We start from the raw sequence: 57,671 nt of genomic DNA, 5'->3' as shown, positions 1-57,671 counted from the left end.
CTCCGTGGCCCGCAAGCTGGGGCTCGATATTGGAGCCCTGGCACCCAGCGACCGGCATGTGGACGGCGTGGTGGACGTGGTGCTGGACGCCACCCGCAACTTTGACCAACCCCTGACCCCCGAGCGCCTGTTTGGCTGGCACGCGGCGCTGTTCCCCACCGGCTACAGCGGGCGCACACGCATCACCGTGGCCGCATGGCGTACCGATGCCAGCGGCCCCATGCAGGTCGTGTCTGGCCCTGTGGGACGGGAGAAAGTGCACTTTGAAGCCCCACCCGCCGCCACCCTGCCCGCGCAAACCCAGGCCTTTTTTGACTGGTTCGAAGCCGCCCCGGAGGGCGACGCCCTCATCAAAGCCGGGCTGGCCCACCTGTGGCTGGTCACCTTGCACCCGTTTGACGACGGCAACGGCCGGCTGAGCCGCGCCGTGGGCGACATGGCTCTGGCCCGGGCAGAAGGAACGCATCAACGCTTTTACAGCTTCAGCGCCCAAATTCAGCGCGAGCGCAAAGACTATTACGACCAGCTAGAGGCCACCCAAAAAGGCCCGCTGGACGTGACCCCGTGGCTGCACTGGTTTCTGGGCTGCCTGCTGCGCGCCGTGCAAGGCACAGACGTCACACTGGCGGGCGTGCTGGACAAAGCCCAGTTCTGGCAGCGATGGGCGGGCACGCTCATGAATGCCCGCCAAACGCTGGTGCTGAACCGCGTGCTGGATGGCATGGAGGGCAAACTGACCAACGCCAAGTGGGCAGCAATGGCCAAATGCTCACCCGATACAGCGCTGCGCGACATCAACGACCTGTTGGCCCTGGGCGTGCTGGCGCGGCTGGAAGGTGGTGGGCGGAATACCGCCTACATCTTGGTCAAATAGGCTGCTAGCGGCTTATCAATAAGCGCCAGCAGCTATCAAATCAGAAGCAATTCACGGCCTAGCGACGCCACCAATCCCCACCGCCCTACCCCTGCGCATACCGCGCCAGCCGCTGCGCCAGCGTGCCGGTGTGCAGCTCAAACAGGTGGTTGTCAAAATCGTAAAAGTACAGCGACTGCCCCTCGCCTTCCACCCGTGGGCGGGGCGGCTTCACCTCTGCCCCCAACGCCAGTAGGCGCGCCTCGCAGGCGGGCAAATCCTCGTCAGCCACAGCAAAGGCAACATGGCGATAGGTGCGTTCAGACGGTGGCTCGCCCTCCATGAACGCCAGCCACAGCCCACCCAACAGCACAAACTTTTCGCGCGAGAGGGAAAAGTTGCGGCCCTGGCTGTCGTACACCTCTTGCGCGCGCAGGCCTTCGCAGAACAGGCGGGTGGTGCGGTCTACGTCGCGCACGATGAAGGTGAGGTGGCTGAGGCCGAGGATGGGGGAGGTTGCCGACATTAATTCATATCCGGGATTCCAAAACCAGCAAAACCAGAATAATCAGGATATATTGTTGAATGATTATATCCAAAAATATTCTCCAACTTTCTCCTTATCTCCAGCTTTAACGTTGATTTAATTCGAAATGTATAAACCGGATTAACTGGAGGCGCTCCAACATTTGGATCAAACTTGTGAGGCCTCAAGGCTAATGATGAGAATTTACGCAACTCATCAATCTTCCAGTGGCCATCCTTACTTAAATTAGTGCCTTTAGGGACCTGAAAACTATTATTACCAATTTTCTTCGTTGCAGGAACTCCTCCCATTAAAAACCCACCATTCTGTGCAAAAATTCTTTGATCTACGCTTGACGGCTTCCATGCAAAATAAGAAGTTTCCCACAGGTGAAGTTGCTTCGCCTCTATTTTAGGATTATTAATTTTCCAAGGCCTATGCAAATCATCTTCCCACTCACGCAGTAAGTTATCCTCATTAATTAACTTATCTGTAATATCAACGAGAAAAATCCGTCCATCGGCGTTAGAAAATTGCTCAACCCCATTATAAATCATTTTCTCCACAGCAAAAAATACGCCGACCCATGCATTGAAAGATATATCAACCAACCTAGTTGGTGCACCATAATGCTGCAACATAGCCAGCTGATTCAAAATAGAGAGCCGACCTCTGCCCATAGGAGAGTGCAATCCCCAACGATGCAAGTTGGCTAGTATTTCACCCTCCTTCCTCTGCATTTCCATTTCATCGGGAGCCTTGGATTTACCTGCCAAGAATTTTCTATAAAGTGAACTGTGCAATGGCCAATCTGCATTTACCTGGCCTCGCCAAGCAAATCGTCTCCCCTTTTTTTCTGAAGTGATTGCCACTTTGTTAATTAATTCGACGAGCTCATCAAACCCATCAATTGAATGTTCAAAAGGCTCCCAAAATTTCTGTGCACTCATTAAACGTTCTCCCAATAAAACTATTTAAACGCCCAACACCAACCTCTGCGTAGCCCTGGTCGCCGCCACATACAACACCCGGGCCGCCTCCCTGCGCGCCAGCACCTCGGCCTCTGACAGCGCCAGCGCACCCTCTCCCGGCTCGGTGACCTCTGCTCCCATTCGCTCCAGCCGCTCCACCCCCGGTATCGCCACCACCGGGAATTCCAGGCCCTTGCTCACCTTCATGGTCATGACCTTCACGCTGTTGGCCAGCGGGTCGTAGTCGCCCGGCCCCAAGCGGTTTTGCACGGGCACGCCGCGTTTCGCGAGTGTGCTGGCGCACAGGTCGCGCGCTTTGGCGTCGCGGCACAGAACGGCCATGTCGCCCCAGGCAAAACCGTCGGCATGCGCACCTTGCAGCAGCTCTGCGATCTTGGCGGCCTGTTCGGGCAGGGTGGGCAGGTTGATGACGATGGGCTCGGGGCCGTCGCGGCCGCAGCTCACGGGTTTGACGAGGGGGATGCCGTCGTCGTCGCGGTCTTCGGCGGTGAGCAGGTCGCCCGCGATGGCGTTGGCGGTTTGCAGGATTTGCCGCGTGTTGCGGTAGTTGATCTTGAGGATGGTGGTGCGGCCCTGGGCCTGGATGCCCACGCTTTTGAAGCTGAAGTTCTTTTTGCGGCCCCGCTCGTAGATGCTTTGCGCGTCGTCGTACAGCACCAGCAGGCTGTTGGTGGTGGGGTCCACCATTTGGGTGACGAGCTTGAGCCATTCGGGCGCAAAGTCGTGGCCTTCGTCGATGAGCACGGCCAGGTATTGGCCGGTGGGGATGTGGCCCCGGTCCACGCCGGTGATGACGCGCTGGACCATGTCGGCAAAAAAGGCGTCTTGCGACAGGTTGTTGGCGGGCAAGGCTTGCCCATAGGCCACCAGTTGGGCGCGGGCCCATTTGTGGAAGTGGACGCAGTGCACGCGCTCGCTCAGGCCCTTGGCGGCCATGGTGGCGGCGAGCTTGACGGCCAGCGGCTCGTTGTAGCAAAGCACCAGCACGGGCTTGCCTGCGGCGTGGGCGCGGGCCAGGTATTCGGCGCGGTAGCCCAGCACCATGGTTTTGCCCGAGCCCGCCACGCCGTGGATGACGCGGTGGCCGTCGCCCAGGCTGCGGGCCAGTTGCTCTTGCTGCAGGTCCATCACGCGCAGCATGTCGGGCACTTCGGCCTGCATGGCGGCTTCGTCGAACAGGCTGGCTTGTTCGGGGATGCGCACCTGCGGAAAGAGAATCCAGCGCACGCGGTCGATCTGCGGCAGGGTGAGCGTGTGGTAGCGCTCGTAGGGGAACATCTCCCACAGGCGGCTCTGAAAAGCCTCGGGCTCCACGCTGTCGGTCATCTCGTCGCTGCAGATGACACGGTGGGCTGCGATGGCCTGGCCCAGCTGCGCTTCGGTGAACTGCTTGCGGGTGATGTTGGGCAGCACCACGCCGTAGCTCCACGCAAACACCACTTCGCCCTGGCGGCGGCCATCGGGGTGCACCAGGCGCTTGTCGGCGCGCAGGGCATCGAGCACGGTATGGGCGTAGTTGCGAGCCTGGGCGAAGGGGGGGACTGGATGGTTTTGGGCTCGCTGCTGACGGCATCCAGAATCGTCCAGTCTTCCTTGTCTGCCTGCACGATGGTGCTCAGGCGGAAGTCTTTCACTTCCAGAATCAGCAGCCCCCGGCTGGGGTGCAGGACGATGAAGTCGGGGTGCAGTTGCTGCGGGCCGACGGGTACGTCGTACCAAAGCAGGTAGTCGTCGTCGAGCTTGTCTTCCAGCCTCTCGGCCAAGCGCTTTTCTCCAGGTGTCATGCGCCGCAAGCACGCACCCAGTGCCGGTATCAATGTCGCCATGCTGCTGGCGCCTCCCCTGAACTTGTGTGTAATTGTTAACACACTGTAGTTGCAGAGGGCGAAACGCGCAACCTGAAAAGCGCAAGCAGGCCGCACAGAGCGTGGCGGCGCCGAGGGCAACTTTTTATGAGCCGAATTGGCCTCCAGCGCTTATTCATAAAGCGCAAGCAGCTACCAAAAACATAGCAGTCAATGTAAACCGGCGCGCTTGCAAATGTCACACGCGGCGCAGCGGCTGCGCCACGGTGGGGCGGTGAAACCGGTCAGCCTTTGACCAGCCCGCAGTCCACGATGAGGTTTTGCCCCGTCACCGCCCGCGCCCAGGGGGAGAGGAAGAACAGCACAGCGTCGGCAAACTCTTGCGGGGTGGTGACGCGGCGCAGGGGGGTCATGCTGGCGATGAGGTCGAACACGGCTTCGGGGGTGGCGCTGCTGGCGTCGGTGGTGCGCAGCAGGCCGCCAGACACCATGTTCACCGTGATGCCGTGCTGGCCCAGGTCGTTGGCCGCGGTGCGGGTGAACGAGAGCAGCGCGGCCTTGGCGGCGGTGTAGTCGTGGTAAGGCACCACGGGGTTCTGGAACAGGTTGGTGCCCACGTTGACGATGCGGCCAAAGCCTTGTTCGCGCATGGCGGGCAGGGCGGCCTGGGTGGTGTTGAGCGCGCCTTTGACGGCGCCTTCGAGCTGCTGGGCAAAGCGCTGCCAGGTGATGTCGCCAATCTGCGGGCGGGCGTCGCCATCAAAGCGGAACTGGGCCAGGGCGTTGTTGACCACGGCGCTGATGGGCTGGCCGGTGCGTTCGCGCGCCTGGGCAAACAGGCGTTGCACGGCGGCGGCGTCGGTCACGTCGGCCTGCAGGGCCAGGGCGCGGGGGCCCAGTTCTTCGGCCAGGGCCTGGGCAGCAGCGTCGCTGTGCAAGTAGTTGATGACGACCCCAGCGCCTTCGCGCGCCAGCGCGCGGGTGATGGACTGGCCCAGCCCCCGGGCGCCGCCGGTGACCAGAACCCATTGTTCAGACAGTTGCATGGTGATCCTTGGGGAAGGTGGTGTGCGAATGTGGCAAAGCTGCGGACGGGCGCCACTGTGCCATCAGGCCGGAGCCTTGGCGGCCTGTGTGGATTCTGCATAGCCCAGTTGCGCCACAAACGCGCTGGGCCGCTGGCGGTGGGCCAGCAGGGTGAGCTGCTGGCGGGCGCGGGTCATGCCCACATACAAGGTGTTCTTCTCTTGCGCAAAGGGCGCCTGCGGGTCGGGGAAGGCGCCTTGCTCCAGGTAGGGGATGAGCACATGCTCAAACTCCAGCCCCTTCACATGGCCGATGTGGGCCAGCACCAGGCTGGCGGTGCTGCGCAGTTCGCGCTGGCGCTGCTCGGCGGCGTTGAGGTGCAGGAAGTAGTCGCGCGCGCTGCCAAAGGCCTGGGCGGCGTGGCTCAGGCCCGCCAGGTTGGCCAGGGCGTCGGCCCGGCGCTGGCGCGACACAAACACTTCGCGCACCACGGTTTCGATCTGCAGGGCTTCGAGCAGGCGGGCCAGGGTGCCCTGGCCGTGGGCTTCTTTGGCCACCTTCAGGGCGCGCTGCAAGCGCCGCTGCATGGCGGGCTCGACGTTGGGCACGATCTGGTTGGTGAAGAAGCTCTCTAAAAACAGCGGGTTGTCGGTGACGCTGCGGATGGCGTCGGCCAGCAGCTCGTGCTGCGACTCGTGCTCGCGCCCCTTCACCACGATGCGCGCGCCGCAGAAGAAGACCAGGGCGCGCATGAGCTTTTCTCGGGTGCGCGGCTCGGTGACGCTATCGAAGTTGTCGGTGGCCACGGCCAGCAGGCCGCGCACCAGCAGCACCTCGGGGCGCAGCAGGTAGCTTTCAAAACCGCTCACGGTGTAGGGCACGCCATCGGCCAGCAGGCGGTTTTCGATAGCGATGGACTGACCGGGGTGGCGCAGCAGCACGGCAAGGCCTGCCATCTTGCCGCGCGTGGCGGTGCGCCAGTGCTGCACCTGGTGGGCGATCAGGTCCACGCATTCGGCCTCGTCGTCGTAGCCCAGCAGTTGCACGGCGGTGTCGTGCGCGGCCAGCGAGCCATAGGGCTTGTCGGCAAGCCGCCCGGCCTTGGTGGCCAGCTTGCGGCCAAAACGGTGACTGGGCGTGAGGGGCAGGCGCGCCACCGGGCGGCCCGTGTGCACGGTGATGGCGTCGCCCATGAACACCGCATCGGCCCCGTGCGCGCCGTAGATGACCTGGTCGCGGTCGCCCACGCCGCAGAACTGGCACTGGGTCGAATCGAGCAGCTCACGCAGCACGCGGAACGATGCTGCGTTCATGTCGTGCATCTCGTCCACCAGCAGCATCTGCAGGTTGCGCGGCCAGGGGCGCAGGCTGGCGGCGGTGTCGCCCTCCAGCAGGCGGCGGGCCAGGTCGTAAGTGGCGTCGTAGGGGCCGCGAAACAGCGGCTCGTCGGCCAGCTCGCGGCGGCGAATGCGTTCGTACGCACGGAACACCTTGAGCTGGGTGTAGCCAATGCCCAGGTCGCCCGCATAGTCCGGCGTGGCCGGGCCGTCGTCGCGCTCCAGGTCGTCTTTCAACGTGCCTTTGAGCCACAGGGCCATGGCCAAAAAGTCTTCGATAAAGCCCGCATCGCCCGCGCTGGGCAGTTGCAGTTCTTCAGGCCAGCGCTCGGATTCGTTGGCCTCGATGCGCTGCACGGCCTCCCACACATAGGGGCGCAGGGCTTCCTGGGTGTCGATCTGCTCTACCGGCGGCCCATAGGGCTCTTGCAGCATGGCGGCGCAGAAGGCGTCAAAGCTGGCGATGCGAAAGCGCGCCACCACGGGCGCGGGCACGCCAATTTTGCGCAGCGCGGCCTGCAGGGCCTGGCAGGCGGTGTCGGTGTAGGTGAGGGCCAGGCAGCGCTCGGGCGGCATGCCGGTGGTCCACGCCTGGGCCATGCGCAGCGCCAGCGTGGTGGTTTTGGCGGCGCCCGCGTTGGCCTCGATGATGAGGGTGCGCTCGGCCGACATCTGCACGGCGACTTGCTCGTCGGTGGGGGTGATGTGCTTGGGTTGGTACGGGTGAACAGTCGCCAACGGGAATCCTCAGGAGTGCAGGGGCTGGAAAGCGCTGCGGGGTGCGGCGCTGGGGCCGCAGGGCCCGAGCCAGGTTGCGCGGGCTTAGAGCGGCTAACAAAACTCAGCGAAGCGGTTCTGGCTAGGCACTGTGTCGTAGGCAGTACGAGCAGTACGACAAGACACAGCAACGACGCCAGAAGAGTTTTGTTAGCCGCTCTTAGCGCCGCCGACCCACGCCCAGGTCAATCTCGCCGTAGACGGTGACACCGCTGCTGCCACCGCCCACGTCCGTCACAGCGTTGCCTTGGGGGCCACTGTTGCCGCTGCTGCCGCTACTGCGCTTGTACAGGGGGCCAGAGGCATCGCCTCCAGCCGAGGGCGTGCCCGCGCAGCCTGCGAGCAAGGCCAGCGCTGCGCACAGCGCCCAGGCCCGTGCGCAGGCCAGCGGCGTCATGCGTCGCCGCCCAGGTGGTTGCCCAGAATGCCCGCCAGCTCGAACATGCCCGCGCTGTCTTTGCCAAACACGGCGCGCAGCTTGTCGTCGGCCACGATGGTGCGCTTGTCCTTGGGGTCTTGCAGGTTGTTTGCCTTGATGTATTCCCACATCTTCTTCACGGCCTCGGGGCGGGCCACCGGCTCGTTGCCAATCACGGCGGCCAGGGCGGCGCTGGGTGCCTTGCCTGCGGCGGCCTTGCGCGGCGCTTTGGCAGCGGTGGTTTTGGCGGCAGCCTTCTTTGCAGGGGCTTTTTTGGCTGCAGCGCTTGCCCTGCCTGCGGTAGCAGCTCCTGCTTTTGTAGCAGCACCGGCGGCAGGTTTACGGGGTGGGAACTTGCTGGGCGCAAATTCAAAGTTGACCTTGCCCGCCTCCTTGTCCCACGCCAGGTGGGCCTTGAAGTTGCGGCGCGTGCGCATGCTCACAAACTTGTCGAGCAGGTCGGTCTTGCCGGTGTCGAGCAGCTTGGTCATCTGCTCGCGCTCCACGGGCTGCTGCAGGATGACCTTGCCGCTCTTGAAGGTGCAGCTCGGCGTGGGCTGTGCGGCCGTGGGCACGGCCTTGCTGCACACGTAGTTGCTGCCGTGCTCGTGCACTTCCGATCCGCAGATGGGGCAGGCACCCAGCGATGCGTCTTCAAACTCCACCAGCTCGCCCGATTCCTCGGCGTTCTTGTCGTCGCCAAAGTCGAATTCGAGCTTGTAGTTGTGCGCTTCGTCGTCGTACTTGATGACGATCTCAGAGGTGAACGGCCACCCCGCCTTGGAGCGGAAGCCCTCCAGTGGGCCGATCTTTTTGTCGCGCAGCAGCTGCTCGGCCTCGGCCGTTTCAAACGTGCGGCCGGCGGGCGACTTGCCAAAGCTGAAGCCGCAGCCCTCGGCGCCTGCCTTGCCCACGCAGGCATAGCGGCGGTAGTTTTCCTTCACCACGCCACCGCAGTTGGGGCAAGGGGATTCGAGCGTGGCGTAGTCGCCGGGGATGGTGTCGCGGTCGTACTCCTTGGCCTTCTTCACCATGCGCTCGGTCATGGCGGCAATCTCTTGCATGAAGGCTTCGCGGCTGAGCTGGCCCTTTTCCATCTGCGAGAGCTTGTATTCCCACTCGCCCGTGAGTTCGGCGCGGCATAGTTCTTCCACCTCCAGCCCGCGCAGCAGCGTCATGAGCTGGAAGGCCTTGGCCGTGGGGATGATCTCGCGGCCTTCGCGCAGCATGTACTTTTCAGTCAGCAGCCCTTCGATGATTGCCGCACGCGTGGCAGGCGTGCCCAGGCCTTTTTCCTGCATGGCTTCGCGCAACTCGTCGTCGTCGATCTGCTTGCCCGCGCTTTCCATGGCGCCCAGCAGCGTGGCTTCCGAATACCGGGCGGGGGGCTTGGTCTTGAGGCCCTTGGGGTCGACCTGCAGGGTGTTGACCATTTCGCCGGGTTTGACCGGCACCAGGTTCTGGCCCTTGTCGCCGTCCTTGCCGCCTTCGACTTCTTCAGCCGCTTCCTTGCCGTAGATGGCCAGCCAGCCCGGCTTGACCAGCACCTTGCCTTCGGTCTTGAAGCTGTGGGGCGCTACCGTCGAAATGCGGGTTGTCACCGTGTATTCAGCGCTCGGGAAGAACACCGCCATGAAGCGGCGCACGACCAGGTCGTACAGCTTTTGCTCGGCCTCGCTCAGGCCCGAGGGCGCTTGCGTGGTGGGGATGATCGCAAAGTGGTCACTCACCTTGCTGTTGTCAAAAATGCGCTTGGACGGGCGGATGTAGTTGTTGTTCAGCGCGGTGAGCGCGTGGGGCGCCAGGTGGCGCATGCCGCTGTCGGCCAGCATTTCAAATGTCTGCTTGGCCACCGGCAAATAGTCTTCGGGCAGCGCGCGCGAGTCGGTACGGGGGTAGGTCAGGGCCTTGTGGCGCTCGTACAGGCTTTGCGCCAGGGCCAGCGTGGTCTTGGCGCTGAAGCCGAACTTGCCGTTGGCCTCGCGCTGCAGGCTGGTCAGGTCGAACAGCAAAGGCGATGCCTGGGTGGTGGGCTTACTCTCTTCGGTGACCGTGGCCTGCTTGCCGCGCACGGCGTTGGCAATGGCTTGCGCTTCGGCGGCGGACCATACGCGGTCGGCCTTGGCCTCCGCGTCCTCGCCCTTCTTCCACTTAGGGTCGAACCACTTGGCGGGGTACTCGCCCGCTTCGGCGCCAAAGGTGGCGTGGATTTCCCAGTAGTCGCGGCTCACGAACTTGCGGATCTTTTCTTCGCGCTCCACCACCAGCGACAGCGTGGGCGTCTGCACCCGGCCCACGGTGGTCAGGAAGAAGCCACCATCGCGCGAGTTGAAAGCCGTCATGGCGCGCGTGCCGTTGATGCCGACCAGCCAGTCGGCCTCAGACCGGCTGCGCGCGGCGCTGGCCAGGCCCGCCATCTGCTGCTCGGAGCGCAGTGCGTTGAAGCCATCGCGAATGGCCTGTGGCGTCATGGACTGCAGCCACAGGCGCTTGACGGGTTTGCCCAGCGGCTTACCGCCCCCGGCGTACTGCTCGATCAGGCGGAAGATCAGTTCCCCCTCGCGGCCCGCGTCACAGGCGTTGATGAGTTCGGTCACGTCTTTGCGCTTGGCCAGCTTGACCACCGCGTTCAGGCGGCTCTTGGTCTTGTCCACGGGCTTGAGGTCAAAGTACGGCGGGATCACGGGCAGGTGGGCAAAGCTCCATTTGCCGCGCTTCACGTCAAACTGCTCGGGGGCCTGGATCTCCACCAGGTGGCCTACGGCGCTGGTGACCACATAGCGGTCGTTCTCGAAGTGGTCTTCGTGCTTTTCAAACTTGCCCGCCACGGGCGTCAGCGCGCGCACGATGTCCTGCGCCACTGAGGGTTTTTCTGCAATTACCAGGGTCTTGGTCATTTTCGGTTTCTCGCCAGTCGTTCTGGTTGCCCGCACTGCGGGCGCTTCTACAATTCGGTTCTCGCGCGCATGCACACGCACACACGCGCACGCACACACATGTGTGCACCATCAAGTTAACAGAGTTTTAGCCATGGCCCGCAATGCAACGCCTGCCGACCCCAACGCCCACACCGGCCGCCGCATCCAGACCCGGCGCTCGGGCGTGCACGGCAGGGGAGTTTTTGCCCTGCAGGACATCGCCGCTGGCGAAGTGCTGGTGGAATACACCGGCGAAATCATCACCTGGCAGGAAGCGCAAGACCGCCACCCCCATGACCCCAGCCAGCCCAACCACACGTTCTACTTCCATGTGGATGAAGACCGGGTGATCGACGCCAACTATGGCGGCAACTCGGCCCGCTGGATCAACCACAGCTGCGACCCCAATTGCTTCGCCGATGAGCGGGACGGCCGCATTTTCATCACCGCGCTGCGCAATATCAAGGCGGGCGAAGAGCTGAACTACGACTACGGCCTGATCATTGAAGAGCGCTACACCCCCAAGCTGAAGGCCGAATACCCCTGCTGGTGCGGCGCCGCCACCTGCCGCGGCACGCTGCTGGCCCCCAAGCGCGGCTGGCGCCCGCCTATGCCCGACCTGCCTGCGCCAGAGCCCCGCACGGCCAAAGCCAAGGCACCAAAAACCGGCAAGGCCACTGAAGCCAAGAAGGGCCGCAAGGCATGACCGCCCCCATCCGCTGGCCTGCCGAGGCCGTCTGGGAGGCCGTGGCCCCGCTGCTGCCGGGCTTCACAGTCGAGGTGCTGCCCAGCATCGATTCGACCAACACCGAGCTGATGCGCCGCGCCCGCGCCGGGCAGACCGAGCCCACGCTGCTGGTGGCCGAGCAGCAAACCGCCGGGCGGGGCCGCCTGGGCCGGGTGTGGCAGAGCGATGTGGGCGCGTCGTTAATGCTGTCGCTGGGCCTGCCCATGGCGCCACGGGACTGGTCAGGCCTGTCGCTGGCCGTGGGCGTGAGCGTGGCCGAAAGCCTGCAGCCCACCCTGCCCCCGCTGGAGCCAGGCCAGCCTCCGCGCATTGGCCTGAAATGGCCCAATGACCTGTGGCTGAGCGGCGACCGCAAGCTGGGCGGCATTCTGGTGGAGACCGCCAGCTTTGTGGCGCCCCAGGCCGCGCACCCCACTACAGCCCAAGGCACCGCCGCCCGCTACGTGGTGGTGGGCATTGGCATCAATGTGCTGCCCCGCAGCGGCGAAGGCATGAGCATGCCCCCCGGCAGCCTGCAAGACGTGGAGCCGGGCCTGGACGCCCCTGCCGCCCTGCTGCGCATCGTGCCGCCGCTGGTGGCCATGTTGCAGGGCTTTGAGGCCTGCGGCTTTGCGCCCGTGCAGCCCCGCTTTGCCGCACGCGATGTGCTGCAGGGCCGCCCCGTGACGCTGAGCGACGGCCAGACCGGCACCGCCCACGGCGTGGGCGAAGACGGCGCGCTGCTGGTGCACACCGCCCAGGGCATGCAGGCCGTGACCAGCGCTGAAATCAGCGTGCGCCCCGCCGTGCTCTCCACCCTCTGACACCCCTTCTGAAAAAGCCCTGCCCATGCTGCGCCTTGCCGTCATCGCCCTGCTGCTGGCCAATGCCGGTTACTACGCCTACACCCAGGGCTGGCTGCGCAGCGCAGGCCTGGTCACCCCCGAGCAGGCCGAGCCGCAGCGCCTGCAGCAGCAGATTCGCCCCGAAACGCTGAAAGTGCTGCGCGCGCAGGGTGCCACCAACAACCCCACGCCGCCGCCCGCACCGGCTGCCGCCCCGGCGGCAGACACTGCCGCATCGACCCCTGCCCCCACGGCAGCCGCCCCGGCCGATGCGGGCGAATGCCTGCAAGCGGGCGTTTTTGACGACAAGCAGGCCGCCGCCCTGCGCACCGCTGCTGCCGCGCTGCCCCCCGGCAGCTGGAGCCTGGAGCCCACGCCCATCACCGGGCGCTGGATGATCTACATGGGCCGCTTTGACGACCAGGACACGCTGGACAAGAAACGCGCCGAATTGCGCGCCCGCAAGGTGGACTTTGACCGCGCAGGCGGCACGCTGGAGCCGGGCCTGTCGCTGGGCCGCTTCTCGACCGAAGAAGCCGCGCAGCGCGGCCTCACGGCCCTGAACGCACAGGGCGTGCGCACGGCACGGGTGATTCAGGAGCGCCAGGCCGCCACCGGTTTCATCCTCAAGCTACCCGCCGTGACCGACGCCCAGCGCCAGCGGTGGCTGGCCACCCTGCGCCCTGCCATGGCAGGCAAAACGCTGGGCAGCTGCAGCTGAGACCCTGCCCCCGGTTTGCACAAGTTGACCATTGGCTCCGCAGGCCCATGGCCGCTTGCGGCACACTGCCCCCACGCACACGGTGCCACGGCCTGAACCGGCCCGCAGCCCGTGCCGCGCAGCGGTGGGCCAACCCGCCTGCCTTTTCAACGGTTTCACAGGGAGCAGCACCATGGGTTTATTCGATTCAGTCGTCGGCGCAGTCTTGAACAACGCTGGCCAGGCAGGGGGCAACGCCGCAGGCGGTGGCCTGGGTGGGCTGCTGGGCATGGCCGCCCAAAACCCGCAGCTGGTGCAGGCCGTGCTGTCGCTGCTCAGCAACGATGGCGCGCACGGTGGGCTGGCGGGGCTGGTAGAGCGCTTTCAGCAAGCGGGTCTGGGCAACGTGCTGCAGTCGTGGATTGGCACGGGTGCCAACCTGCCGATCTCGGGCGAGCAACTGGCCAGCGTGCTGGGCCAGGGCACGCTGTCGCAATTGGGCAGCCAGGTGGGCGCCGCCCCGGCCGATGTGGCCCAGCAGCTCAGCCAACTGCTGCCCGGCCTGGTGGACCGCCTCACGCCCCAAGGCCAGATGCCCCAGGGCGGCCTGGGCAACAGCAGCGACCTGATGGGCGTGCTGGGACAGTTTTTGCGCGCTTGAAGCGTGCACCCTCGGGCTGGCCCAGCCCAGCTCAGGCCTGCAGATGCGGCGGGGCCGCCAGCTGCTCGGGGGTAGTGAAGTAAGCCGTGTGGCTGCCCAGGCCCGCGCGCGCCTGGGCCAGCACCTGCCGGGCCACGGTGCGCAGGTGCACCTCATCCGGCCCATCCATCAGGCGCAGGGCGCGGCCCCAGGTCCAGAACGCGGCCAGCGGCGTATCGGGCGAGAGGCCCATGGCGCCAAAAATCTGCATGGCCCTGTCTACCACGCGCTGCTGCAGCCGCGCAGCCACCACTTTGATGGCAGCCACTTGCGCGCGCACCTGCCTGGGCTCGGCCGCGTCCCCCTGGTCCAGCAGCCAGGCGGCGTGCAGCACCAGCCAGCGCGCCTGGTCGATCTCGATGCGCGAGTCGGCCAGCCACTCCTGCACATTGCTTTGTTCAGACAGCGGCTTGCCAAAGGCGTGGCGTTCCAGCGCGCGCTCAGCGGCCAGTTGCAGGGCCAGCTCGCACTGGCCAATGGTGCGCATGCAGTGGTGCACCCGCCCCGGCCCCAGGCGCGCCTGCGCCATGGCAAAGCCTTGCCCCCAATCGCCCAGCAACGCAGTGGCGGGCACGCGCACGTTGTGCAGGCGAATTTCGCAATGCCCTTCGGGCGCATGGTGGTGCAGCACATGGATGTTGCGCACCACCTCCACCCCCGGCGTGCCCACGGGCACCAGCACCATGCTGTGGCGGTGGTGGCTGTCGGGATCGGCACTCTCATCGGCGTCGGCATTGCGGCACAGCACGATGAGCAACTGGCACTGCGGGTGCGCCGCGCCGGTGATGAACCACTTGCGGCCGTTGAGCACCAGGGTGTCGCCCGCAGCGCCGCTGCGCTCTGCGCCCTCTCGCCGCACGGTGGTCTGCAAGTTGGTGGGGTCGGACGAGGCCACGTCCGGCTCGCTCATGGCAAAGGCCGACCGGCATTGGCCGTGCAGCAGTGGCTGCAGCCACTGGGCGCGCTGCGCAGGGCTGGCAAAGCGGTGCAGCAGCTCGATGTTGCCGGTGTCGGGCGCGCTGCAGTTGAACACCTCGGCCGCCCAGGGCAGGCGGCCCATGGCTTCGGCCAGCGGCGCGTAGTCCAGGTTGGACAGGCGCGTGCCGGGTTCGTCATCGCGCAGCGTGGGCAGAAACAGGTTCCACAGCCCTTCTTCCCGCGCCAGGGCCTTGAGGTCTTCCAGAAACGGCGGCGGGTAGTCGCCCGCCTGCACGGCAGCATGCCAGGCGGCGTTGTAGGGCAGCACATAGCGGTCGATGAAGGCATTGAGCCGGTCGCACATCTGCCGGGCCAGGGGAGAGGGGTTGACGTCCATGCGGGCATTGTGAAAACCGCGCCCGCCCGTGTCAGAACGCAGGCGACACCCGGCTTGACGCAAGTCACCACGGAGCGCCACCGTGCATTGCCAGCACCGAAATTGCTAGCTTTTTTATAGCTTATGGCGCTTATTGCACAAGCGCTGGATGGCATTTTCGTGCATAGTCTTGGTCGAACAAGGTACGATCCACCCATGACCACCCAGTACGAAACCCTGCGCCACGAAGACACCTACCGCGAGGCTTTTGGCGTGGAGCCCCCCGCAGCGCTGGGCGAGCGACTGCTGTGGCCGCGCAAGCCTGGCTGCTTCATCGTGCACCAGGCGGTGGCCACGGCGCTGCTGTCGCCCGAGCCCTCTGCACCTGCATCGTCTGCACCGGCACCCGCCGCACCGCTGGCGGCAGAGCCCGCTGAAGGCAACGCGGCGGATGACACAGCCGCCACGCCGCCCGCCGACCGCACCCGCGTGCTGGTGCCTGCGCAGTGGGGGCTGGTGCCGCACTGGGTCAAGTCAGCGTCTGACGCCAAGCTGCGCGCACCCAAGCTGGTCACGGCCAAGTCGGATTTGGCGTCCACCGGCACGGCGTTTCGTGAAGCGTGGCTGCAGGGCCAGCGCTGCATCGTGCCCATGCAGTCGTTTTACGCCGATGACTACCGCAGCGGCAAAGCCGTGCCCACGCGCATTGCCCGGGTGGACGGCAAGCCCATGGGCGTGGCGGGCCTGTGGGCGCGTTGGCGCGGTGCGGATGGCGAAGTCATCATCAGCTACGCCCTGCTGACGGTGAACGCCAACAACCACGCGCTGCTCAACCGCTACCAGCAGCCGGGCAGCGAAAAAAGCATGCCCGCCATCCTGAACGAAGGCGCCTACGACGCCTGGCTGACGGCCCGCCAGGAAAAGGCCAAAGAGTTTTTGCGCCAGTACGCGCCCCAGTACCTCACGGCCAACCCGGTCGAGAACAAGGCCGACAAGGTGCCCAAGAAGGACTGGCTGGGCTGAGAACCTGATCAAAGGACTTTCAACGCCCCACCCGCACGCAAAAAAACACCCAGGGCCTGCATTGCAACCCTGGGTGTTTTTCTTTGAATAAGGTGCCTTCCGGCACCCTCAGCGCTGCACCGGCAGGCTGTCAACGCGCCTTGAGCAGCGCCTCGACCTGCAGCAGCACCAGCTCGTTGTCATCGGCCTTGTTCGGGTCGCGGCTGGAGCTGAAGGGCAGGTTGTTGTCGTTGCCCACCACGATGTGCTTGTCGTCCACCACGTCCACGTTTTCAATGGTGAAGAACGGGAAGGCGAGCACGCCGTTCGTCAAAGGCTTCTTGGCCAGGCGCTGGGGGTCCTGGATGTTCATGAGGTCGATGTAGCCGATCTTGCGGATCTCGCCGCCCACATTGGCATCGCTCATCTCGATCTTGTACACGCGCTTGAACTTGGCCAGGTCATGGAAGCAGTCGGTGCGCTTTTGGTCTGCGGGGCAGGCCTTGTCGGCCGTGCCTTCGCCGTTGTCGCGCTCGATGATCAAACCCATGTTGGCGTCGATCATGTTGAAGTCGCCAATCGCGTGGTGGTTGGCTTCCAGCACGTACTTCCAGTGGCGGCCCGTCCACTGCTCGCTCTTCACGTCGAATTCGAGCACGCGCAGGTATTGCTTGCCACCCACGTTTTCGTAGGCCTTGGCCGCCTCGTTCCACAGCGCGCCTTCGAGCAGGGCGTAGAGCTTGCTGCCGTCCTTGCTGGAGGCCATGCCTTCAAAGCCCTTGGAGCGCTTCACGTCAAACGCGGTGGGCTTGGCATCGGGTGCGCCGGGCATGAGCACGCCGGGCGCGTCGGGCGAGCGCACAACCTTGCCGTCCACCTTGGTGTCGAACACGGCCAGCACCTTGCCGTTCAGGTCGGCCTTGATGAGGTAGGGGCCAAACTCTTCCGCAATCCACAGCGCGCCACCGGCGAACTGGAAGCTCTCGGGGTCGAAGTCCGCGCCCGTCAGGTAGCGCTTGTCGGTGCCTTCTTGCGTGATGCGGAAGGGCACTTTCTTGTCGGGGTCGTGCAGGAAGACGGTCTTTTGGCGGCTGAACTGGCCGCTCTGGAAGTCCACGGTGTAGTGGCTCAGGTGCAGCATGAAATCGGGCGAGTTGGCCTTGGAGCCAGCGCCGTTGTCGGTCAGCAGCCAGAAACTGCCGTCGGCCATGCGCTTGATGCCGGAATGGCCCTGCACGGGCTGGCCATCAAAGGGCAGGCTGATGCCGGTGGGGCGGCCTGCAGACACACCCATCACCGAGCCCAGCTTTTCCACGCGCTGGGCGGTGGTGAACTTGCCAGCGTGGCGCAGGTCGGCCGGGGCGTCTGCGGGCGCAGGAATCACGCTGAGTGCAGGCATCACGGCGTGGCCGGTGAGCGTGGCAGGAAAGGCCTGCTGCGCGTGGGCAGGGGCCAATGCGGCGCAGACCAGGGCAGCGCCAGCGGCAAGGTGGTTCAAAGAAAACATGGTGGGTTACCTGAAGAAAAAGGGCAACGATGCCCACCGGGAGTGACACGGACGTGACGCCCCGGTGAACGGTGTGTGGCAAGGCCGGGCGCGCAGGCTGCCGGGCAGGCCCCCAGCACGCCCCGGCCGCGCGGCCATCAGCCGCGAACGAGGGTGGGCAACGCCCAGGCGCTGGCCGTGACGGCCAGGATGGATTTCACGGCAGCCGTGGTGGCTGGCAGGCTGCGGGGAGAGAGCACAGAGGAACACATGAGAAAACCAACAACAGATAAAGCCGATGACAAATCAACGCGCTGGATCAACCTTTGAAATCAAAGCGCGCCTGCCGCAGACCGGGTGCCGGGCAGGGGCCTGCAACGCAAGCTGCGGCGGAGCTTCTCGCAGTGACATGACGGTGGTGTGACACCCCCTGCGGGTGTGCAGCCCTGTCATCGACCCGTCACACCGCCCCCGAAGAATCGCGCCGATTCCGTGGCTTTGGCTCTTTTGGACTTGATGAACACCTCTCACCCCCTCTCTTCGGCCCGCCGCCTGGCGGCATGGTCCGCCCTGGGCGCAGCCGCCCTGGTACTCACCGCCTGCGGCGGCAGCGACGGCGACGGTGCGCCCAGCTTCAGGGCGATCGAGCTGAACATCGCCCACATCAACGACCACCACTCGCAACTCGAACCCATCGCGGCCCAGGAGCTGACGCTGGACGGCGTGGCCACGCAGGTGGAACTGGGCGGCTTTGCGCGCCAGACGGCCGTTTTCAAGGCCCTGGCCAACACCCCCAACCTGATCAAGCTGCACGCGGGCGATGCCATCACCGGCACGCAGTACTACACCTTCTTCAAGGGCAAGGCCGACGCGCAGATGATGAACACCATCTGCTTTGATGCGATGACGCTGGGCAACCACGAGTTCGACGACGGTGACGCCACGCTCAAGGGCTTTCTGGATGCGCTGGCCGACCCCGCCCTGGGTGGCGCCTGCAAAACCACCGCGCTGGCTTCCAACGTGGTGGCGCAAGCTGGCACCGCACTGGCCCCCGCCAATGGCACCGCGTACGTGAAGCCCTACCTGATCAAGAAGGTGGACGGTGTGGACGTGGGCATCGTGGGCCTGTCGCCTGCGGCCAAGATCACCAATTCTTCGCGCCCCCTGGCCACCACCCAGTTCCTGGACGAAACCACGGCCGCGCAAAAATCCATCGACGAACTCAAGGCCAAGGGCATTCGCCACATCGTGCTGCTGTCGCACCTGGGCTACGACGCCGACAAGGTCATTGCGCCCAAGCTCAGCGATGTGGACGTGATCATTGGCGGCGACTCGCACTCGCTGCTGGGCGACTTCAAGTCCGTGGGCGTGGCCACCTCGTCGGGGGCCTACCCCACCGTGGTGCAGAACAAGGACGGCGGCACGGTCTGTATTGGCCAGGCCTGGGAATACGCCAAGGCCTATGGCCTGATGAACGTGAAGTTTGACGACCGCGGCAGCGTGAGCCAGTGCGGCGGCGCGGCCAAGCTGGTGATTGGCGACAACTTCAAGCGCAAGGACAGCGCAGGCGCCTGGCAAAGCCTGGCCGATGCCGACCGCCAGGCCCTGGTGAACAAGCTGGCCACCAGCGCCCAGGTGCGCGTGACCACCCCCGACGCCACGGCCGCGCAGACGCTGGCCAGCTACTCGGGCCAGGTGGCAGCGCAGCGCGCCATCACCATCGGCTCCACCTCGGACGCCCTGTGCCTGGTGCGCATGCCCGGCGAAACCACCAACCGCAGCACGGGCGTGGCCGGCTGCGAAACCGCCAACACCCTGGCCCGTGGCAGCGATGCCGCCCAGGCGGTGGCCGAAGCCTTCCTGGCCGCAAGCAAGCGTGCCGACTTTGCCCTGCAAAACGCAGGCGGCGTGCGCATTGCGGTGCCTGCAGGCCCGATGAGCATGAACACGGCCTACACCATCCTGCCATTCACCAATGTGCTGGTCGAGATGAACCTGACCGGTGCCCAACTGGTGGCAGCCCTGGAAGACGCCACGGCCAACCACCTGGACAACGCCCAGTCCAACGGCTCGCACCCCTACGCCGCTGGCGTGCGCTGGGACCTGGACATGAGCAAGGCCAAGGGCCAGCGCTTCACCAACGTGCAGGTGCGCAACAAGACGACCGGCACCTGGGCTCCCATCGATCTGGCCAAGCCCTACGTGCTGGTCACCAACGACTTCATCGCGGCGGGCCAGGACGGCTACACCACCCTGGGCACCGTGTACAAGACCGGCGCCTACGTGAACACCTACCTGCTCTACACCCAGAGCTTTGTGGATTACGTGAAGGCCAAGGGCACGATTGCCCGCCCCGCAGCGGCCGACTACTCGCACCAGAAGGTGATCAGCAAGGCTGGCAACGCCCTGCCTTGATGCACCGCACTTGAACGCAGCCCCACGGGCCGCCCCAAAAAAGCCCCGGAGCGTGAGCGCCGGGGCTTTTGTGTTTTCAGGCCACCACGCCTTGCACGCGCCCTACGCCCGAAGGCCTGCGGCATGCCCCCGGGTGAAGGCTTCCTCAAACACCGAATAGCCGGACCAGTCGCTGTGCGCAAAGGCCAGCCGCGCGGTGGCAGGGGTGGGAAGGGCGCGCTGGCGCTCTCCATTCAATAGCAGCTTGCGCTTACCTGGTGCGCCCTGCAGGCCAATTTGGCTTAAAAATGTTTGAACGCCCGGCACGGGGATGGACATGGCGTGCCCGTAGCGGGTGACCTGTACGCGGGTGGCGCGCTGCAGCACATCGGGGTGCGGGCCAGCCAGCGCGGCCAGGGCGGCGCGGCCCCAATGCTCGGCGCCCTGCGTGGCCAGTTGCTGGCGCGCGTCGGCCACATCGCCCAGGGCCTGGTAGTACGTGAGCACGGTGGGGCCGGGGCGCGGGTCAAGCTTCTGGTGCGACGCATCCACATAGCCCAGGCCGCCGGGGTTGCTGTCGCCGTAGATGACGTTGTCCCACGCGGGGGCGGCGCCAGGGCGGTCGGCCAGCGGCGCGTTCAGGTGGATGTTGGTCACGGCCCAGGGCGCCCATTGCAGGCGCTGGGCGGCTTGCGCCAAAAATGCTGGCGGGTTTTGCACCACGCGCGCCGCCACAAAAACGGGCAGCGCCACCACGCAGCGCGGTGCCTGCCAGCGCTCCACATTGCCGCTGTGGTGGTTGAACGCATCCACCTCCACACCCCGGCGGGTTTCGGCAATGCGCAGCACGCTGGTGCCGGTTTGCAACTGGCCCTGCGCCTTGAGCGGGGTGGCCAGTTGCTGGGTGAGCCAGCCATTGCCCTCGGGCCAAGTCAGCACGCCTTCGCGGTCTTCGGCCACGGCTTCGCCCGGCGCATGAAAGCCGTGGCGGCTGGCAAAGTAATGCAGCCCGGCCCAGGCCGACACGCGGGCCATGCCGGCGCCGTAGTCGTCGCGGCAGCAGTAGTCCAGGTACCAGCGCAGGTGCGCGTCGTCCAGGCCCTGCTGCAGCAGCCATGCTTCAAAAGTCATAGCATCCAGCGCTTGATGGGCGGGCGCCAGGCCGGTTTTTGCATCCAAAGCGGCAAACTGCGGCATGGTGAAGCGGGCGGCGCGGCTGGCAGCGGCCACGGCCTGCGAAAAGCGGCGGTATTGCTCCAGCGTGGCTTCGCCCACGCCTTGCACGGGCAGCAGGCCTTCCTGCCACTCGCGCTCAAAGTACAGGCGCTCTTGTGGGCTGTGGCACAGGTGGCGCTCGTCGTACTGCCAGCGCCCGGCCACGCGCTGGCGCAGGCCCAGTTCTTCCAGCAGGTCTTGCACCTCGGGCGCGTGGTCGCCCGGCACGGGCAGGTAGTGCGCGCCCAGCGGGCAGGCCACGCCATTCACCGCCCCGGCCCGGCTGTTGCCGCCGGGGGTGTCTTCCAGCTCCAGCAGGGCAAAGTCGTGCACCCCGGCCAGGCGCAGGCTGCGCGCCGCCGCCAGCCCGGCCACGCCGCCGCCCGCGATGATGACCTGGGCGCGCCGCACCAGCGTGGGCGCGGGCAGCGGCCCCTGGGCCAGCAGGTCGCGCAGCGCGTGGCCGCGCTCCAGGTCGATGCCCGCAAAGGCGAATTCCAGCGCCGGTGGTGGTGGCTGGCAGCCAGCCAGCAATGCGGCAGCAGCGCTGCCCAGAAAGTGGCGCCGCTGCATCGTCACTCGGCCCACCGCGCGCGAATCTCCAGCAACTGCGGCAGCAGCGGGGCGAACAGCGCCACCAGGGCGGGGTCGAAGTGTTTGCCCGCCTGGGCCGCAATGTGGTTCATCGCCTCTTGCACCGGCCAGGGTTCCTTGTAGGGGCGGCGCGTGGTGAGGGCATCAAACACATCGGCAATCGCCACGATGCGCGCCGACACCGGGATGGCCTCGCCCGCCAGGCCGCGCGGGTAGCCGCTGCCGTCCCACTTTTCGTGGTGGGCCAGGGCAATTTCGCGGGCCAGCTGCAGCACGCCGGAGGGGTACTCGCCAATGATCTCGGCACCGATTTCGGGGTGGCGGCGCATGGTGGCCCATTCGTCTGCATCGAGCGGGCCGGGCTTGCGCAGCACCGCGTCGGGGATGCCGATCTTGCCCACGTCGTGCATGGGCGCGGCGTTGAGCAGGTCTTCGGCCCACGCGGGGCTGCAGCCTGCGGCCAGCGCCAGCAGCTGCGAAAAGTGGCTCATGCGGATGACGTGCATGCCGGTTTCGTTGTCCTTGTACTCGGCCGCGCGGCCCAGGCGCTGCACGATCTGCAGGCGGGTTTCGCGCAACTCGTCCATGCGCACCAGCGACAGGTGGGTGCGCACCCGCGCGCGCACCACGGGCGGGCTGACGGGCTTGGTGAGGTAGTCCACCCCGCCCACGTCAAACCCGGCGGTTTCGTCCTGGCTGTCCGTAAGGGCGGTGATGAAGATCACCGGGATCGAGGCCGTGGCGGCATCGGCCTTGAGTGCGCGACACACGGCGTAGCCGTCCATGTGGGGCATCATGATGTCGAGCAGCACCAGGTCGGGCAGCTGCTCGCGCGCCACTTGCAGCGCGCGCTCGCCGTCGGTGGCAAAGAGCAGGCGGTAGTCGGCCTGCAGGATGTGGCGCAGCACCTGCAGGTTGGTGGGCTCGTCGTCCACCAGCAACAGGCGGGGACGCTGGTCGTGGGCCGGGGTCATGCGGGGTTCTCCAGAGGTTAATCCAGCCAGTGCTTGCGCAGCTGCTGTAGCTGCTGCAGGGCCTGGTCGAAGTCAAAGGTGTCGATGGCCTCCTGCAGGCGCTCGGTGGCGTCCGCAGGCAATAGCTGCACCAGCACGCCAGCGGCGGCTGGGCCAGTTCGGACTGCACCAGCGCCTGCTGCAGCGCGTGCGCGGCGGCCAGGGCCTGCTGGCGCTGGTCGGCCGTCAGCGGTGCGTGCTGGCCCACGCCGGGGGCGGGTGCTGCGGCGGCCTCAGCCTCCTGGGCCAGGGCCTGCTGTACGGCCTGCAACGCGGCGGGCAGGGCAGCCACCAGCGGCTGCAGTGCCGTGCGGTCCAGGCTGTGGGCAGCCTCCTCGATGCGCTGCGCCAGCGTTTGCAGCGGCTCCAGTGCCAGGTTGCTGGCCACACCACGCAGGCGGTGGGCCAGCGCGCGGGCCGCGTCCATGTCGGGCTGCGCCACAAGGGCCTGCAAGGTGGCGGGGGTGGCAGCGTGGTCGACCAGCAGTCGCGCCACGGCGTCGCGCAGCAAGGCGCGCTGGCCCCACAGGCGGGTGCCGCGTTCCCAGTCCACGGCGGGTACGGCGGCCTGGGGGGCGGGGGACATGTCGGGCACGCGCGCAGAGGCCTGCAGTGTGGTCCCGCCCGAGGGGGAGGCATCAAGCTGCAAGTGCAGCACGCGGGCGATCTCGCGGAACAGGCGGGCAGGCTCCAGGGGCTTGCTGGCAAAGCCGTCCATGCCCGCAGCGCGGGCGTTGCGCCGGTCCTGCTCCAGCACGCTGGCGGACAGGGCGATCACCGGCACCGGCTTGCGCCGTTGCGCCTGCTCGAACGCGCGGATGCGGCGCGTGGCCTCCAGGCCGTCCATGACGGGCATCTGCAGGTCCATCAGCACCACGTCAAAGTGCCCGGCCTCGTAGGCGGCGACAGCGCTTTCTCCGTCCCGTGCCACGGTGACCTGGTGGCGCCCCCGGTCCAGGTGGATCTGCAGCAGCTCTATGTTGGCCGGCACATCGTCCACCACCAGCATGCGCATCTGCGGCAGCTGCAAGGCCTGACTGACGTTGGCCACGGCAGCCAGGGCCTGGCCCACGGGCAGCGGCAAACAGACCGTGAACGTGGTGCCCACCCCCAGGGTGCTGTGCACGCTAATGCTGCCGCCCATCAGTTCGACCAGCTGCCGCGAGATGGTGGTGCCAAGACCTGTGCCACCGAACTGCCGCGTGGTGGACGCATCGGCCTGTGCAAAGGGGTCGAAGATGCGCTCCAGATGCTGCGCGGCGATGCCGATGCCGGTGTCCTCCACCTCGATCACCAGCGTGCCGTCGTGGTAGTCCAGCCGCAGCAGCACATGGCCGCGCCCGGTGAACTTGAGCGCGTTGCCCAGCAGGTTCAGCAGCACCTGCTGCAGGCGCAGTGCGTCGCCCCGCAGGTAGGGCGGTACCCGTTCAGCCGTCACGCACTGCAGCGCCAGCCCCTTCTTGCCCGCATGGATGCGCAGCGAGGTGAGGATCTGGTCGCACAACTCCTGCAGCGAGAAGTCGCCAATCTCCAGCTCCACCGCGCCTTTTTCCAGTTTGGCCGTATCCAGCATGTCGTTGAGCAGGCGCAGCATGGAGCGCGCCGCATGCTGCACGGTGCCCAGGTGGCGACGCTGCTGGGCGTCCAAGGGGGTGTCGAGCAGCGCCTCAGTGAAGCCGATGATGGCGTTCATGGGCGTGCGGATTTCGTGGCTCATGTTGGCCAGGAAGGTTCTGCGCGCGGCGGCGGCCTGCTCGGCGCGCTCCTTGGCGGCGCGCAGCTCTTGCTCCATGGCGCGGCGCTGGGATAGGTCGGTCTCAAACTTGACGACCTTGAAGGGCTGGCCCTTCGCGTCAAAAATGGGGTTGTAGGTGGCCTGGATCCAGATGCGCCGCCCGTCCTTGCCCAGGCGCAGGTATTCGCCGCCGTCCAGTTGGCCAGATCGCAGCTGTTCCCAGAACTGCACATACGCCTCGGTCTGCACGTAAGCGGGCTCGCAGAACATGCGGTGGTGCTGGCCCACGATCTCCTGGAGGTCATAGCCCATCAGATTGAGGAAATTGTCATTGGCATGGAGCACATGGCCCTGCATGTCGAACTCCACCACCGCCAGCGCGCGGTTGATGGCGCGCACGATGCTTTCGAACTCTGCGTTGCGTTCCTTGAAGGCGGTCATGTCCATGATGACGCCGTCAATCCACAGCAGCTGGCCGTCGTCGCCCACCACGGGGCGGCCGCTCTCCGACACCCAGCGCAGTCGCCCGTCGCGGTCCCGCAGGCCAAACTCCACGAGGTAAGGTCGGTGCTCCTGGATGGCCGTGGAGACTTCCGCCCACAGGCGGTCCACCTCTTCGGGCAGCGTGAGCTGGGTGAAGTTGACACGGCCTTCCAGAAAGTCCTGCGGCAACCAGCCCGTGAGTGCGGTCACCGCATCGCTGATGAACAGCATGGTCCAGTCGGCGTCGTAGCGGCAGCGGAAGGTGACGCCCGGTATGTTGGCCATGAGCGAGCGCAGGCGCTGCTCGCTGGCCTGCAGCTCCTGCTCCATGGCGCGGCGCTGGGTGAGGTCGTTGATGAAGCCCACAAACACCGGATCGCCGTCCAGCGGCACGCGGCCAATGGAAATGCGGATGGGCACCGTGCTGCCATCGGGCCGCAGGGCCAGCACCTCGCGGCCGTTGCCGCCGATCAGGCCACCACCCTGGCCCTGCAGGTAGCGCTGAATGTAGGTGTCGTGGCGGGAGCGATCGGGCTCGGGCATCAGGATGGACACGTTCTGGCCCACCACGTCCTCGGGGCGCCAGCCCAGGATGCGTTCGGCCGCTGCGTTGAAGGACTGCACCCGCCCCTGCGCATCGATCATCACCATGCCGTCCACGGCCGTGTCGGCAATGGCGCGCAGGCGGGACTCGCTCTGTTGCATCTGCAGGAACATCTGCCGGTAGCGCAGGCCGACGTTGATAGCGATGACCAGCCCCCCGATGACCAGGGCCACAGCGGCCACCGCCAAGGCCAGGGACGTACCCTCTACGGTAGTCGCCAGCTCCAGTTCGCCAGGTGCGTCGATGAAACGCAATGCCGCCATCGCGACGTAATGCGGGGCCGCAATGGCCAGCCCCATGACCGCACCCGCCGCCAGATTCAGCCAGCGGGCCTGCCAGCGAACCACCCGCTCCAGTCCAAATCGCACCCACAGGGCCACGATGGCGAGCAGCACAGCCACCAAGAGGGAGGCCGCAAAGCCCCAAGGATCAAAGCGCATGATCGGCGCCCACTCGGACGCCTCCATTCCAATGTAGTGCATGGCGCCAATGCCAGCGCCGACGAGCACCCCGCCCACCACCAGCGCGGCGCGGGTGATCTCGCGGCGCATCAGCAGCGCCAGCGCCACCCACGACGCAGCCACGCTGGCAAGGATAGACAGCGCTGTCATCCAGGGATCAAAACGCCCGCGCCCCAGCACGGTGAACGCCAGAATGCCGATAAAGTGCATCGACCAGATGCCCCCGCCCAACGCCATCGCCCCGGACCCTCGCGCCATCTTGCGCATGAAACGGGTGTCTGCACTCCGGGCCAAGCCCGCCATCTCCAGCGCCAGCACAGACGCCAGCACCGCCATCGCTACAGACAGCGCCACCAGCCAAGGATCATGCTGGGCCAAGAGCAGCGGATAGGGCTGTGCGTTATTAAGGAAAAAAAGGTCCAGCATCAGGGGCGCCTACGGCGATGAAGTCTTGGCAGCTTTGTAGCCGATTGTGACGTCCGTTACACCGGGCAGAACCCCTGCAAATCGCTCGGCGAATGCTGGCGGGGCACGGACCAAGGGCGGCTCAATGCGCCACCACCCTGCCCCATTCGCGCTCGTAGCTGTGTACCAGCGCCTGGTTGGACAGGCGGTTCACATCGGCCGGTACTCGCGCCATGTCCAGCGGGAAGTCAAACAGCAGTGGCAGCGTTTGCGGGCTCAGGAACTGCAGCCCCTCGGGCAGCGCATCGGGCATGCGCCAGGGGCGGCGGCTGGCCAGCACAAAGCCCCATTCACCAAAACTGGGCACATGCGCGTGGTAGGGCCGCGCCGTCAGGCCCACCGATTCGATGGTGGTGACCACCGTCCAGAAGCTCTGGCGTGCCACCAGGGGCGAAGTGGTTTGCACCACCGCGTAGCCGCTGGCGGACAGGCGCTTGTCCAGCAGCGCATAAAAGCTGTTGGTGTAGAGCTTGCCGATGGAGAAATTGGTGGGATCGGGGAAGTCCACCACGATCACGTCGAAAGTGTCCTGCCCCTGCTGCAGCCACTGGAAGGCGTCGGTGTTGACGATGTGCAGCTTGGGGCTTTGCAGCGCACCGCCGTTCAGCCGCGCCAGCATGGGGTTGGCCGTGAAGGCCTGGGTCATGGCCGGGTCCAGCTCCACCAGGGTGACCGATTCAACCGAGGGGTACTTGAGAATCTCGCGCACCGCCATGCCGTCGCCGCCGCCCAGCACCGCCACCCGCTTGGGCGCCCCGTGCGCGGCCAAGGCGGGGTGCACCAGGGCTTCGTGGTAGCGGTATTCGTCGGACTCGGAGAACTGCAGGTTGCCATTGAGAAACAGCCGGTGCCCGGCCTTGCCCTGGGTGACCACGATGCGCTGGTAGGGCGATGCAGTGCTGAACACGATGCGGTCCTGGTAGAACTTGTCTTCAGCCAGGGTGGTGATGTGGTCTGCCCCCACAAAGCCCGCCAGCAGCGCGCCCAGCACCAGCACACAGGCCACGGCATGGGCACGCAGGCGGCGCAGCTCACCGCGAAACAGCCACACCGCCCACAGCGCTACGGCCGCGTTCATCAGGCCAAACAGCAGCCCCGTGCGAATCAGCCCCAGCTGCGGCACCAGCAGCAGAGGAAACGCCAGCGACACCGCCAGCGCGCCCAGGTAGTCGAACGTGAGTACCTGCGAAACCAGGTCCTTGAGCACGGTGTTGCGCTTCAAGATGCGCATGACCAGCGGAATCTCCAGCCCCACCAGTGTGCCCACCATCAGCACCATGCCGTACAGCAAGAACCGGAACGCCCCCGGCACATAGGCATTGGCCAGAAACAATGTGGCTGGTAGCGCGCCACCGATCAGCGCCACCAGCAGCTCAATGCGCAAAAAGTGCGCAGGCAACTGCCGCTCAAAGTAGCGCGACAGCCACGACCCCACGCCCATGGCAAACAGATACGTGCCAATGATGGTGGAGAACTGCAGCACCGAATCGCCCAGCACATACGACGCCAGCGCCCCCGCCGCCAGCTCGTACAGGAGCCCGCAGGCTGCCACCACGAACACGCTGATGAGCAGGGCGATGTCGATGGGGCGCGGGCCAGCGCCCGAGGCGAGGGGCGCAAGGGCTGGAGGTGGAGAGCTTTCAGCGAGAGGCATGGAAAAGGCGCAGGGGTGCGGCGCTAGCGGGTGCGGGCGTCAACAGCCACAGGCACCGAAGGTCGAGACGAAGACAAAAGAAGTGGCCCGCAGCGCCCGCCGCAGCGGGCTGGGCGGCTGCGCGGCACTACAGGCCCCAACGCTCAATGGATGGCAGCTGCCACGATGATGCTGATGCCAAGGCACATGGCAGCCACCACCATGCCCAAAGCCTTGTTCTGCTTTTCCACAATCTCGCGCCACAGGTCGTAGGGCGTGATCTTGTCGATGATGATGAAGGCCGCCCAGAAGATGATGATGCCCATCAGGGCATAGAGCAATGTGCCGCCGATGGACAGGGGGTGAAGCCATTCAAATTTGGTCATGCGGTTCTCCGGTGAAATTCGGGTTGTTTCGATGTCATTGCGATGTCACTTGTGGCCGCCGCCCGAGGAGTAGCCGCCGTACGAGCCACCCGAGCTGCGGTAGCTGGAACTGGACGAGCAGTTCTCCACCCGCGGGTCGCAGCTGGAGCAGCGGCTGAGGATGATGAGCAGGATGATGATGACCACTGCAATCAGGATGATGGTGCCGCAACCCATGCCCGACTTGGCCACGAAGGGGCCGGGGTCGTCGCGCTGCAGCACGTCCTTCTTGTCATCGAGCTTGAAAGCCTTGGCCACTGTGTCACTTGCGATCTTGTCGCCGGCGGACCAGGTGACCTCATTGCGGCTTTGCTCCAGCGAGAGCACGCCCTTGCTGCTGCCAAAGTCGCGGTTGCTGGTTTTCTGCCCCCGGCTCACCTGCCAGTAGAACTCGCCCAGCACGTAGGTGGTTTCTGCCTCGTAGCTGTATTTGAGCTCGTACTTGGTGCCCATGTACGTGGCGGTGCGTCCGTTGGACGAGAGCTGGGGCGCGCCGGTGGTGGGGCGCACCATGCTCCAGCCCTCTTCGGAATCGACCAGGAAAGCAAAGCCGCGCTTTTGGTTGTAGAGCAGGTATTCGCTCCAGCCAAAGTGCTCATCGTCGCCGGGCTCCACGCCCATGCGGTGCTGAAAGCCCACCACCTGCCAGTGCACGCCCTGCAACTGGCCCTTGCTGCCCAGGGGGATGAGGGGCTGCACGGGCTCGTCTTGCACGGCGGCACGCAGCTCGCCGCCAACGCCGCTGTGCAGGTCAATGAGGCTGTTGCACGAGCCGCAGGTCAGGCTCTTGGTGGTGGACAGCTGCACCTGCACCGGTGCGCCGCAATGCGGGCAGTTGAACTGCCGGCCTTTTTCTTCCTTGGCCGATTCGTCTTTGAGGCCCTGCAGCTTGAGGTCTTCCAGCAGCACCGAGCGCCCCCGCTCCACGCTGGGCGGGGTATGGCCGTAGTCGATGCTGAGCACCTCACCATCGGCGCCGCGCAGCTCCACCATGTCAAACGGTTGGCCCAGCGGCGGCAGTTGGGGCAGTTCGCCCTGGGCAGACACCAGCTGCGCACTGCCGCTGTAGGCAACGCTATAGCTCTTGCCGTTGATGGCGGTGGTGGCCCCCAGGCGAAAGCGGCTGGCTTCGGGCAGCTCGCGGCCGGGGTCGATCTTGCGGGTGAAGACGTAGGAGCCGTTGTCCTCCCCCAGGCTGGCGGTGCTGCCGTCTTCCAGAAAGGCCACCCACTCCGTCCACACGCCTGCATCGCTTTTGAACTGCAGGCGGCCGATCAGGGTGAAGGGCTGCTCCTTGCCATCGAGGGTGATGCGCCCACTGGCAAAAAGCTGCAACGGGCTGTGGTCGTCGAACAGCTCGGCCATCTTGCCCAGGCGCGTGAGCACGTCGCCACTGCGCACCACCGTGCTTTGGCAGTAGCCGCAGACGGCATGGGTGGACTGGGCACTTTTGAATTCCACCGGCGCGCCACAGCCGGGGCAGGGTGCGCGATAGGCGCGCTGGGTGGGGTCTGTGGCCATGGGAAGGCAGTGGGCAAGAAGGCTTCACTTGCGAACAAGGGCTGAAGGCAAAATATGCCTCCAGCCCTTATACATCAAGCGCTAGTAGCTATTGATTCAATAGCAATCAAGATCCGGTCAGACCAGCTTTTTCAGCAGCTCTGCCTTCTTGGTGTCGAACTCTTCCTGGGTGAGGATGCCCTTGGCCTTGAGGTCGGCCAGCTTCTCCAGCGTGGCCATGACTTCGTCGGGCCGCACGCCCACCGGGGCCGCTGCAGCGGGGGCCGCCTGTGCCGCGCCGCCCTGCAGGCCTTGCTGCAGGTTCTGCGCCAGCACCTGGCCCAGGGCAACGCCCGCGCCCAAGCCCATGGCATCACCCGCCACACCACCACCGTTGCCAGCGCCTTCGGCAAATTTGGGGATGGCCTGCGCCGTCTGGTACTGCATGAACTTGCCCATGTCGTTGCCGACCATGCCCATGCCGATCTTCTGGTCGAGGATCTTTTGCAGCTCTTCAGGCAGCGAGACGTTTTGCACCGTCATGGCTTCGAGCAACAGCCCGATCTTGGCAAAGGCCGGTTGCAGTTCTTGCGCCAGGGCGTTGGCAAAGGCGATCTGGTTGGCGGCCAGGTCCAGGAACGGCAGGCCGCTGCTGGCAATGGCGTTGCTGATGTTTTGCAGCACCAGGCCGCGCAGCTGCCCGTCCACCTCGGCCACGGTGTAGGACTCGCGGGTGCCGGAGATTTCGGTGTGGAACAGCTTGGGGTCGGCAATGCGGAAGGCGTAGTTGCCGAAGGCGCGCAGGCGCACCGCACCAAAGTCTTTGTCGCGGATCGTGATGGGCTGGGGCGTGCCCCACTTCTGGTCGATCTGCTGGCGCGTGCTGAAGAAGTACACGTCGCTCTTGAAGGGGGACTCAAAAAGCTTGTCCCAGTTCTTCAGGTAGGTCAGCACCGGCAGCGTCTGCGTGGTGAGCTTGTAGGTGCCGGGGCCAAACACGTCGGCCACCTGGCCTTCGTTCACGAAGATGGCCATCTGCGACTCGCGCACCACCAGCGTGCCGCCGTTCTGGATTTCCATGCCCGCCATGGGGAAGCGCCAGGCAAGCGTGCCGTCGCTGTCTTCCGTCCACTGGATGACGTCAATGAACTGCTTCTTGATGAAGTCCATCAGGGCCATGTCTTCTCCCTTGCGTGATCGCTGTTGTAAGGCCGACCATCATAGCAACAGGGGTGTCGCCTCCCAAGGGGGAACAGGGGCACATGGCAGGCGCAGGCGCACGCAGCGGACGCCCCATACATAGCCTCTATCTTCAGATTATAACTTTTTCATTGGTTATTGCTATTGAGAATGACTACCATTTGAACCCAAGCCGCTCACCCGGCACCACCACCGATTGAGGAGCCCGCCATGTCCCACATCCGCCACATCGCCCATCAGAACAAAACCATGCTCTTGAAGACGGCCAGCTACTACGTCATCCACATCTGCGTGGCTGCCATGGTGGCTTACGCCGTGACGGGCAATTTGCTCGCGTCGCTCACCCTGAGCTTGCTGGAGCCCACGGTGCAGGCGGTGGCCTTCTTCTTCCATGAGAAGGCTTGGGCACGCAAACAGAACGCGCCGGTGGCACAAGCCGCCCCAGCGGTTGCCTGACCACAGTGGAGGAGCACCATGACACACACCCACTGGAATGACTTTGCAGGCTGGCTCACGCAGCGGCTGGCCGAGCAGGCGCGCTGCGGCGCCTGACTACGTCTGCGTTAACGCGCCGCAAGCGCCTGCGCCACCCAGCCATCAAAGGTCTTTTGGTGGGCCTTGATCCAGCCATTCACATGGCGCTCAATGTCTTGGGGCTTGTTCTCGCCATCGCGCATGCGCAGGTTCTGCGCGTTGACATCCGCCACCGGCAGTTGCATGACTTCAAAGAGCTTGGCGGCCGCAGGGTTCTTCTGCGCAAACGCCTTGTTGGCCACGATGCGCTGGGTGTTGACCGTGAAGCCGAAGTCCTTCCCGTCTGGCAGCTGGGTGCTGAGCTTGGCCTGCTCGCCAGGCAGCGATGAATGCGGCACCTGCAGCCAGACCACGTCCTTGCCCGGCTGCAGCACACCGCTGACCCAGTAGGGCGTCCAGGTGTAGTACAGGATGGGCTTGCCTTGCTTGTAGCGCGCGATGGTGTCGGCAATCAGTGCGGCATAGCTGCCCTGGTTGTGCGTGATGGTGCCGCGCAACTTGTAGGCCGTGAGTTGGTGCTCGATGACCAGCTCGCAGCCCCAGCCGGGGTTGCAACCGGTCAAGTCGGCCTTGCCGTCGCCATTGGTGTCAAACAGCTTGGCCAGAGCCGGGTCGGACAGTTGCGAGATGTGGGTGATCTTGTATTGGTCGGCGGTCTTCTTGTCGATCAGGTAGCCCTGCAAGGAATTGCGCACATAAGTGCCCTGCCGCCACAGCTTGTCGTCACCGCCCGCGTTGCGATAGAAGTCGGCGTGCAGCGGATCCCAATGGGTGGCCATGAAGGTGGCATCACCATTGGCCAGAGCCAGATGGCCGGTGGCGTACTCGGTTTCCTGGGGCGCTTTGACGGTGTAACCCAACTTCTCCAGCGCCTTGGAGACCAGTATGGTCTGAAACGCTTCTTCCGCAATCGAGCTTTGGATGGGCTGAACGGTGGTGCCCTTGCCGGGCAAGGTCGCATCGGCCTGTACGGCGCTGGCAGCCACGAACGACAACGCGCCGACCGCCAGCGCCTTGGCGATGTGCTGACGCGCCCGCAGAGAAACGGCTGAAATCAGTTTTGGGTTGTGCATGAATGTGCTCCTTCACAGTGGTTTGAATGCAATAGACCGGCGCGCCCGCCACCACAGCGGGTTCGCAACGATCAAAAGATGAGATGAGCGCGGGGAATGCGCAGGTGGGCGCGCAGATGGATGCGCTCGCGTCAAGCCGTCGCAGGGGCAGCGGGCAGCGGGGCGCCGTCGGCCATGTCTGCTGGCGCGTGGGGCACACGCTGGGCAGGCGCTGCGCGAAAGCGCGCCACCAGCCCAACCACCAGGCCCACCGGGCCGGCTTGCCACCAGTGGCGCGTGCCACGGCGCGGCTGGCCCATGGCCTGGGTGACGCGGTCGAGGGTGATGGCCAGCAACACAATGCCCAGGCCACCCACCGTGGCCAGCCCCATGTCCAGGCGCCCGATGCCACGCAGCACCATCTGGCCCAGGCCACCCACCGCGATCATGGAAGCGATGACCACCATGGACAAGGACAGCATCAGCGACTGGTTGATGCCCGCCATGATGGAAGGCATGGCCAGCGGCAGCTGCACCTTGACCAGCATTTGCCAGGGCGAAGCACCATAGGCGCGGGCCGCTTCAATCAGGTCCGGGCGCACCTGGCGAATACCCAGGTTGGTCAGCCGCACCAGCGGAGGCAGCGCGAACACGATGGTGACCACCACACCCGGCACATTCCCGATGCCAAACAGCATCACGACAGGGACCAGATAGACAAAGGCGGGCGTGGTTTGCATGGCGTCCAGGAACGGGCGCATCCAGCGCTGCGCGCGGTCGCTGCGCGCCAGCAGGATGCCCAGCGGCAAGCCAATGGCCATACAAAACGCCAGCGAGGTCAGCACCAGAGAGAGCGTGACCATGGCCTCGGGCCAGATGCCCAGCATGGCCACCAGCAGCAAGGACACTGCGGCACCGATGGCCACACCACGGCCCGCGCACTGCCAGGCCAGCAGACTCAAAATGGCCACCATCCACAGCGGCGGCACGCTTTGCAGCAAGCCCTCCATCTGGGTGAGCACGCCATCGATGGGCCCTCGCACCGCTTGGAAGAAAGGACGGAAATTCGTCACCACCCAGTCCAGTCCCTGGTTGATCCAGGACTCCACCGGCAGGCTGCCGTCCCACAGCTGGTGCAGCGCAAAGCCGGGGTCGGCGCCGTCCACGCCCGTGGTCGCGTCCAGGGGCGCGGTGGGGGCCGCCCCCATCCAGTCGCCCCCGGCATCCGGGGTGGCGACGGTGTCGCCCCAAGGGTTGTCAGGCGCGGCCGTGCTGGCGGCATCGGGGGTGGCCCACGGGTTGTCTGCCGCCTGTGCCGCCTGGTCGGGTTGCGGCGGCGCGGCGTCTGCGGTCATGGGTGCTTGGGAGGATGGCGCTTCGTAAGGATTCTTTTCAACGGTCAGATCGGACATGGTTCAGGGTCTTTCAAATTCTGGAATGGCAGGGCGGCTTGGGGCAGATCAGTGCATCTGCGCCGATGCCAAAGCGGGCTGCGAAGGCGGCACCGGCGGGGTGTCCCGGTCCAGAAACTTGAGCAAGGTGGTCTTGCTGATGGCGCCACCAAAGCGGCCGTCCGGCTGCACCACGGGCATCGCGAAGGGCGCACTGGCGACGCGGCCAAACAGCTCGCTGACGGGTTCGTCCGCCACGATGGGCTGCACCGCTGGCAGGTAGGCATGCGCCAGACCCAAGGGCCCCTGGTGCCCTGCCAAAGCCGAGCGCAAGGACTCTGCCGACACCACCCCCAAAAACTGCTGCGCGGGGCTGACCACATACGCGTACTCGCGGTCTTGGTCCTGCAGCATCTTCAACGCCGCGCGCGAGCCCCGGTCGGCATGCTCGGCCACCACGGTGAGGGGCTTTCGGGCGATGTCGGAAGCCTTGAACACGGCAGCCGCGTCCACACCGCGGATGAAACTGCGCACATAGTCGTTGGCGGGGTTGCGCAGGATGTCGTCGGGCGTGCCCACTTGCACCACCTGCCCATCTTTCATGATGGCGATGCGGTCGCCAATGCGCATGGCCTCGTCCAGGTCGTGCGAGATGAAGACGATGGTGCGCCGCCGCACCTTTTGCAGGCGCAGCAGCTCCGACTGCATTTCGGTGCGGATGATGGGGTCCAGCGCCGAAAACGCTTCATCCATGAGCAGGATGGAAGGGTCCGATGCCAGCGCCCTGGCCAGCCCCACGCGCTGCTGCATCCCGCCGGAGAGTTCGTCCGGGTAGCTGTCGCCCCACCCGGCCAGGCCCACCTGCTCCAGCGCCTGGGCTGCCTGCGCCTGGCGCTGGGCGCGATCCACGCCCGCCAGTTCCAGGCCCAGGGCCGTGTTGTCCAGCACCGTCATGTGAGGCATCAGGGCAAACGACTGAAACACCATGCTGATGTCTTTGCGGCGCAGCGCCCGCAGTTGCGCGTCGGGCAGTTGCGCGATGTCCACCCCGTCCACCAGGATGCGACCGGCGCTGGGTTCAATCAGCAAATTCAGCAGCCGCACCAGGGTGGATTTGCCTGAGCCCGACAGGCCCATGACCACAAAAATCTCGCCCGCCTCGATCGACAGGTGGGCGTCAAACACCCCGATGGACTGCCCCGTGCGGGCCAGGACTTCCTGCTTGCTCAGGCCTTGGCGAACCAGCGCCAGGGCCTCTTGTGGATCGTCTCCAAAGACCTTGAACACGTGATCAATAACGATTTGTTTTGCCATGGACTTCCTCCTCCCGGTTGAACGACACAAGCCGCCCCGCACGAGCGCAAGGTCCGAGAAGGGCGACAAGCCCACGCTTTGGCGATGCAGCAGCCTGGCAGCGCCATGCGGCGCGCCGAACGGCACGAAAAACGTGGGATTTACAGAGACCGACCCGGATGGCACGCGGCACACGTGCGCAAGGGTCGAGTAGCGGACGGGCCGCTGCGCGAGACCAGCTCGCTCGACATGGTTGGAGCGGACGCATGCCCGCTCCGGGCGCTGCCATTGCCAATGCGTTGGCAATACAGAGTCGCAAGCACGACTCCCGGCAGCACTTCACTCAAGGGTTGAACACCTGCGTGGCAGGTAGTGAAACACGGGAAAAGTCTACGAATTCTTACCATCAAAGTCAAAACACAGGGTTTTGCAAAAATGGTATTCGCGCGCAATGAAGCAAAAAAGCCGCCCGAAGGCGGCTAGATGCAGGCGGTAGCAAGCATCAATGGCCGGCAAAGTCCACCAGCGTGAACAGCGGCAAGCCAGACTCTTTCAGCCGGGCCGAGCCACCCAGTTCGGGCAAATCGACAATGGCCGCGCCCTCGGTGACGGTGGCGCCCAGCTTCTCCAGCAGGCGGCGCCCAGCCATCATGGTGCCGCCGGTGGCAATCAGGTCGTCAATCAGCAGCACGCGGTCGCCGGGTTTCACGGCATCGGTGTGCAGCTCCACCGTGGCGCTGCCATATTCCAGCTCGTAGGTCTCTTCCACGGTGGTGAAGGGCAACTTGCCCTTTTTGCGGATGGGCACGAAGCCCACGTTCAGCTCATAGGCCACCACGGCGCCCAGAATGAAGCCACGCGCATCCAGCCCGGCCACCACGTCGGGGCGCAGGGCCTTGTCCATGTAGCGGTGCACAAAGGCGTCGATCAGCACGCGGAACACCTTGGGGTCCTGCAGCAGGGGCGTGATGTCTCGGAACTGCACACCGGGCGCGGGCCAGTCGGGCACGGTGCGGATGTGTTGACGAAGGTATTGGTTGACGCTGAACGACTGCATGGCATGAGGCCGCGCGCCTGAAGCAAGCGCATTGCGGCAAAAAAAGCACCCCAAAGGGGCGAAGCCCCCGCGGGGGAAAAAGCCCTGGGGGCGCGAAAACACGGGTTCCCAGGCGGCGCTGACCCGCGCACACTGCACAGTAGAACAACGCCAAGCCCGATATTGTTCCAAATTGTGTGCGCCGTGGGCGACTTCTCTGCACAATGGCAAGCGAGCCACTCTGGTTCGCCCCCGCACGCACAGAACTGCAATGAAGCCAACGTACTTGTACCCCGGGCCCTGTCCCTGGCCCCCTTCGGTAACGGCTGCGGCATGCGGCCGGGTACGGCTCTTGCAATTGGGCCGGTAACCTTGCATCGCCATGCCTATCTGCGTCCTTCTCATTGACAACAATGCCTGCCACGCGCAGGTGGTGGTGTCGGCCTTGGCCGACCCCTGGCTGGGCTGGCAGGTGGATGTGGCCACCAGCGTGGAGGCGGGGCTGCAGCGTGTGCGCCAGGGCGGCGTGGACATCGTGATCTGCCGTCACCAACTTCAAGACGGCACCGCCTTTGATGTACTGGAGGTGCTGCAGGGCATTCCCGCCCTGGTGCTGGTGCGGCCGGGGCTGGAAGGCCATGCGGCACATGCCATGCGCCATGGGTTTGCCGACTTTGCGGTGCAAGACCCCGATTCCAACTACCTGCTGGCGCTGCCTGCGCAGATTGAGGCCGTGCTGGAACGCAGCACCAGCGCCCGCGCGCGGCGGTCCGCCGAGGCCATGCTCACCCGCCAGCACCGCTTGCTACAGGCCATCTCGCGGGCGCAGGCGGTGTTCATTGCCAGTGCCAAGCCCGAAGCTGCTTTCGATGCCCTGCTCGACGAGCTGATGGAGCTGACCCGCAGCAGCTTTGGCATGGTGGGCCACGTACAGCACACGCCCGGTGGCTCGCCCACGCTGCACTTGCACGCCATGACGGACATCCGCCGGGATGAGGCCACGCGCATGCAGACCGTGCGCCGCCTTCAGGAGGCACGGGTTTTTGACAACACCACCCCACTGGTCGGGCAGGTGCTGAAACACGAACAGCCCTTGATTCTGAAAGACGCCGACGCCAGTTGCCAGCCGCTGCCCGCCGGGCTGCCGCCGCTGGGGGCTTGCATGGCGCTGCCCATCCATGCCGCGCAGGAGCTGGTGGCCGTGGTGGTGCTGGCCAACAGCCACAGCGGCTACGGCAGTGCGGACATCCAGTTCCTGCAGCCGCTGCTCAGCACCGTGGGCCAGCTGGAAATGGCGCGCCGGGCGGAAGAAGACCGGCGCCAGGTGGACGCCCAGCTGGTGCGCACCAGCGCGCTGCTGGGTGAAAAAACCAACGCCCTGGAAGCCACGCTGGCCAGCGTCCCGCAGGGCATCGTGAAGGTGGATGCCGACGGCAAGATCCGCGTGTTCAACCAGCGCTACCTGGAACTGCTGGAGCTGCCCCGCGAGTTCATGGCCACCGAGCCCACCCACGAAGACATCGTGCGCTTTCAAACCGAGCGTGGCGACTTTGGCCAGGGCTTTGAGCTGATAGAAGCCGGCGCGCGGGCCTACGTGCAAGCCGAATACGCGGTGAAAGGGCGCGGCCAGACGGTGCCCGACACCTATGTGCGCCGCACGAGCAAGGGGCGGTCCCTGGAAGTGCGCACCCGCACCATGCCCGACGGCGGCCTGGTACGCACGTTCACCGACGTGACCGATTACGTGGGCACCCTGGAGGCCCTGCGCCAAAGTGAAGCGCGCTGGCGCAGCCTGACTCACCTGTCCTCCGACTGGTATTGGGAGCAGGACGAGCAACTGCGCTTTGTGCGGCTGGACGGGCGCTCCAGCAACCAGGTGGGCATCCAGGACGACTCCTTCTACGGCCGCACCCGCTGGGAGCTGGACAACACCTTTGTGGATGACAAGCTGTGGCGGGAACACCGTGCCAAGCTGCAGGCCCACGAGGTGTTCCACAACTTCGAGATCCAGCGCCGCAAGCCCTCGGGCGAGTGGATGTGGGTGTCCGTCAGCGGAGAGCCCATCTTTGACAAGCAAGGCCAGTTTGCGGGTTACCGGGGCATCGGGCGCGACATCACGGCGCAAAAGCGGGCCGAAGCAGAGATCCAGCGCCTGGCGTTCTACGACGAGCTTACCGGCCTGCCCAACCGGCGCCTGCTGATGGACCGCCTGGAGCGCGCCGTCACCCAAAGTGCCCGCAAAGGCACCCACGGGGCCTTGCTGTTTCTGGACCTGGACAACTTCAAGGGCATCAACGACACCCTGGGGCACGAATGGGGTGACCGGCTGCTGACCCTGGTGGCCCAGCGCATCACCGCCAGTGTGCGGGCCAGCGACACGGTGGCCCGCCTGGGCGGCGACGAATTTGTGCTGGTTCTGCAAGGGCTGCCGCCGGAGCCCACCGAAGCGGCGGGAGAAGCCGAACTGGTCGCGCAAAAAGTGCTGCAGGAGCTGAGCCGGCCCTATATGCTGGAAGACGCCGTGCTGTACAGCACGCCCAGCATCGGCATCACGCTGTTTCGCAACCAGGAGCAGTCGGTGCATGAGCTGCTCAAGCGCGCGGATTTGGCCATGTACCAGGCCAAGGCCCAGGGCCGCAACACCCTGTGCTTTTTTGACCCGGCCATGCAGGCGGCGGCATCGGCACGCTCGGCCCTGGAAGGCGACATCCGCCTCGGTATTGAGCGCAACGAGTTTCTGCTGCACTACCAGCCCGTGGTGAACGCCGCCGGCCACCGCATGGGCGTGGAAGCCCTGGTGCGCTGGCACCACCCCCAGCGCGGCATGGTGTCGCCGGGCGAATTCATTCCGCTGGCCGAACAAACAGGCCTGATCCTGCCGCTGGGCCAGCAGGTGCTGCGCATGGCCTGCACCCAGCTGGCACAGTGGAGCCAGCAGCCGGACACTTGCGACTGGACAGTGGCCGTGAACGTCAGCGCACAGGAGTTTCGCCACCCCGATTTCGTGAAGCGGGTGTTGGACGCGCTGCGGGAAAGCGGCGCCAACGCGCACCAGCTCAAGATCGAGCTGACGGAAAGCCTGCTGCTGCAGGACGTGGAAGACGGCATTGCCAAGATGCGCGCCCTGCGCGAGCAGGGCGTGGGCTTCTCGCTGGACGACTTTGGTACCGGCTACTCGTCGCTGAGCTACCTCAAGCGGCTGCCGCTGGACCAGCTCAAGATCGACCAGAGCTTTGTGCGCGACGTGCTCACCGACCCGAACGACGCCGCCATCGCCTGCACCATCGTCACCCTGGCCCAGAGCCTGGGGCTGGATGTGGTGGCCGAAGGGGTGGAAACCGAAGGCCAGCGCGAGTTCTTGCTGCGCAACGGCTGCCACCAGTTTCAGGGCTACCTGTTTGGCAGGCCGGTACCAGCAGATCAGCTTTAGTCGCTATTAAAATCATAGCTGCTTGCGCTTACTGCATAAACGCTACAGGCCAATTTCATCCAAATCTCCGCCCCCCGCTGGCAGGCAGCGCCGGGGCGGGCGAGCCGTGCTAGCCGCGCAGCAGCTTGTCTTCGGCCAACGCCAAGGCAGTCGGGTGGCCCGACAGCACCAGGGTGTCGCCCTCTTGCAGCACGGCGTCGTCTGCTGCCGCAGCTTGGTGACCATTGGCGCGTCGCAGGTTGACCACGCGCACCCCCACCGCTGTCAAGGCCAGATCGCCCAGCGGGCTGCCCAAGGCCTTGGCTCCTGGAGGCAGGCTCACGGTGCTCATGCGCTCCTGGTCGCGTTCGTTCGGGGTGTCGTCATCCGCCCCATGGAAGTACCCGCGCAGCATGTTGTAGCGGGCATCGCGCTGGTCCTGCACCACGCGCAGCACGCGCCGCATGGGCACACCCACCAGCGCCAGTGCGTGGCTGGCCAGCATCAGGGACCCTTCAATGGCCTCGGGCACCACTTCGGTGGCGCCAGCGTCCTGCAGTTTGTCGAGGTGGGCATCGTCCTGCGTGCGCACCACCACGGGCACTTGCGGCGCGTGCGAACGGGTGTTGGCCAGCACCTTGAGGGCGGCGGGCACGTCGATGTAGGTCACCACCACGGCACTGGCGCGCACCAGGCCGGCCGCCATCAGGGCTTGCAGGCGGGTGGCATCGCCATACACCACCGAATCGCCTGCAGCTGCAGCCTGGCGCACCCGGTCGGGATCCAGATCCAGCGCCATGTAGGGAATGCCTTCGCGCTCCAGCATGCGCGCCAGGTTCTGGCCGCAGCGGCCGTAGCCGCAGATGATGACGTGCTTGCTGGTGTTGATGGTCTTGCGCGCAATGGTGGTCATCTGCAGCGACTGCTGCATCCAGTCGCTGGCCACCAGCTTCATCACGATGCGGTTGCTGTACATGATGAGGAAGGGCGTGGCCAGCATCGACAGCACCATGGCCGCGAGGATCGGGTTCATCAGCGCGGGCTGCACCAGCCCGTTTTCCTGGGTGAGCGACAGCAGCACAAAGCCAAACTCGCCCGCCTGCGCCAGGAACAGCCCCGAGCGCAACGCCACCCCTGTGGTCGCCCCCATCAGCCGCGCCAGCACCAGAATGATGACCGCCTTGACCAGCAGCGGCACCGCCAGCAGCGCAAGCACCAGCGCCCAGCGGTCTACCAGAATGTGCCAGTCCAGCATCATGCCGATGGTGATGAAGAACAGCCCCAGCAGCACATCGTGGAAGGGGCGAATGTCCGTGCCCACCTGGTGGCGGTATTCGGTTTCTGACACCAGCACGCCGGCAATGAACGCGCCCAGCGCCAGGCTCAGGCCCGCCAGTTCGGTCAGCCAGGCCAGGCCCAGGGTGATGAGCAGCAGGTTCAGCATGAACAGCTCTTCGCTCTTGCGGCGGGCCACCAGGGTCAGCCACCAGCGCATGAAGCGCTGCCCGCCCGTGAGCAACAGCCCCACCAGAACCACGGCCTTGATGAGCGCCCAGCCCAATGCGGGCAGCAAATGTTCCGACGCAGAGCCCAGGGCTGGAATCAAAATCAGCAGCGGCACCACGGCCAAATCCTGGAACAGCAGAATGCCCATCACCCTGCGGCCGTGCTCGCTTTCCAGCTCAGCACGCTCGGCCATCAGCTTGACCACGATGGCGGTGCTGCTCATGGCCAGCACGCCTGACAGCGCCAGCGCCGTCTGCCAGCCCATATCCCAGATGCCGCCCACCCAATGCGACAACGCCACGCCACCCACGGTCACCACGGCCATGGTCAGCAACACCTGCATCAGCCCCAGCCCAAACACCTGCTTGCGCATGGCCAGCAGCTTGGGCAGGCTGAATTCGAGTCCGATGGCAAACATCAAAAACACCACCCCAAACTCGCCCAGGTGCCGCACCCCCTCGGAGTTTTGCGCCAGCGCCATGGCGTGGGGGCCGATCAGCACGCCCGCGGCCAGATAGCCCAGCATGGGTGGCAATTTGAGACTGCGACAGGTAACCACGCCCAGCACTGCGGCCAGCAAATAAAGCAAAGTCAGAGCAAGTGAGGACATACAGCGATGCTATCCGAGCGTTACAAGTTTGCGCACCTGCCGCTGCAGCAAAGGGGCGCGGGGCAGTGCAGATCGCACCTGCGCCGCTGGCAAGACGGCCGAAAGGCCCGGCAACAGGCCGCCAGCGGCCCCGGTCGATAGAATCCTGCCATGACTGTCAGCCCCTTCACGCCCCTTCCTTTTGACACGGCGCAAGCCTTGCGCCTGGCGCGCGAGACCTTTGAAATCGAAGCCGCTGCGCTCACGGGCCTGGCGGCCCGGGTGGACGAGCGCTTTGCCCAGGCCGTGCAGATGGTGCTGGCCACCACCGGCCGCCTGGTGGTGATGGGCATGGGCAAGAGCGGCCATGTGGGCCGCAAGATTGCCGCCACCCTGGCGTCCACCGGCACCCCTGCATTCTTTGTGCACCCCGCAGAGGCCAGCCACGGCGATCTGGGCATGGTCACTGGCGCCGATGTGGTGCTGGCCATCTCCAACAGCGGCGAGAGCGGTGAACTCACCGCCATCCTGCCCGTGCTCAAGCGCCTGGGCGCACCCCTGATCGCGCTGACCGGCGGTCTGCAGTCCACCCTGGCCAAGCACGCTGACCTGGTGCTGGACTGCAGCGTGGAGCGCGAAGCCTGCCCGCTGAACCTGGCCCCCACCGCCAGCACCACCGCCCAACTGGCCATGGGCGACGCTCTGGCCGTGGCCCTGCTAGACGCCCGGGGCTTCCGCCCCGAAGACTTTGCCCGCTCGCACCCCGGCGGCTCGCTGGGCCGCAAACTGCTCACCCATGTGAGCGACGTGATGCGCAGTGGCGATCAGGTGCCCCGCGTGAGCCCCGAAGCCAGCTTCAGCGACCTGATGCGCGAGATGAGCGCCAAGGGCCTGGGCTGCTCCGCCATCGTGGACGCTGCGGGCCACATTCAAGGCATCTTTACCGACGGCGACCTGCGCCGGCGCATCGAAGCCGGGGCAGACTTGCGCGCCGCCACGGCCGCCCAGGTCATGCACCCCTCGCCCCGCCGCATCGCCCCCGACGCACTGGCCGTAGATGCCGCCGAACTGATGGAAGCCCACGGCATCACCAGCGTGCTGGTGGCCGATGCCGCAGGCGTGCTGACTGGCGTGGTCCACATTGGCGACCTGATGCGGGCAAAAGTCATATGACCCCCCTGAGTCGCTGCGCGCCTTCCCCCCAAGGGTGGACGCACCCGGTGGCCCGGCAAAGCCGGCTCCACGGGTGCGCTGGCCTGGCCCGTGCCTGTATCTCCATGGCTCCCTGACATGACCCAGCCTGTTCTGAATTTCGACCCCGAACTGCTCCTGCGTGCGCAGCCCGTGCGCGTGGCCTTTTTCGACGTGGACGGCGTGCTGACGGATGGCGGCCTGCTGTTCAGTGAAAGTGGCGAAACGCTCAAGCGCTTCCACACGCTGGACGGCCACGGCATCAAGCTGCTGCAAAAGGCTGGCATCACGCCCGCTGTGATCACGGGGCGCGACTCTGCTCCGCTGCGTGTGCGCCTGAAGGCACTGGGCGTGGAACATGCCGTGTTCGGCACCGAAGACAAACGCCCTGCCGCAGAGCAGGTGCTGGCCACGCTGGGCCTGAACTGGAGCCAGGCCGCCGCCATGGGCGACGACTGGCCCGACCTGCCGGTGATGCGCCGCAGCGCCCTGGCGTGCGCCCCGCACAACGCCCACATCGAAGTGCGCCACTGCGCGCACTACACCACCCAGGCGCGCGGCGGTGAAGGCGCAGCGCGCGAATTCTGCGATTTGCTGCTGGTGGCCACCGGGGCCTATGCAGGCCTGCTTGCAGGGTACGCCACATGATGCGCTGGGCTCAACAAGGGTGGGAACGCCTGTCGCTGTACCTGCCTGTGCTGCTGATGGGCCTGCTCGCGCTGGGCACCTGGTGGCTGGTGCGCAACGCCCCCGCGCCGCTGGCCGCGTCGCAGTCTGCGACTGCGCCCGACCAGCCCGACTATTCGATGAAAAACTTTGCGGTGAAGAGCTTTGACGCCACAGGCCGCCTGCAAAGCGAGGTGATGGGCGAAACCGCCCGCCATTACCCCGGCACCGACACGCTGGAGATCGACCAGGCCCGCATGCGCTCGGTGGCGCCCAACGGCCGCCTCACCGTCGCCCGCGCTGACCGCGCCTTGAGCAACGGCGATGGCTCCGAGGTTCAGCTTTTCGGCAACGCCGTGGTCACGCGCGAGCCCACACCAGCGGGTGGCAGTGCGTCTGCCCAGCCCCGGCTGGAGTTCCGGGGCGAATTCCTGCACGCCTTCACCCAGGAAGAAAAGGTGCGGTCCAACCGCCCCGTGCAACTCACGCGCGGCAACGACCGCTTCACCGCAGACACCATGGAATACGACAACCTCGACCAGGTGCTGCAGCTCAATGGGCGTGTGCGCGGCGTGCTGATGCCCACACCCGCCAAATAACTGCTGCGCCCGCGCCCAGCCTTTGCCGCCATGACCCAGCCCCTCGTCTTCATCACTGGCGCTTCCAGCGGAATCGGGCAGGCATTGGCCCTGCGCTTTCACCAGGCAGGTTACCGGCTGGCACTGGCGGCCCGGCGCACCTCTGAAGTCAAATCATGGGCTGACGCCCACCAGATAAGCGCCAGCAGCTACGAAATTTATAGTGCAGACGTGGCTGTGGTAGACAGCATCGTGGCAGCAGGCGCCGAATGCATCGCGCGCCAGGGCCTGCCCGATGTGGTGATTGCCAACGCAGGCATCAGCGTGGGCATGGACACCGCCGTGCGGGAAGACCTGGACGTCATGGCCCGCACCTTCGCCACCAACAACCTGGGGCTGGCAGCCACCTTTCACCCCTTCGCTCAAGGCATGACCGAGCGCCGCAGCGGCACCCTGGTGGGCATCGCCAGCGTGGCAGGCATTCGCGGGCTGCCCGGCCACGGCGCCTACTGCGCCAGCAAGGCTGCGGTGATCAGCTACTGCGAGAGCCTGCGCGGTGAAATGCGCCCATTCGGCGTGCGCGTGGTCACCCTCTCGCCAGGCTACATCGACACGCCGCTGACCCGGTCCAACCGGTACAGCATGCCCTTCCTGATGCAACCCGAGGACTTCGCCGAGCGCGCTTACCAGGCAATTGCCGCTGGTGTCAGCTACCGCGTCATCCCCTGGCAAATGGGAGTCGTCGCCAAATTGCTGCGTGCGCTGCCCAATGCCCTCTTCGACAAACTGCTGGCCGGCAGGCCCCGCAAACGCCGACAGACCGAAGCCGGGCAGTGAACGACGCCTTCATTTGAGGGCTTGCCACCAGCTGCGGGCGAGGGCTCACACAGGTTCAGGCAACAAAAAAGCCCCCGAAGGGGCTTGTTGCTTTAGCGCAGAAGCGCCGGGCGAGGATCAGTAGCCACCGCCGTTGCCACCACCGTAACCGCCGCCGCCGTTGCGACCGCCGTTGCGTGGGCCAGAGCCGTAGGGGCTGCGGAAGCCACCGTCACCACGGCCACCGCCGTAGCCGCCATCGCCACGGCCGCCGCCACCGCCGTAACCCCCACCGCCGCCTTCGCGGCCACCACCGTAGCCGCCACCTTCACCACGGCCACCGCCGTAACCGCCACCGCCTTCACGGCCACCACCGTAGCCGCCGCCACCGCTGCGGCCACCGCCAAAACCACCACCGCCGCCGCCGAAGCCGCCAGTGCGTGGGGGACGGGGTTCCATGGGACGGGCTTCGTTCACGACGATGCTGCGGCCGCCCAGGGGCTGACCATTCATGCCGTTGATGGCAGCTTGCGCTTCGGCATCGCTGGCCATTTCCACAAAGCCGAAGCCTTTGGAACGGCCGGTGTCGCGCTCCATCATGACCTTGGCGCTGGTCACGGCACCGAACTGGCCAAAAGCCTGTTCCAGATCGCTGTCGCGCACCGAGTAAGGCAGGTTGCCGACGTACAGTTTGTTGCCCATCGAGGGACTCCTAAAAAACACATAAATAAAGCGATGGAGTCCCGAAAACGCAGCCAGCTAATCTCAATGACGCTCTCAGCGCGAAACTGACGGATCACCGCAAACCTTGGACGAGAAAAACCCGCGCTGGCATTATGCGCCACAAATTTAAAAAAAAAGCAAGGGACTTCCCCGGAAAAAGCAAGTGTGGCGGCAAAGTCTCAGACAACAAAAAAGGAGCCCTGAGGCTCCTTTGATTGTGCGAAGGCAGACACTGTCTGCCTTGCATGCGAGTGCTTAGTAACCGCCGCGGCCGCCGCCGTAGCCGCCACCACCGCCGCCGTAGCCGCCGCCACCGCTGCGACCACCGCCGCCGTAGCCGCCACCACCGTTGCCGCCGCCGAAGCCACCGCTACGGGGAGGACGTGGTTCCATAGGACGGGCTTCGTTCACGACCAGATCACGGCCGCCGAAGTTTTGACCATGCACGCCTTGGATGGCAGCTTGTGCTTCGGCATCGCTGCCCATTTCGACAAAACCGAAACCCTTGGAGCGGCCGGTATCACGCTCCATCATGACCTTGGCGCTGCCAACCGAGCCGAACTGGCTGAAAGTCTGCTCCAGGTCTTGGTCGCGGAAGGAATAGGGCAGGTTGCCCACGTAAAGTTTGTTGCCCATGAGGGACTCCTGAAAAAACATGAAAACGCGATGGAGCCCGACGCAATCAACAAACCTGTGACGACTTCAAAGACGCGAAACTGACCAATCACCGCTTACTTCGGTGCCTTTGCGCGTTGCAAAGCTCGGCTTAAAGGCGAATCCATTATCAATCACTTTATGGTGATTGGTGGTTTTTTATTTCTCAACCGTGTTTTTTAAGCTAGGGGTAAATAGGCATTGCGTGCGTTAAAATGCCGGGGTCTTTGGGGAGTAGCCCGCCGGTAGTGCAATGCGCCGGGGCATGCGTCAACACACTTGGGTTTCTTGAAAACCTATGGCGTATGCGGCTTGAATGCTGGGCGAGACCATTGACTGCATGCCGATCCAATGGCCGGAGTCGGGGTGCAGTCAATGCGCGTCTCAACCAATCCGGCCGGATTGAAAAACCCCACCATGCAAGCCTTTTTTGTTTCAACCGCCATCGTCGCCCTGGCCGAGATGGGCGATAAGACCCAGCTGCTCGCATTGGTATTGGCAGCCCGTTTCCGCAAACCCTGGCCGATTGTTCTGGGCATTTTGGTGGCCACGCTGGTCAACCATGGACTGGCTGGCGCGGTGGGCGCCTGGGTCACGACCTTCATCGGCCCGCAGATGTTGCGCTGGATTCTGGGCGCCTCGTTCATCGCCATGGCGGCGTGGATGCTGATCCCCGACAAGCTCGACGAAGGCGATGCCGATGGCAAGCCCCGCTGGGGCGTGTTCGGCACCACGCTGGTGGCGTTCTTCCTGGCAGAGATGGGCGACAAGACACAGATTGCCACCGTCATGCTGGCCGCGCAGTACAACGCCTACCTGTGGGTGGTGGCCGGCACCACGCTGGGCATGATGATTGCCAATGCACCAGTGGTGTGGCTGGGCGACAAGATCACGCGCAAGGTGCCCATTCGCGCGGTGCATCTGATCTCGGCAGTGATCTTCCTGGTGCTGGGCCTGCTGGCCATTTTTGCGCCCGCAACTTGATCCAGTCGGGGTGATGGCAGGCACACAGGCCAGTCAAACCGGCGCGCTTTTGGTATATTTGCCGAACGCGCCGATTTGCCACAGCTTGCGGGCGCTTTATAAATCCTGCTAAAGACCCGTCCGACATACCCGCCCGGCCTCGTTTTTAGCGATGTCGGGTTTTTTTATGTCGTTCATTGCCACGCCCCAGTCCATGCACTTTCCGGAGGCCCTCACGCTGCAAAGCGGAGCGTCCATCCGCGACTATCACCTGGCCTTCGAGACCTACGGCACGCTCAATGCCGACAAGTCCAACGCCGTGCTGGTGTGCCATGCCCTCAACGCCTCGCACCACGTTGCGGGTGTGTACGAGGGCCAGCCCAAGAGCGAGGGCTGGTGGGACAACATGATCGGCCCCGGCAAACCGGTGGACACGAACCGCTTTTTCGTCATCGGCGTGAATAACCTCGGCTCGTGCTTCGGCTCCACCGGCCCCATGCACACGCACCCTGACACAGGCGAAATCTACGGCGCAGACTTTCCGGTGGTGACGGTGGAAGACTGGGTCAACGCCCAGGCCCGCCTGCTCGACCGCCTGGGCATACAGCAGCTCGCCGCCGTGCTGGGTGGCAGCCTCGGCGGCATGCAGGCACTTTCGTGGACGCTGCAGTACCCCGAGCGCATGCGCCACGCCGTGGTGGTGGCCAGTGCGCCCAACCTCACGGCCGAGAACATTGCCTTCAACGAGGTAGCCCGCCGCGCCATCGTCACGGACCCGGACTTCCACGGCGGCCACTTCTACCGCCACGGCGTGATCCCCAAGCGCGGGCTGCGCATTGCGCGGATGATCGGGCACATCACGTACCTGAGCGACGACGTGATGAACGAGAAGTTTGGCCGCCAGCTGCGCGAGGGCATGGACCTGAAATACAGCACGCAGGACATTGAATTTCAGATTGAAAGCTACCTGCGCTACCAGGGCGACAAGTTCAGCGAATACTTCGACGCCAACACCTACCTGCTGATCACCCGGGCGCTCGACTACTTCGACCCCGCCCGCGCACACGCCAACAACCTCACCCTGGCGCTGGCGCGTGCACAGGCCAAGTTCCTGCTGGTGAGCTTCACCACCGACTGGCGCTTCTCGCCCCAGCGCAGCCGCGAGATCGTCAAGGCCCTGCTCGACAACCGCCGCCGCGTGAGCTACGCCGAGATCGACGCCCCCCACGGGCATGATGCCTTTTTGCTCGATGACGCCCGTTACATGAGCGTAATGCGCTCTTATTTCGATAGCATTGCAAAGGAGTTTGCATGAGCGAACAATCCACCATGGAAGCCCTGGCGCGCCTGGTGCCCCACGGCTCGCGCGTGCTGGACCTGGGCTGCGGCAACGGGGCCATGCTGTCTTACCTGCAGCGCGAGCGCGGCTGCACCGGCTATGGCGTGGAGATTGACGACGCCAACGTGCTGGCCTGCGTGCAGCGCGGGGTCGATGTGATCCAGCTCAACCTGGACGAAGGCCTGGCCATGTTTGGCGACAACAGTTTTGACGTGGTGCTGCAGATCGATACGCTGCAACACCTGCGCAACGCCGAAGTGATGCTGCGCGAGACCGCCCGTGTGGGCCGCACCGGCGTGGTGGCCTTCCCCAACTTTGCGCACTGGCCCAACCGGCTGTCCATCCTGCAAGGGCGCATGCCCGTCACGCGCCGCCTGCCCTACCAGTGGTACGACACGCCCAATATCCGCGTGGGCACGTACAAGGATTTTGAAGTGCTGGCACACAAGAACCGCCTGCGCATCCTCGACTCGTTCGGGTTGCAGGACGGGCGCGAAGTGCGCTGGCTACCCAATGCACGGGCGGGCACGGCCGTGTTCCTGTTTGAAAACGCCTGACAGCGTAGCGCCACGCGCTATAAAAACAGTAGCTCCTAGCGCAACTTCTTATTGCCCTGCACGCTGATTTCGTGCCAGCATGTCTACGCTGGAATGCGCCTGACAAGCACGCACGCAGTCGGCCTGTTTGGGGCACCCCACTCTCCAACGCACATTCATTGACCTGCCCTTCCATGGCCCTGGCTTTCGCACACGTTCCCACGATGCTGGCGATGATCATCCTGTCGTCCCTGACGACGGCCGGTGGCATGGCCGTGGTGGGCGCAGAGCGGCGCCACGATGGGGTGCAGTGGTGGGCGCTGGGGCTGCTGTTCAATGCGGTGGCGCATTTGCTGTTTGCATTGCGCGGCACCATCCCTGACATCTTCTCCATTGTCCTGGGCAACACCTTGCTGATGGGGGTCTACCTGTCCCTGCTGGCGGCGGTGTTGCAGTTCCAGGGGCGCAGACTGCCGCGCACCGCCGCAGTGGCGCTGCCGCTGTTAATGGCTGGCTGCATGGCCTTGCTGGCAGACAGTTACGCCGCGCGCGTGGTGGTGGCCGGGCTGCTGCTGAGCTCCATGAACCTGTGGCTGCTGAGCTGCCTGCTCACCCGCTGGAAGACCATGGGCGGGCGCGGCGCATGGCTGGTGGTGGGGGCGCTCGGCTTTCAGACGCTGGTGTTTGGGCTGCGCATAGGCCTGGTGGGCATCAGCTCCTGGGTGGGCGCGGAGCTGATGCAGTCCAGCGCCGTGCAAACCCTCACCTTCATGAGCACCTTTGCGGTGGTGCTGGTCGCTTCCATGGGGTTTGTTTTCATGGCCCGCGACCGGGCAGATGAAGACAACCGCCGCTTGGCCGCCGTGGATTCACTCACTGGCGTGGCCAACCGGCGCGCGGTGATCGCAGCGCTGGACCGCGATGTCGCCCGCTCCATCCGCACCCATGAACCCATGGCCTTGATGATGGTGGACATCGACCACTTCAAGAATGTGAACGACCGCTACGGCCACCAGGCGGGCGACAAGGTGCTCTGTAGCGTGGTGGAGGTGCTGCGCGAACGGGTGCGGTCACAAGACCTGGTGGGCCGCTACGGCGGTGAGGAGTTCATGGTGCTGCTGCCCGACACCACAGCCAAGGGCGGCGACCTGCTGGCACAGCAATTGTGCGATGCCGTGCAGGCACTGAGGCTGGAGCACGAAGGCCAGCCCATTCCCGTGACAGTGAGCATTGGCGTATACGGCGGCCGGCTGCAGCCCGGCGACCATTGGGACATGCTGATCTCTGCCGCCGACCGGGCTTTGTACGAGGCCAAGGATCGGGGGCGCAACCGCGTGGAAGTGGTGGAGGCGTTGCGCCGCCCCGCATCGCTGGTCACCGCCAACTCGGGCCCCGAAACACAGCCAGCGCTTTTCTGAGAACTGGTTTGGAACGGGGTCTTAGAACCCTCGTCGCCTTCACGCACCTGGCCGGTGTGCCCCAAGGCGCCGTCGGAATAGCGCTGCGCCTTGGCGGCCTGGGCCGGCTTGTGTTGGAATGGCGTTTTTGCAATGCCCACTGACAGGAGCCCGCCATGAATGCCCGCGTACGCCCCATCGCCCTTGAACCCGCACTGGCACTTGATCGGGTAAGCCAGGCGTGGGACAGCGACATCGTGCGCCAGCTCACCGACTACATCGCCATTCCGGCCAAGTCGCCCATGTTTGCGGCCGACTGGGCCGAACAGGGTCTGCTGGACACCGTGGTGCGCAACGCCGCCGCCTGGGTCGAGTCACAAAAAGTGGCAGGTCTTACGCTCGAAGTCGTGCGCCTGCCAGGCCGCACCCCGGTGCTGTTCTTCGAGATCGAAGCCACCCAGGCCCACGCCCCGCAAACGGTGCTGATGTACGGCCACCTGGACAAACAACCCGAATTCAGCGGCTGGCGCAGCGACCTGGGCCCCTGGACGCCCAAATATGAAGACGGCAAGCTCTACGGCCGGGGCGGCGCAGACGACGGCTACGCGGTGTACGCCAGCATTGCCGCCGTGCAGGAATTGAAGCGCCAGAACGTCCCCCACCCCCGCATCGTGGGCCTGATCGAGACCTGCGAAGAAAGCGGCTCGCGCGACCTGATGCCCTACATCGACGCCCTGCGCCCCCGCCTGGGCGATGTGGGCCTGGTGATCTGCCTGGACAGCGGCGCCGGCAACTACGACCAGCTGTGGCTCACCACCAGCCTGCGCGGCATGGCCAGCGGCACGCTCAAGGTCGAGATCCTGACCGAAGGCATCCACTCGGGCGACGCGTCCGGTCTGGTGCCCTCCTCGTTCCGCATCATGCGCCAGGTGCTCGACCGGCTGGAAGACAGCAAGACTGGCCGCCTGCTGCCCCAGAGCTTCCATTGCCAGGTGCCTGCCGACCGGCTGGCCCAGGCGCAGGCCACCGCCGCCATCCTGGGTGAAGAGGTGTACCGGCGCTTTCCGTGGGCACACTACGACTGCGGCGGCTCCACCACCTTTGCGCTGCCCACCACCACTGACCCGGTGCAGGCCCTGCTCAAGCGCACCTGGGAACCAACCCTCAGCGTGACGGGTGCCGAGGGCTTTCCCACGCTGCAAGACGCAGGCAACGTGCTGCGCCCCTACACCGCCTTCAAGCTCAGCCTGCGCCTGCCCCCGCTGGTAGATGCCGCCCAGGCCGTGCAAGAGCTCAAAGCCCTGCTCGAAGACAACGCGCCCTACCAGGCCAAGGTCACCTTCGAAAGCCTGAGCGGCGCCACGGGCTGGAACGCCCCGGCCACCACGCCCTGGTTTGAGCGGGCGCTCAACGAAGCCTCGCAGGCGCACTTTGGCGCGCCCTGCGGCTACATCGGCCAGGGCGGCACCATCCCGCTGATGAACATGCTCAGCGAAGGCTTCCCCACCGCGCAGATGATGGTGTGCGGCGTGCTGGGCCCCAAGAGCAATGCCCACGGCCCCAACGAGTTCCTGCACGTGCCCTACGCCAAGCGCCTCACCGCCTCGGTGGCGCATGTGATGGCCGCCATGGCCCAGGCACAGGCCGCACAGCAAGGCGCTGCGCCTGCCGCAGCCCCCTGATCGTCGTAACCCCATAGCTTCCAGCGCCGGTATGCCCCAACAGTTCGCATCCCCCGCCCTCAGCCCCTTCACCGCTGCCGATGGGGAAAACCTGGCACTGCACGAATGGCCCGTGGCCGCCGACACCCCCCTGCGCGGCCTGGTGGTGCTGGTGCACGGCCTGGGCGAGCACGCTGGCCGCTACGGCGCGGTGGCCGAGCAGCTCAACACCTGGGGCTTTGCCGTGCGCGGCTACGACCACTACGGCCACGGCGAATCCGCCGGGCCACGTGGCGGTCTGAACAACGACACGCGGCTGCTGGACGACCTGGCCGACATGATCGAATGCACCCGCGCCCGCCTGCCGCCCGGCCTGCCGCTGGTGCTGCTGGGCCACAGCATGGGCGGCCTGGTGGCGGCGCGGCTGGTGTCGCTGAACCTGTGCCCGGTAGATGCGCTGGTGCTGTCATCGCCCGCGCTGGATGCAGGCCTGAGCCCGGTGCAAAAGCTGCTGGTGTCCACGCTGCCCAGCATTGCGCCCAACCTGCGCGTGGGCAATGGCTTGGACGCCAACTACCTCTCGCACGACGCGCAGGTGGTGGCCGACTACCAGGCCGACCCGCGCTGCCACGACCGCATCAGCGCCCGCCTGGCGCGCTTCATTGCCACCGCAGGCCCCGCCACCGTGGCCGCTGCACCCACCTGGGCGGTGCCCACATTGCTGATGTGGGCGGGGGCCGACCGGCTGGTGAGCCCCGCAGGCAGCCAGGCCTTTGCGCAGGCCGCGCCGCCAGCCGTGGTGCAGTCGCACTGCTTTGAAAACGCCTTCCACGAGCTGTTCAACGAAACGCCCGAGTACGCCACGCCGGTGTTCGACACGCTGCGCGAATGGCTGCTGGCGCGCTTTGCCGTGCGGTATTGACGCAGGCATTTGCAATCAAATCAGCCTCTAGCGCTTTATCAGCAAGCGCAGGCAGCTATATTTTTCATAGCATCTTGCCGTGAACAGCCCAGGTCAACGGGCACGCAACGCCCCGTGACCGGGTGGCGAAGGCGGGCCAGCCAGACCCGCCCAGGTCAAATCCCGATTAAATTTGTCTGACATTGTGCGCACCGGTTGATGAAGATCAGCGGCTGCGCGCGCAGGGCTCACTATGGTGGCGGCCAATGCCTTGGCACCATGCCGGTGCTGGCGATGAAACGCTTGCCATGGAACCCTTGACCCCTGCTGCAAACACCCCCACCGCAGCCCCTGCCCCTGAACTGGTCTGCCCCGCCGGCAGCCTGCCCGCCCTGAAGGCCGCCATCGACCACGGTGCCGACTGCGTGTACCTGGGCCTGCGCGATGCCACCAACGCCCGCAACTTTGCCGGGCTGAACTTTGACGAAGCCGCCATTGCCAGCGGCATTGCCTACGCCCACCAGCGCGGGCGCAAGGTGTTCATGGCGCTGAACACCTACCCGCAGGCCGCCAACCCCGGCCCCTGGCGCAGCGCGGTGGACAAGGCCGTGGACATGGGGCTGGACGCCGTCATCCTGGCCGACCCCGGCCTCATGCAATACGCCGCCCAACACCACCCGCAGCTGCGGCTGCACCTGTCGGTGCAGGGCTCGGCCACCAACTTCGAGGCCATCAACTTCTACCGCGAGCAGTTTGGCGTGGTGCGCGCCGTGCTGCCCCGCGTGCTGTCGATGGAGCAGGTGCGCCAGGTGATCGAGCGCACGCCGGTCGAGATCGAGGTCTTCGGCTTTGGCAGCCTGTGCGTGATGGTGGAGGGCCGCTGCGCCCTGTCGTCGTACGTGACGGGCGAATCGCCCAACACCCACGGCGTGTGCTCACCGCCCAAAGCCGTGCGCTGGCAGGAAACCCCGCAGGGCCTGGAATCGCGCCTGAACGGCGTGCTGATTGACCGCTACGCCCCCGGCGAAAACGCGGGCTACCCCACGCTGTGCAAGGGCCGCTTTGATGTGGGCGACGAAGAGAACTATTACGCCATCGAAGAACCCACCAGCCTGAACACGCTGGAGCTGCTGCCCCAGCTCGCCAAGATCGGCGTGCGCGCCATCAAGATCGAAGGCCGCCAGCGCAGCCCCGCCTATGTGGCCGACGTGACGCGGGTGTGGCGCGAGGCCATCGACCACTGCATGGCCCAGCCCCACCGCTACGCCCCCAAAACCCACTGGATGGCCCAGCTCGACCAGGTGGCCGAGGGCCAGCAGCACACGCTGGGCGCCTACCACCGCCCCTGGAAGTGAAATGGTTAGGCGACAACCCCCTGAGCCGCTGCGCGGCTTCCCCCTTCTCTCTACGCGCTTCGCGCTAGGGGAAGGGGGACGGCGCCAGCGCACGCCAGCGAAGCGCCGCATACGCGGCGGGGCGGCCCTTGCGCGGCACCCCCTGGCCTGGATCGCGCCAGACCGCAGGTCGGTGCGCCGCTTTGAATCTGAAATACCCCGATGAAACACCGGAGTCCCCCACCATGAAAATCACCCTGGGCCCCCTGCAGTACTACTGGCCACGCAACAGCGTCCTTGCGTTCTACGAAGCCATGGCCGACACGGCCGTGGACGAGATCTACCTGGGCGAAACAGTCTGCTCGCGCCGCCACGAACTGCGCCTGTCTGACTGGCTGGGCCTGGCCCGGCACCTGCAGGGCAAGGGCAAGCAGGTCGTCATGTCCAGCCAGGTGCTGCTCGAATCGGGCTCGGATGTGGCCTGGCTGCACAAGCTGGCGGCCAATGGCGAGTTCACCGTGGAAGCCAACGACATGGGCGCCGTGCATTGCCTGGCGGGCAAACAGCCCTTTGTGGCCGGGCCGCACCTGAACCTCTACAACCCCCAGGCGGTGCAATGGATGGCCCAGCTCGGCGCCAGCCGCTGGGTGATGCCGCTGGAAATGCGCCACCAGGACCTGGCCGTGGTGCAGGCCGCGCGCCCCGCAGGCCTGCAGACCGAGGTGTTTGCCTACGGGCGGCTGCCGCTGGCGTACTCGGCCCGCTGCTTCACCGCGCGGCACTACAACCTGCCCAAGGACGACTGCCGCTTCAGCTGCATGGAACACCCCGACGGCCTGCCCATGCGCACGCGCGAGAAGGAAGGTTTTCTGGTGCTCAACGGCACGCAAACGCAGTCGGCCCGCGTCTACAACCTGCTCGAAGAACTGCCCCAGATGCAGGCCATGGGCGTGGACCTGGTGCGCCTGAGCCCCCAGCCCCAGCACATGGAGCAGGTGATTGCCTTGTTCGACGAAGTGCGCCGCCAGCCAGCCAACGCCGCGCACGCCCAACACCGCATCCTGCCGCTGATGCCCGACTGGCCGTGCAACGGCTTCTGGCACGGCCGCCCCGGCCTGGAGCAAGGCCGCAGCGACCTGCACACGGCACAGCACCACACCGAACGCTCCGCCGCCTGAAGGCGCAGCCGCCCCACCCCTTACGTCTGGATTGCCATGCACCCACCCGCCCATTCCCCCACCCCCCGCCACGCCACCCAGGGCAGCGCTGGCGCCGCCGCACCGCGCCAGTTGCCTGCACCCGTGGGCGCCCTGCTCTCGCGCCTGCCCGCCTACCCCGGCTCGGTGCTGCTGGTCACCGCGCTGAACCTGGCCCTGGCGCGCCACCTGCCCGCCGACGTGCTGGCCCTGCTGCTGCGCCGCAAGCTGCGCATTGAGGTGCGCGATGCCCGCGTGGCGTTTGACTTTGCCTGGAACGGCCAGCGCTTTGCCCCCTGCAACCCGCCCGGCGTGGGCAGCGCAACCGGCCCGCTCACCCCACAGGCGCCAGACCTCACCATCAGCGCCAGCGCCCACGACTTCATGCTGCTGGCCCAGCGCAAGCAAGACCCCGACACCCTGTTCTTCAGCCGCCGCCTGTCCATGCAGGGCGACACCGAACTGGGCTTGGTGGTAAAGAACGCCCTGGACGCGCTGGAGCTGCCCGTGCTCGACCCCGCGCAATGGACACCCCGCGCCGTGCTGGCGCGCCTGCTGCCCAAGCCTTGAGGAGCCCCCATGAACACCGAACCCGGCGACCTGCGCCCCCCCGCGGCGGCCACAGCGCCCACCAATTGCGCAGCCCCCGCGCCCATCGTGTATTCGTGCTCCGGCTGCTCCAGCGCCGCGCAGCTGGCCAACCATGTCGCCCTGCGGCTGGACCGCTGCGGCGCCGCCGAGATGTCGTGCATCGCAGGCGTGGGCGGCGATGTGCCCCACCTCATGAAAACCGCGCGCTCGGGCCGCCCCATCATTGCGCTGGATGGCTGCCCGCTGGTCTGCGTGAAAAGCACGCTGGCCCGCCACGGCATCGAGCCTGCACGCCACTACCAGCTGCAGCAATACGGCGTGAAGAAACGCGCCCATGAAGACTTCGACCCCGCCCAGGCCGCCCTGGTGCTGGAGCGCGTGCTGGACGATCTTCACTACGAGCCCCTGACGGGCGCGCCCACTGCTGCACAGCCCCGCCGCGAGACTGCCCATGGCTGATGCCGAGGCCGCCCCCAGCAGCGCCGTGGCCCGCACCTTGAACCGCATCGTGGTCGGCATCTCGGGCGCCAGCGGCGCCATCTACGGTGTGCGCCTGCTGCAGGCCCTGCAAGGCCAGCCGGGCGTTGAAGCGCATGCGGTGGTGTCCGACGCAGGCTGGCGCACCCTGCAGCACGAATGCGGTGTGGACGGCCCCGCCGCGCTGCAGGCCCTGGCCCCCGGCCACCAGTTGCACGATGTGCGCAACGTGGGCGCCACGCTGGCCAGCGGGTCCTTTCGCAGCCACGCCATGGTGGTGGCGCCCTGCTCCATGCGCACCCTGGCCGCGATTGCCCACGGGCTGAGCGACAACCTGCTCACCCGCGCGGCGGACGTCATGCTCAAAGAGCGCCGCAAGCTGGTGCTGATGGTGCGCGAAACCCCGCTGCACCTGGTGCACCTGCGCAACATGCTCACCGTCACCGAGATGGGCGCCATCTGCTGCCCGCCCCTGCCCGCCTTCTACCAGCACCCGCGCAGCGTGCAAGACGTGGTGGACGCCAGCGTGGCCCGCGTGCTCGACCTCATCGACGTGCCCCACACCCTGGCCACGCGCTGGGCCGGGCTGCCTGCCCCACTGGCCACCGCCTCTTAACTATCAATTTCATAGCTGCTGGCGCTTATTCAATAAGCGCTAGTGTCCTGAGTTAAAAATTCATTGAATTATTTTCCCTAACGGTGATCAGTCG

Annotated in this window: 45 protein-coding genes, 2 pseudogenes and 1 riboswitch (1 of these 48 running past the window's edge); of the genes and pseudogenes, 24 read left to right on the top strand and 23 right to left on the bottom strand. The window is 65.6% G+C overall.

Annotated elements, in window-relative coordinates:
- On the top strand, nt 1-874 hold the 3' portion of the coding sequence (locus tag IHV84_RS11760; protein ID WP_198846993.1) for a Fic family protein. Its footprint begins 254 nt before the window's first position; only the last 874 of its 1,128 coding nucleotides appear in the window; the start codon falls outside the window, past its left edge; its stop codon occupies nt 872-874.
- An 85-nt stretch (nt 875-959) separates the two neighbouring features.
- On the opposite strand, the gene fosX is transcribed toward IHV84_RS11760, so the two are convergent.
- From fosX to IHV84_RS11725, 7 genes and pseudogenes are all read right to left on the bottom strand, one after another.
- Nucleotides 960-1,379 (bottom strand): FosX/FosE/FosI family fosfomycin resistance hydrolase, encoded by a 420-nt coding sequence (gene fosX, locus IHV84_RS11755; protein ID WP_233099965.1) that lies wholly within the window; start codon nt 1,377-1,379, stop codon nt 960-962.
- Entirely contained in the window at nt 1,379-2,329 is a 951-nt protein-coding gene (locus tag IHV84_RS11750; RefSeq protein WP_198846992.1) for an FRG domain-containing protein, read from the bottom strand. Before IHV84_RS11750 ends, fosX begins: the two co-directional genes overlap by 1 nt.
- Nucleotides 2,330-2,353: 24 nt before the next feature.
- A pseudogene (locus IHV84_RS11745) lies at nt 2,354-4,197 on the bottom strand (DEAD/DEAH box helicase).
- 263 nt (nt 4,198-4,460) lie between these two features.
- On the bottom strand, nt 4,461-5,222 hold the full coding sequence (locus IHV84_RS11740) for a 3-oxoacyl-ACP reductase (protein WP_066696604.1): 762 nt from the start codon (nt 5,220-5,222) through the stop codon (nt 4,461-4,463).
- A 63-nt stretch (nt 5,223-5,285) separates the two neighbouring features.
- Nucleotides 5,286-7,277 (bottom strand): UvrD-helicase domain-containing protein, encoded by a 1,992-nt coding sequence (locus IHV84_RS11735; RefSeq protein WP_198846991.1) that lies wholly within the window; start codon nt 7,275-7,277, stop codon nt 5,286-5,288.
- A gap of 199 nt (nt 7,278-7,476) precedes the next feature.
- Nucleotides 7,477-7,713: a hypothetical protein gene (locus tag IHV84_RS11730; protein ID WP_142082874.1), complete on the bottom strand. Its 237-nt coding sequence runs from the start codon at nt 7,711-7,713 to the stop codon at nt 7,477-7,479.
- Nucleotides 7,710-10,631, bottom strand: a complete 2,922-nt coding sequence (locus IHV84_RS11725) for a DNA topoisomerase III (protein WP_198846990.1) — start codon at nt 10,629-10,631, stop codon at nt 7,710-7,712. The genes IHV84_RS11730 and IHV84_RS11725 overlap by 4 nt, the downstream gene beginning before the upstream one ends.
- Nucleotides 10,632-10,764: 133 nt before the next feature.
- Here IHV84_RS11725 and IHV84_RS11720 point away from each other — a divergent pair, with 133 nt between their 5' ends.
- The 4 genes from IHV84_RS11720 (at nt 10,765) to IHV84_RS11705 (ending at nt 13,585) form a co-directional block, all read left to right on the top strand.
- Entirely contained in the window at nt 10,765-11,358 is a 594-nt protein-coding gene (locus IHV84_RS11720) for an SET domain-containing protein (RefSeq protein WP_198846989.1), read from the top strand.
- On the top strand, nt 11,355-12,203 hold the full coding sequence (locus tag IHV84_RS11715; protein ID WP_198846988.1) for a biotin--[acetyl-CoA-carboxylase] ligase: 849 nt from the start codon (nt 11,355-11,357) through the stop codon (nt 12,201-12,203). The genes IHV84_RS11720 and IHV84_RS11715 overlap by 4 nt, the downstream gene beginning before the upstream one ends.
- Nucleotides 12,204-12,228: 25 nt before the next feature.
- Nucleotides 12,229-12,945, top strand: a complete 717-nt coding sequence (locus IHV84_RS11710) for an SPOR domain-containing protein (protein ID WP_198846987.1) — start codon at nt 12,229-12,231, stop codon at nt 12,943-12,945.
- A gap of 172 nt (nt 12,946-13,117) precedes the next feature.
- Nucleotides 13,118-13,585, top strand: coding sequence for a YidB family protein (locus IHV84_RS11705; RefSeq protein WP_198846986.1), 468 nt, complete (start codon nt 13,118-13,120; stop codon nt 13,583-13,585).
- A gap of 31 nt (nt 13,586-13,616) precedes the next feature.
- Here IHV84_RS11705 and IHV84_RS11700 read toward each other — a convergent pair whose 3' ends face one another.
- On the bottom strand, nt 13,617-14,939 hold the full coding sequence (locus IHV84_RS11700; protein WP_198846985.1) for an acyl-CoA dehydrogenase family protein: 1,323 nt from the start codon (nt 14,937-14,939) through the stop codon (nt 13,617-13,619).
- Between the two features lie 195 nt (nt 14,940-15,134).
- On the opposite strand from IHV84_RS11700, the gene IHV84_RS11695 reads away from it, so the two are divergent.
- A complete protein-coding gene (locus tag IHV84_RS11695) occupies nt 15,135-15,941 on the top strand; it encodes an SOS response-associated peptidase (protein ID WP_198846984.1) in 807 nt (268 codons plus the stop codon).
- A 130-nt stretch (nt 15,942-16,071) separates the two neighbouring features.
- Here the strand turns inward: IHV84_RS11695 and IHV84_RS11690 are convergent, their stop codons facing one another.
- Nucleotides 16,072-17,427 (bottom strand): esterase-like activity of phytase family protein, encoded by a 1,356-nt coding sequence (locus IHV84_RS11690; protein ID WP_198846983.1) that lies wholly within the window; start codon nt 17,425-17,427, stop codon nt 16,072-16,074.
- A 495-nt stretch (nt 17,428-17,922) separates the two neighbouring features.
- Between IHV84_RS11690 and IHV84_RS11685 the strand changes: the two genes are divergently transcribed.
- A complete protein-coding gene (locus IHV84_RS11685) occupies nt 17,923-19,821 on the top strand; it encodes a bifunctional UDP-sugar hydrolase/5'-nucleotidase (protein ID WP_198846982.1) in 1,899 nt (632 codons plus the stop codon).
- 102 nt (nt 19,822-19,923) lie between these two features.
- Here the strand turns inward: IHV84_RS11685 and IHV84_RS11680 are convergent, their stop codons facing one another.
- From IHV84_RS11680 to IHV84_RS11650, 7 genes and pseudogenes are all read right to left on the bottom strand, one after another.
- Nucleotides 19,924-21,588: an NAD(P)-binding protein gene (locus IHV84_RS11680; protein WP_198847007.1), complete on the bottom strand. Its 1,665-nt coding sequence runs from the start codon at nt 21,586-21,588 to the stop codon at nt 19,924-19,926.
- Nucleotides 21,589-21,590: 2 nt separating this feature from the next.
- Nucleotides 21,591-22,583 (bottom strand): two-component system response regulator, encoded by a 993-nt coding sequence (locus IHV84_RS11675; protein ID WP_198846981.1) that lies wholly within the window; start codon nt 22,581-22,583, stop codon nt 21,591-21,593.
- A gap of 349 nt (nt 22,584-22,932) precedes the next feature.
- A pseudogene (locus tag IHV84_RS11670) lies at nt 22,933-26,115 on the bottom strand (PAS domain S-box protein); the annotation flags it as partial.
- A gap of 337 nt (nt 26,116-26,452) precedes the next feature.
- Nucleotides 26,453-28,024: a polyamine aminopropyltransferase gene (locus IHV84_RS11665; RefSeq protein ID WP_198846980.1), complete on the bottom strand. Its 1,572-nt coding sequence runs from the start codon at nt 28,022-28,024 to the stop codon at nt 26,453-26,455.
- A gap of 143 nt (nt 28,025-28,167) precedes the next feature.
- Nucleotides 28,168-28,389, bottom strand: a complete 222-nt coding sequence (locus IHV84_RS11660; protein ID WP_044396181.1) for a DUF350 domain-containing protein — start codon at nt 28,387-28,389, stop codon at nt 28,168-28,170.
- Between the two features lie 45 nt (nt 28,390-28,434).
- Complete coding sequence (locus IHV84_RS11655; RefSeq protein WP_198846979.1) at nt 28,435-29,949, bottom strand: DUF4178 domain-containing protein; 1,515 nt, start codon at nt 29,947-29,949, stop codon at nt 28,435-28,437.
- A 117-nt stretch (nt 29,950-30,066) separates the two neighbouring features.
- A complete protein-coding gene (locus tag IHV84_RS11650) occupies nt 30,067-31,107 on the bottom strand; it encodes an SPFH domain-containing protein (protein WP_198846978.1) in 1,041 nt (346 codons plus the stop codon).
- Nucleotides 31,108-31,338: 231 nt separating this feature from the next.
- Between IHV84_RS11650 and IHV84_RS11645 the strand changes: the two genes are divergently transcribed.
- The gene (locus IHV84_RS11645) at nt 31,339-31,584 is read left to right on the top strand and encodes a DUF2061 domain-containing protein (RefSeq protein WP_198846977.1); all 246 of its coding nucleotides are present in this window, start codon (nt 31,339-31,341) and stop codon (nt 31,582-31,584) included.
- Nucleotides 31,585-31,691: 107 nt separating this feature from the next.
- On the opposite strand, the gene proX is transcribed toward IHV84_RS11645, so the two are convergent.
- From proX to IHV84_RS11625, 4 genes are all read right to left on the bottom strand, one after another.
- Nucleotides 31,692-32,735 carry a glycine betaine/L-proline ABC transporter substrate-binding protein ProX gene (gene proX, locus IHV84_RS11640; RefSeq protein WP_198846976.1) on the bottom strand — a complete coding sequence of 348 codons (1,044 nt, stop codon included), beginning with the start codon at nt 32,733-32,735 and terminating at the stop codon, nt 31,692-31,694.
- A 131-nt stretch (nt 32,736-32,866) separates the two neighbouring features.
- Nucleotides 32,867-34,126: a glycine betaine/L-proline ABC transporter permease ProW gene (gene proW / locus IHV84_RS11635; RefSeq protein ID WP_198846975.1), complete on the bottom strand. Its 1,260-nt coding sequence runs from the start codon at nt 34,124-34,126 to the stop codon at nt 32,867-32,869.
- Between the two features lie 48 nt (nt 34,127-34,174).
- On the bottom strand, nt 34,175-35,419 hold the full coding sequence (gene proV / locus IHV84_RS11630; protein ID WP_044396171.1) for a glycine betaine/L-proline ABC transporter ATP-binding protein ProV: 1,245 nt from the start codon (nt 35,417-35,419) through the stop codon (nt 34,175-34,177).
- 481 nt (nt 35,420-35,900) lie between these two features.
- The gene (locus tag IHV84_RS11625; RefSeq protein WP_066694640.1) at nt 35,901-36,455 is read right to left on the bottom strand and encodes an adenine phosphoribosyltransferase; all 555 of its coding nucleotides are present in this window, start codon (nt 36,453-36,455) and stop codon (nt 35,901-35,903) included.
- Nucleotides 36,456-36,816: 361 nt separating this feature from the next.
- Between IHV84_RS11625 and IHV84_RS20680 the strand changes: the two genes are divergently transcribed.
- A complete protein-coding gene (locus IHV84_RS20680; RefSeq protein WP_198846974.1) occupies nt 36,817-39,864 on the top strand; it encodes an EAL domain-containing protein in 3,048 nt (1,015 codons plus the stop codon).
- Nucleotides 39,865-39,973: 109 nt separating this feature from the next.
- On the opposite strand, the gene IHV84_RS11615 is transcribed toward IHV84_RS20680, so the two are convergent.
- Nucleotides 39,974-41,959, bottom strand: a complete 1,986-nt coding sequence (locus IHV84_RS11615) for a monovalent cation:proton antiporter family protein (protein WP_198846973.1) — start codon at nt 41,957-41,959, stop codon at nt 39,974-39,976.
- A 150-nt stretch (nt 41,960-42,109) separates the two neighbouring features.
- Here IHV84_RS11615 and IHV84_RS11610 point away from each other — a divergent pair, with 150 nt between their 5' ends.
- From IHV84_RS11610 to IHV84_RS11595, 4 genes are all read left to right on the top strand, one after another.
- Nucleotides 42,110-43,111: an SIS domain-containing protein gene (locus IHV84_RS11610; protein ID WP_198846972.1), complete on the top strand. Its 1,002-nt coding sequence runs from the start codon at nt 42,110-42,112 to the stop codon at nt 43,109-43,111.
- Nucleotides 43,112-43,228: 117 nt separating this feature from the next.
- Complete coding sequence (locus IHV84_RS11605; RefSeq protein ID WP_198846971.1) at nt 43,229-43,777, top strand: HAD family hydrolase; 549 nt, start codon at nt 43,229-43,231, stop codon at nt 43,775-43,777.
- Complete coding sequence (lptC, locus tag IHV84_RS11600) at nt 43,774-44,394, top strand: LPS export ABC transporter periplasmic protein LptC (RefSeq protein ID WP_198846970.1); 621 nt, start codon at nt 43,774-43,776, stop codon at nt 44,392-44,394. The genes IHV84_RS11605 and lptC overlap by 4 nt, the downstream gene beginning before the upstream one ends.
- Before the next feature lie 30 nt (nt 44,395-44,424).
- Complete coding sequence (locus IHV84_RS11595) at nt 44,425-45,210, top strand: SDR family oxidoreductase (protein WP_066694650.1); 786 nt, start codon at nt 44,425-44,427, stop codon at nt 45,208-45,210.
- A gap of 117 nt (nt 45,211-45,327) precedes the next feature.
- Here IHV84_RS11595 and IHV84_RS11590 read toward each other — a convergent pair whose 3' ends face one another.
- Both IHV84_RS11590 and IHV84_RS11585 read right to left on the bottom strand, forming a co-directional pair.
- On the bottom strand, nt 45,328-45,891 hold the full coding sequence (locus tag IHV84_RS11590) for an RNA-binding protein (protein WP_198846969.1): 564 nt from the start codon (nt 45,889-45,891) through the stop codon (nt 45,328-45,330).
- A 276-nt stretch (nt 45,892-46,167) separates the two neighbouring features.
- Nucleotides 46,168-46,548 (bottom strand): RNA-binding protein, encoded by a 381-nt coding sequence (locus IHV84_RS11585; protein ID WP_066783774.1) that lies wholly within the window; start codon nt 46,546-46,548, stop codon nt 46,168-46,170.
- A 235-nt stretch (nt 46,549-46,783) separates the two neighbouring features.
- Nucleotides 46,784-46,965, top strand: a riboswitch (yybP-ykoY riboswitch).
- Nucleotides 46,966-46,983: 18 nt separating this feature from the next.
- Here IHV84_RS11585 and IHV84_RS11580 point away from each other — a divergent pair.
- From IHV84_RS11580 to IHV84_RS11530, 11 genes are all read left to right on the top strand, one after another.
- Nucleotides 46,984-47,550, top strand: coding sequence for a TMEM165/GDT1 family protein (locus tag IHV84_RS11580; RefSeq protein WP_198846968.1), 567 nt, complete (start codon nt 46,984-46,986; stop codon nt 47,548-47,550).
- A 166-nt stretch (nt 47,551-47,716) separates the two neighbouring features.
- Nucleotides 47,717-48,844, top strand: coding sequence for a homoserine O-acetyltransferase (locus tag IHV84_RS11575; protein ID WP_066694254.1), 1,128 nt, complete (start codon nt 47,717-47,719; stop codon nt 48,842-48,844).
- On the top strand, nt 48,841-49,425 hold the full coding sequence (gene metW / locus IHV84_RS11570; RefSeq protein ID WP_198846967.1) for a methionine biosynthesis protein MetW: 585 nt from the start codon (nt 48,841-48,843) through the stop codon (nt 49,423-49,425). Before IHV84_RS11575 ends, metW begins: the two co-directional genes overlap by 4 nt.
- A gap of 173 nt (nt 49,426-49,598) precedes the next feature.
- Nucleotides 49,599-50,822 (top strand): GGDEF domain-containing protein, encoded by a 1,224-nt coding sequence (locus IHV84_RS11565; protein WP_198846966.1) that lies wholly within the window; start codon nt 49,599-49,601, stop codon nt 50,820-50,822.
- Between the two features lie 155 nt (nt 50,823-50,977).
- Complete coding sequence (locus IHV84_RS11560) at nt 50,978-52,483, top strand: M20 family metallopeptidase (protein ID WP_198846965.1); 1,506 nt, start codon at nt 50,978-50,980, stop codon at nt 52,481-52,483.
- Nucleotides 52,484-52,514: 31 nt separating this feature from the next.
- A complete protein-coding gene (locus IHV84_RS11555; protein WP_198846964.1) occupies nt 52,515-53,384 on the top strand; it encodes an alpha/beta hydrolase in 870 nt (289 codons plus the stop codon).
- 287 nt (nt 53,385-53,671) lie between these two features.
- Nucleotides 53,672-54,718, top strand: coding sequence for a peptidase U32 family protein (locus IHV84_RS11550; protein ID WP_198846963.1), 1,047 nt, complete (start codon nt 53,672-53,674; stop codon nt 54,716-54,718).
- 224 nt (nt 54,719-54,942) lie between these two features.
- Nucleotides 54,943-55,875, top strand: coding sequence for a U32 family peptidase (locus IHV84_RS11545; RefSeq protein WP_198846962.1), 933 nt, complete (start codon nt 54,943-54,945; stop codon nt 55,873-55,875).
- A gap of 36 nt (nt 55,876-55,911) precedes the next feature.
- Nucleotides 55,912-56,463, top strand: coding sequence for an SCP2 domain-containing protein (locus IHV84_RS11540; RefSeq protein WP_198846961.1), 552 nt, complete (start codon nt 55,912-55,914; stop codon nt 56,461-56,463).
- A gap of 9 nt (nt 56,464-56,472) precedes the next feature.
- Nucleotides 56,473-56,943: a putative zinc-binding protein gene (locus IHV84_RS11535; RefSeq protein ID WP_233099964.1), complete on the top strand. Its 471-nt coding sequence runs from the start codon at nt 56,473-56,475 to the stop codon at nt 56,941-56,943.
- The gene (locus IHV84_RS11530) at nt 56,936-57,577 is read left to right on the top strand and encodes a UbiX family flavin prenyltransferase (RefSeq protein WP_082758594.1); all 642 of its coding nucleotides are present in this window, start codon (nt 56,936-56,938) and stop codon (nt 57,575-57,577) included. Before IHV84_RS11535 ends, IHV84_RS11530 begins: the two co-directional genes overlap by 8 nt.
- Nucleotides 57,578-57,671: the final 94 nt, after the last annotated feature.

This window comes from Acidovorax sp. IB03, assembly GCF_016406015.1.
GTDB classification, from domain to species: domain Bacteria; phylum Pseudomonadota; class Gammaproteobacteria; order Burkholderiales; family Burkholderiaceae_C; genus Acidovorax; species Acidovorax temperans.
The sequence above is the reverse complement of the archived record's forward strand: the minus strand, read 5'-3'. Positions and strand labels throughout refer to the sequence as shown.

Coding starts and splice junctions, on each gene's coding strand:
- IHV84_RS11550 (WP_198846963.1), top strand. CDS start 53,672: ATGGAACCCTTGACCCCTGCTGCAAACACCCCCACCGCAGCCCCTGCC.
- proV (WP_044396171.1), bottom strand. CDS start 35,419: ATGGCAAAACAAATCGTTATTGATCACGTGTTCAAGGTCTTTGGAGAC.
- IHV84_RS11615 (WP_198846973.1), bottom strand. CDS start 41,959: ATGTCCTCACTTGCTCTGACTTTGCTTTATTTGCTGGCCGCAGTGCTG.
- IHV84_RS11545 (WP_198846962.1), top strand. CDS start 54,943: ATGAAAATCACCCTGGGCCCCCTGCAGTACTACTGGCCACGCAACAGC.
- IHV84_RS11595 (WP_066694650.1), top strand. CDS start 44,425: ATGACCCAGCCCCTCGTCTTCATCACTGGCGCTTCCAGCGGAATCGGG.
- IHV84_RS11690 (WP_198846983.1), bottom strand. CDS start 17,427: ATGTTTTCTTTGAACCACCTTGCCGCTGGCGCTGCCCTGGTCTGCGCC.
- IHV84_RS11655 (WP_198846979.1), bottom strand. CDS start 29,949: ATGGCCACAGACCCCACCCAGCGCGCCTATCGCGCACCCTGCCCCGGC.
- IHV84_RS11625 (WP_066694640.1), bottom strand. CDS start 36,455: ATGCAGTCGTTCAGCGTCAACCAATACCTTCGTCAACACATCCGCACC.
- IHV84_RS11725 (WP_198846990.1), bottom strand. CDS start 10,631: ATGACCAAGACCCTGGTAATTGCAGAAAAACCCTCAGTGGCGCAGGAC.
- IHV84_RS11580 (WP_198846968.1), top strand. CDS start 46,984: ATGCAAGCCTTTTTTGTTTCAACCGCCATCGTCGCCCTGGCCGAGATG.
- IHV84_RS11695 (WP_198846984.1), top strand. CDS start 15,135: ATGACCACCCAGTACGAAACCCTGCGCCACGAAGACACCTACCGCGAG.
- IHV84_RS11650 (WP_198846978.1), bottom strand. CDS start 31,107: ATGGCCCTGATGGACTTCATCAAGAAGCAGTTCATTGACGTCATCCAG.
- IHV84_RS11585 (WP_066783774.1), bottom strand. CDS start 46,548: ATGGGCAACAAACTTTACGTGGGCAACCTGCCCTATTCCTTCCGCGAC.
- IHV84_RS11645 (WP_198846977.1), top strand. CDS start 31,339: ATGTCCCACATCCGCCACATCGCCCATCAGAACAAAACCATGCTCTTG.
- IHV84_RS11740 (WP_066696604.1), bottom strand. CDS start 5,222: ATGCAACTGTCTGAACAATGGGTTCTGGTCACCGGCGGCGCCCGGGGG.
- IHV84_RS11750 (WP_198846992.1), bottom strand. CDS start 2,329: ATGAGTGCACAGAAATTTTGGGAGCCTTTTGAACATTCAATTGATGGG.
- IHV84_RS11610 (WP_198846972.1), top strand. CDS start 42,110: ATGACTGTCAGCCCCTTCACGCCCCTTCCTTTTGACACGGCGCAAGCC.
- IHV84_RS11565 (WP_198846966.1), top strand. CDS start 49,599: ATGGCCCTGGCTTTCGCACACGTTCCCACGATGCTGGCGATGATCATC.
- IHV84_RS20680 (WP_198846974.1), top strand. CDS start 36,817: ATGCCTATCTGCGTCCTTCTCATTGACAACAATGCCTGCCACGCGCAG.
- IHV84_RS11730 (WP_142082874.1), bottom strand. CDS start 7,713: ATGACGCCGCTGGCCTGCGCACGGGCCTGGGCGCTGTGCGCAGCGCTG.
- IHV84_RS11710 (WP_198846987.1), top strand. CDS start 12,229: ATGCTGCGCCTTGCCGTCATCGCCCTGCTGCTGGCCAATGCCGGTTAC.
- IHV84_RS11660 (WP_044396181.1), bottom strand. CDS start 28,389: ATGACCAAATTTGAATGGCTTCACCCCCTGTCCATCGGCGGCACATTG.
- IHV84_RS11680 (WP_198847007.1), bottom strand. CDS start 21,588: ATGCAGCGGCGCCACTTTCTGGGCAGCGCTGCTGCCGCATTGCTGGCT.
- IHV84_RS11530 (WP_082758594.1), top strand. CDS start 56,936: ATGGCTGATGCCGAGGCCGCCCCCAGCAGCGCCGTGGCCCGCACCTTG.
- IHV84_RS11535 (WP_233099964.1), top strand. CDS start 56,473: ATGAACACCGAACCCGGCGACCTGCGCCCCCCCGCGGCGGCCACAGCG.
- IHV84_RS11555 (WP_198846964.1), top strand. CDS start 52,515: ATGCCCCAACAGTTCGCATCCCCCGCCCTCAGCCCCTTCACCGCTGCC.
- IHV84_RS11705 (WP_198846986.1), top strand. CDS start 13,118: ATGGGTTTATTCGATTCAGTCGTCGGCGCAGTCTTGAACAACGCTGGC.
- IHV84_RS11700 (WP_198846985.1), bottom strand. CDS start 14,939: ATGGACGTCAACCCCTCTCCCCTGGCCCGGCAGATGTGCGACCGGCTC.
- IHV84_RS11685 (WP_198846982.1), top strand. CDS start 17,923: ATGAACACCTCTCACCCCCTCTCTTCGGCCCGCCGCCTGGCGGCATGG.
- IHV84_RS11605 (WP_198846971.1), top strand. CDS start 43,229: ATGACCCAGCCTGTTCTGAATTTCGACCCCGAACTGCTCCTGCGTGCG.
- IHV84_RS11590 (WP_198846969.1), bottom strand. CDS start 45,891: ATGGGCAACAAACTGTACGTCGGCAACCTGCCTTACTCGGTGCGCGAC.
- proW (WP_198846975.1), bottom strand. CDS start 34,126: ATGTCCGATCTGACCGTTGAAAAGAATCCTTACGAAGCGCCATCCTCC.
- IHV84_RS11715 (WP_198846988.1), top strand. CDS start 11,355: ATGACCGCCCCCATCCGCTGGCCTGCCGAGGCCGTCTGGGAGGCCGTG.
- lptC (WP_198846970.1), top strand. CDS start 43,774: ATGATGCGCTGGGCTCAACAAGGGTGGGAACGCCTGTCGCTGTACCTG.
- fosX (WP_233099965.1), bottom strand. CDS start 1,379: ATGTCGGCAACCTCCCCCATCCTCGGCCTCAGCCACCTCACCTTCATC.
- metW (WP_198846967.1), top strand. CDS start 48,841: ATGAGCGAACAATCCACCATGGAAGCCCTGGCGCGCCTGGTGCCCCAC.
- IHV84_RS11665 (WP_198846980.1), bottom strand. CDS start 28,024: ATGCCTCTCGCTGAAAGCTCTCCACCTCCAGCCCTTGCGCCCCTCGCC.
- IHV84_RS11575 (WP_066694254.1), top strand. CDS start 47,717: ATGTCGTTCATTGCCACGCCCCAGTCCATGCACTTTCCGGAGGCCCTC.
- IHV84_RS11720 (WP_198846989.1), top strand. CDS start 10,765: ATGGCCCGCAATGCAACGCCTGCCGACCCCAACGCCCACACCGGCCGC.
- IHV84_RS11675 (WP_198846981.1), bottom strand. CDS start 22,583: ATGACCCCGGCCCACGACCAGCGTCCCCGCCTGTTGCTGGTGGACGAC.
- IHV84_RS11560 (WP_198846965.1), top strand. CDS start 50,978: ATGAATGCCCGCGTACGCCCCATCGCCCTTGAACCCGCACTGGCACTT.
- proX (WP_198846976.1), bottom strand. CDS start 32,735: ATGCACAACCCAAAACTGATTTCAGCCGTTTCTCTGCGGGCGCGTCAG.
- IHV84_RS11540 (WP_198846961.1), top strand. CDS start 55,912: ATGCACCCACCCGCCCATTCCCCCACCCCCCGCCACGCCACCCAGGGC.